General features: G+C 39.6%; 36 protein-coding genes and 5 pseudogenes. 26 read left to right on the forward strand and 15 right to left on the reverse strand.

Annotated features, from left to right (window positions below; all coding sequences use genetic code 11):
- The first annotated feature begins 258 nt into the window (after positions 1-258).
- Entirely contained in the window at positions 259-444 is a 186-nt protein-coding gene (locus FNZ60_RS02360) for a hypothetical protein (protein ID WP_142416124.1), read from the forward strand.
- Between the two features lie 1,684 nt (positions 445-2,128).
- Here FNZ60_RS02360 and FNZ60_RS02365 read toward each other — a convergent pair.
- From FNZ60_RS02365 to FNZ60_RS10030, 4 genes and pseudogenes are all read right to left on the reverse strand, one after another.
- Positions 2,129-2,518, reverse strand: coding sequence for a VOC family protein (locus tag FNZ60_RS02365; protein ID WP_142416125.1), 390 nt, complete (start codon positions 2,516-2,518; stop codon positions 2,129-2,131).
- 204 nt (positions 2,519-2,722) lie between these two features.
- Positions 2,723-3,112 carry a helix-turn-helix domain-containing protein gene (locus FNZ60_RS02370; protein WP_142416126.1) on the reverse strand — a complete coding sequence of 130 codons (390 nt, stop codon included), beginning with the start codon at positions 3,110-3,112 and terminating at the stop codon, positions 2,723-2,725.
- An 888-nt stretch (positions 3,113-4,000) separates the two neighbouring features.
- Positions 4,001-4,390, reverse strand: coding sequence for a helix-turn-helix domain-containing protein (locus FNZ60_RS02375; protein WP_246054703.1), 390 nt, complete (start codon positions 4,388-4,390; stop codon positions 4,001-4,003).
- Between the two features lie 479 nt (positions 4,391-4,869).
- A pseudogene (locus FNZ60_RS10030) lies at positions 4,870-5,043 on the reverse strand (transposase); the annotation flags it as partial.
- A 262-nt stretch (positions 5,044-5,305) separates the two neighbouring features.
- Between FNZ60_RS10030 and FNZ60_RS09885 the strand changes: the two are divergent.
- The 17 genes from FNZ60_RS09885 to FNZ60_RS02445 all read left to right on the forward strand — a co-directional run bounded on the left by FNZ60_RS09885 (position 5,306) and on the right by FNZ60_RS02445 (position 21,005).
- A complete protein-coding gene (locus FNZ60_RS09885) occupies positions 5,306-5,518 on the forward strand; it encodes a hypothetical protein (protein ID WP_210243979.1) in 213 nt (70 codons plus the stop codon).
- A 283-nt stretch (positions 5,519-5,801) separates the two neighbouring features.
- Positions 5,802-6,101 carry a hypothetical protein gene (locus FNZ60_RS02380; protein WP_142416128.1) on the forward strand — a complete coding sequence of 100 codons (300 nt, stop codon included), beginning with the start codon at positions 5,802-5,804 and terminating at the stop codon, positions 6,099-6,101.
- 88 nt (positions 6,102-6,189) lie between these two features.
- The gene (locus FNZ60_RS10410; RefSeq protein ID WP_281280237.1) at positions 6,190-6,318 is read left to right on the forward strand and encodes a hypothetical protein; all 129 of its coding nucleotides are present in this window, start codon (positions 6,190-6,192) and stop codon (positions 6,316-6,318) included.
- Between the two features lie 283 nt (positions 6,319-6,601).
- Complete coding sequence (locus FNZ60_RS10415; RefSeq protein WP_281280238.1) at positions 6,602-6,730, forward strand: hypothetical protein; 129 nt, start codon at positions 6,602-6,604, stop codon at positions 6,728-6,730.
- A gap of 218 nt (positions 6,731-6,948) precedes the next feature.
- Positions 6,949-7,236 (forward strand): hypothetical protein, encoded by a 288-nt coding sequence (locus FNZ60_RS02385; protein WP_142416129.1) that lies wholly within the window; start codon positions 6,949-6,951, stop codon positions 7,234-7,236.
- A gap of 72 nt (positions 7,237-7,308) precedes the next feature.
- Positions 7,309-8,670: a PBSX family phage terminase large subunit gene (locus FNZ60_RS02390; protein ID WP_142416130.1), complete on the forward strand. Its 1,362-nt coding sequence runs from the start codon at positions 7,309-7,311 to the stop codon at positions 8,668-8,670.
- Positions 8,655-10,544 (forward strand): portal protein, encoded by a 1,890-nt coding sequence (locus FNZ60_RS02395; protein WP_185913444.1) that lies wholly within the window; start codon positions 8,655-8,657, stop codon positions 10,542-10,544. The genes FNZ60_RS02390 and FNZ60_RS02395 overlap by 16 nt, the downstream gene beginning before the upstream one ends.
- Positions 10,545-10,629: 85 nt before the next feature.
- The gene (locus FNZ60_RS02400) at positions 10,630-10,821 is read left to right on the forward strand and encodes a hypothetical protein (protein WP_142416132.1); all 192 of its coding nucleotides are present in this window, start codon (positions 10,630-10,632) and stop codon (positions 10,819-10,821) included.
- A 75-nt stretch (positions 10,822-10,896) separates the two neighbouring features.
- Entirely contained in the window at positions 10,897-11,670 is a 774-nt protein-coding gene (locus FNZ60_RS02405) for a hypothetical protein (RefSeq protein ID WP_142416133.1), read from the forward strand.
- A 363-nt stretch (positions 11,671-12,033) separates the two neighbouring features.
- Positions 12,034-13,152: a N4-gp56 family major capsid protein gene (locus FNZ60_RS02410; protein ID WP_142416134.1), complete on the forward strand. Its 1,119-nt coding sequence runs from the start codon at positions 12,034-12,036 to the stop codon at positions 13,150-13,152.
- Positions 13,153-13,235: 83 nt separating this feature from the next.
- Positions 13,236-13,931: a phage adaptor protein gene (locus FNZ60_RS02415; RefSeq protein ID WP_142416135.1), complete on the forward strand. Its 696-nt coding sequence runs from the start codon at positions 13,236-13,238 to the stop codon at positions 13,929-13,931.
- A gap of 426 nt (positions 13,932-14,357) precedes the next feature.
- On the forward strand, positions 14,358-14,696 hold the full coding sequence (locus FNZ60_RS02420) for a hypothetical protein (protein ID WP_142416136.1): 339 nt from the start codon (positions 14,358-14,360) through the stop codon (positions 14,694-14,696).
- A gap of 28 nt (positions 14,697-14,724) precedes the next feature.
- Positions 14,725-16,188 carry a hypothetical protein gene (locus tag FNZ60_RS02425; protein WP_142416137.1) on the forward strand — a complete coding sequence of 488 codons (1,464 nt, stop codon included), beginning with the start codon at positions 14,725-14,727 and terminating at the stop codon, positions 16,186-16,188.
- Positions 16,189-16,442: 254 nt separating this feature from the next.
- Positions 16,443-16,904: a hypothetical protein gene (locus FNZ60_RS02430; RefSeq protein ID WP_142416138.1), complete on the forward strand. Its 462-nt coding sequence runs from the start codon at positions 16,443-16,445 to the stop codon at positions 16,902-16,904.
- On the forward strand, positions 16,901-18,040 hold the full coding sequence (locus FNZ60_RS02435) for a tail fiber domain-containing protein (RefSeq protein ID WP_142416139.1): 1,140 nt from the start codon (positions 16,901-16,903) through the stop codon (positions 18,038-18,040). The genes FNZ60_RS02430 and FNZ60_RS02435 overlap by 4 nt, the downstream gene beginning before the upstream one ends.
- Entirely contained in the window at positions 18,037-19,041 is a 1,005-nt protein-coding gene (locus FNZ60_RS02440; protein ID WP_142416140.1) for a phage tail protein, read from the forward strand. Before FNZ60_RS02435 ends, FNZ60_RS02440 begins: the two co-directional genes overlap by 4 nt.
- A gap of 1,463 nt (positions 19,042-20,504) precedes the next feature.
- Positions 20,505-21,005 (forward strand): hypothetical protein, encoded by a 501-nt coding sequence (locus FNZ60_RS02445; protein ID WP_142416141.1) that lies wholly within the window; start codon positions 20,505-20,507, stop codon positions 21,003-21,005.
- Between the two features lie 207 nt (positions 21,006-21,212).
- Here the strand turns inward: FNZ60_RS02445 and FNZ60_RS10035 are convergent.
- Positions 21,213-21,507: pseudogene (locus FNZ60_RS10035) on the reverse strand (hypothetical protein); the annotation flags it as partial.
- 4,292 nt (positions 21,508-25,799) lie between these two features.
- Here FNZ60_RS10035 and FNZ60_RS02450 point away from each other — a divergent pair.
- The 3 genes and pseudogenes from FNZ60_RS02450 (at position 25,800) to FNZ60_RS02465 (ending at position 29,643) form a co-directional block, all read left to right on the forward strand.
- A complete protein-coding gene (locus tag FNZ60_RS02450; protein ID WP_142416142.1) occupies positions 25,800-26,243 on the forward strand; it encodes a hypothetical protein in 444 nt (147 codons plus the stop codon).
- 1,341 nt (positions 26,244-27,584) lie between these two features.
- Positions 27,585-27,934: pseudogene (locus FNZ60_RS02460) on the forward strand (phage tail protein); the annotation flags it as partial.
- Between the two features lie 905 nt (positions 27,935-28,839).
- Entirely contained in the window at positions 28,840-29,643 is an 804-nt protein-coding gene (locus FNZ60_RS02465; protein WP_142416143.1) for a DUF4167 domain-containing protein, read from the forward strand.
- A gap of 351 nt (positions 29,644-29,994) precedes the next feature.
- On the opposite strand, the gene FNZ60_RS02470 is transcribed toward FNZ60_RS02465, so the two are convergent.
- The 7 genes from FNZ60_RS02470 to FNZ60_RS02495 all read right to left on the reverse strand — a co-directional run bounded on the left by FNZ60_RS02470 (position 29,995) and on the right by FNZ60_RS02495 (position 36,622).
- Positions 29,995-30,171, reverse strand: a complete 177-nt coding sequence (locus FNZ60_RS02470; protein ID WP_142416144.1) for an integrase — start codon at positions 30,169-30,171, stop codon at positions 29,995-29,997.
- Positions 30,172-30,830: 659 nt separating this feature from the next.
- On the reverse strand, positions 30,831-30,974 hold the full coding sequence (locus FNZ60_RS09645) for a hypothetical protein (protein WP_185913446.1): 144 nt from the start codon (positions 30,972-30,974) through the stop codon (positions 30,831-30,833).
- 1,105 nt (positions 30,975-32,079) lie between these two features.
- On the reverse strand, positions 32,080-32,508 hold the full coding sequence (locus tag FNZ60_RS02480) for a hypothetical protein (protein WP_246054704.1): 429 nt from the start codon (positions 32,506-32,508) through the stop codon (positions 32,080-32,082).
- 62 nt (positions 32,509-32,570) lie between these two features.
- Complete coding sequence (locus tag FNZ60_RS02485) at positions 32,571-32,936, reverse strand: hypothetical protein (protein ID WP_142416146.1); 366 nt, start codon at positions 32,934-32,936, stop codon at positions 32,571-32,573.
- A gap of 79 nt (positions 32,937-33,015) precedes the next feature.
- A complete protein-coding gene (locus tag FNZ60_RS10420; protein WP_281280239.1) occupies positions 33,016-33,138 on the reverse strand; it encodes a hypothetical protein in 123 nt (40 codons plus the stop codon).
- 1,653 nt (positions 33,139-34,791) lie between these two features.
- Positions 34,792-35,805 (reverse strand): sensor histidine kinase, encoded by a 1,014-nt coding sequence (locus FNZ60_RS02490; protein WP_142416147.1) that lies wholly within the window; start codon positions 35,803-35,805, stop codon positions 34,792-34,794.
- 22 nt (positions 35,806-35,827) lie between these two features.
- Entirely contained in the window at positions 35,828-36,622 is a 795-nt protein-coding gene (locus FNZ60_RS02495; RefSeq protein WP_142416148.1) for a response regulator, read from the reverse strand.
- Positions 36,623-36,791: 169 nt separating this feature from the next.
- Here FNZ60_RS02495 and FNZ60_RS02500 point away from each other — a divergent pair, with 169 nt between their 5' ends.
- The 4 genes and pseudogenes from FNZ60_RS02500 to FNZ60_RS02515 form a co-directional block, all read left to right on the forward strand.
- Positions 36,792-36,995, forward strand: coding sequence for a NepR family anti-sigma factor (locus FNZ60_RS02500; RefSeq protein ID WP_142416149.1), 204 nt, complete (start codon positions 36,792-36,794; stop codon positions 36,993-36,995).
- Positions 36,996-37,002: 7 nt separating this feature from the next.
- The gene (locus FNZ60_RS02505; protein ID WP_142416150.1) at positions 37,003-37,557 is read left to right on the forward strand and encodes an RNA polymerase sigma factor; all 555 of its coding nucleotides are present in this window, start codon (positions 37,003-37,005) and stop codon (positions 37,555-37,557) included.
- A gap of 226 nt (positions 37,558-37,783) precedes the next feature.
- Positions 37,784-39,208: a sensor histidine kinase gene (locus FNZ60_RS02510; RefSeq protein ID WP_142416151.1), complete on the forward strand. Its 1,425-nt coding sequence runs from the start codon at positions 37,784-37,786 to the stop codon at positions 39,206-39,208.
- A gap of 127 nt (positions 39,209-39,335) precedes the next feature.
- Positions 39,336-39,871: pseudogene (locus FNZ60_RS02515) on the forward strand (sensor histidine kinase); the annotation flags it as partial.
- 50 nt (positions 39,872-39,921) lie between these two features.
- On the opposite strand, the gene FNZ60_RS02520 reads toward FNZ60_RS02515, so the two are convergent.
- Entirely contained in the window at positions 39,922-41,436 is a 1,515-nt protein-coding gene (locus tag FNZ60_RS02520; protein WP_142416152.1) for a metallophosphoesterase, read from the reverse strand.
- Positions 41,437-41,893: 457 nt separating this feature from the next.
- Here FNZ60_RS02520 and FNZ60_RS02525 point away from each other — a divergent pair.
- Positions 41,894-42,093: pseudogene (locus FNZ60_RS02525) on the forward strand (sensor histidine kinase); the annotation flags it as partial.
- 72 nt (positions 42,094-42,165) lie between these two features.
- Here the strand turns inward: FNZ60_RS02525 and FNZ60_RS02530 are convergent.
- On the reverse strand, positions 42,166-43,491 hold the full coding sequence (locus FNZ60_RS02530) for a metallophosphoesterase (RefSeq protein WP_142416153.1): 1,326 nt from the start codon (positions 43,489-43,491) through the stop codon (positions 42,166-42,168).
- Positions 43,492-44,006: 515 nt separating this feature from the next.
- Positions 44,007-45,992, reverse strand: a complete 1,986-nt coding sequence (locus FNZ60_RS02535) for a M23 family metallopeptidase (RefSeq protein WP_142416154.1) — start codon at positions 45,990-45,992, stop codon at positions 44,007-44,009.
- Between the last annotated feature and the right edge of the window lie 458 nt (positions 45,993-46,450).

A 46,450-nucleotide genomic window follows, 5' to 3' on the forward strand; every position in this document is an offset into this window, starting at 1 on the left:
GGGGGGCTTAGGTGTGCTGATCTGCATGCGTGGTTGGTAGAAAAAATTGCTGGCTAGAAGATGTTGAATTCTTGACAGAGCAGTGCGCGGGCTGAGAGGCAAGTTTTATCTGGCTATGTTCTGTAAAGCCGTAAAAGCGTAAAAACGTGAAATCGTGAATAAAGAATGCGTGAAAAATGGTGTGAGAGGGTAAGGCTTGTTCGTTGTGTCTGATGAAGCCAGTGTCGTTTGATAGGAGGTGATCTGTAGGGGGATTGGTTGGGTAGTGATTTGGAAATTTTATTTGCTGTTTTCTGTAAAAACGTAAAAATGTGGAATCGTGAAAGGGTAAGGGGAAGTTTTAGGACGTGGTGGATTTATGCTTTGTTTATGTGTCGCGTTGTGCGTCGTGTAGGCGTTGTGGATGCTTTGGGGGCGTGTTTGGGGAGAATGGGAGAAGATTGAGGAGAACAGTTTTGTGAGTGGAGGGGCTGCTGGGATAAAGAGCGCTGTTAAGTGTGTTGGTGCGTTGATGAGAGGAAGAATGGACGAGGAGTGTGGAGTGGAGGATATGTATAAAAGACGGAGGTATGGATGCGAGTTGCTGTGAAGGGATGTGTGAAGAATGATGTGAGAGGGTAAGGCTTGTTTGTTGTGTCTGATGAAGCCAGTGTCGTTTGATAGGAGGTGATCTGTAGGGGGATTGGTTGGGTGGCATTTCGTTTGCTTTTTTATGTATTGTGTGTGTTTGGGGGCGTGGTTTGGGCTGTTGTTACGGTATGTGGTGAGAAAGTTGGAAGGTGAATAGTCACTTGTGAGTGGAGGGGCTGTTGGGATAAAGAGCGCTGTTAAGTTGTTGGGCTTTTGTTATTCTCTTATGTCGTAAACACTGCTCTTTACGGGGCTGTGATATCAGGCATGGGGGATTTTGAGTAGGGGAATGCTGGATATAGGCGCGAATAATTTGGTGTGCTTTTGTCTAATTGGAAATTAACCACCAAATTGCCTTGGGTGTGTGTTGGGTTTGTTGCATGGCGTGGTATGGAATGGGGGAGAAGATTGGGGGGAAGAGTCTTGTGAGTGGAGGAGCAAGTGGGGATGGAGAGGGGGAAGGCGTGTTGAAATGATTGGGAATGTGTTGGAGAGGGCGGGGGATATCAGAGGGAAAACAGAGTGAAGGGGGAGAGCTTGGTTTTTATCATCACAAGGCACATGGAGTATTATAGTTGCAGAGTGTTGTCGTGTAGCATGATACGGGGCTGTTGTGAAATGCGGAAGGCAGTAGAGATTTTTTTTCAAAAATGCGTGAATAACTAGCACAATGATGTTTTATTTTGTGCTTTATGTTTTGGGCGTTGTGGTTGCATGTGGGAGTTGGTTACGGAAAGAATGATAGGAAAAAATTAAAAGTAAAATATAAAAACTTGACAAGGTTAATGTAAAAAGGTATCATAATGACATAATCAGAATTGTATCTTTAAACCAGATGAGAGCCCCTGATAAAAGCCAGTGGAAAAAATGGTGGTTGGGAAGGCAATGGGGTGGAGAGCCGTGTAAGATGATGGGGTAAAGATCGTTCAGGGGACTAAGCTTTCCAAGATTCTACTATTTGTTGCTCTGTGCGTGCATCAAGCTGTTGTTGTTTGAAATGGCGTGATGTTCTATTGCGCTGTAAAACCCTATTGTTTAGGGTGTGGCAATTTAAACTCTGCAGGGGAATTGGCCTAGGCAAAAAGCAAGATTGTTGGTGGACCAGTGTTTATCTTATCATGCCGCAAAATACTGCTTTTTAAGGCGGTGATCGTGGAGAAATAAATTTCTAAGGTGCTTTTTGTGAGAGTGGCTGGTGAATATTTTAAGGGCAGAATTGGCAAGCTGGGAAACACTATTCTTGATGAAATGGCAGTGATCTGAAGTCAACAGAGGAAACTCGCTTTAAGAGAAGCTGGAGTGTTGAGGGACCAGTATTTATCCTATCATGCTGTAAAAGACATACTTTGAAGGTGTGGTGACCGGAAGTCAACAGAGGGAGGTAGCTTCTAAAGAAGAAGTCGGACTTTTTACAGACCGGCGCGGGGTAGAATCCTCGTCCCTTGAAGTGAGGGGTGGAGATCAAAATTCAGCTAATTAAAGATCGGGTTTAAATTTTTTAGTCCAGTGGACAAACACGAATAATATGGCCGTCGGGATCTTTGATGAGGAAGGTACGTCCAAATACGTCGGTATATGGTTCCTTCAAGACATTTATCTCAACGGTGGTTTGCTCTTGCCATTCCGCATAGAGTTTATCTACGTCCTCTCCGTGAGGCAACATAATGCCGATTTCTGAAAAACGAGCCACATTTTCCTTAGGCGCATCACCCCCAGACCAGAGTGCAAAGAGGGCATCACCCGAAGAAGAAAAAGCAACATAGCGTGGCGAGATGAACACAGGCTCTTTTTTGAAGATGAATTTGTAAAAAGCGGTAGAATGCTCTATGTTTGATACGTATACTAACTGTAGGTTTGGGGTAACAGAATATGTAGGGATATTACTCATAAATTCTCCATTAATAGCGATTTCTTGACATGGTATACCTCTATAGAGGATATTTCAATAAGAGTTTGTGATGCTTTCATTCACGGGGGCTCTATTTATCTTATCATGCCGTAAAACACCATGTTTTGAGGAGAATATGCGGTATGGGAAATTTTAAGCAGGGGGTTGGATATATTAGACAATAATATTTGAGGATGTTTTTGTTTAATCAGAAATTAACCATAAAATTGCTGTCTGTTTTTTCTCTTTGAGTTCTCTAAAATTTCTCACAAGTGTTTGTTCCTTTTCGCTGTAGGTTTCTTGATCAGCGTATGGGTGGTTGTCTTTTGTGGAAATATTCGTTGTTGAAAGGTTAGCATAAAAGAAGGTAATGGGAACTTTCAGTATGTTGGCAATTTCTTGTAGACGTCCTGCGCTTACACGATTAAAACCTTTTTCGTATTTTTGAATTTGTTGGAAACTGACACCTAAATGGCTTCCTAATGTTTTTTGAGAAAGCCCCATGGCAATGCGTCTCTGACGAATTCTTTTGCCAATTGAAATGTCATTAAAGTGTGAGTTTTTATTTTGAAAATGTGAGTTTTTGGTTTGCACTTTGCACCCCCTCCGGTTGCGAGCGCCCTCGCATGAGTATTCCGGGAGTCTAAAGGTACTGAGCTCAGTCAGCTTTTTGCTTTTAGTGCTGGTAAGCACCTGGACATAGCAAAATCTCCCGGAATTCCGGGATACCCGCAAAACGGGATAAATTTATGTACTGAGCGTTCGGGCCTTTAGCTCCCTATTTGACCGTTGCGTGGACGATCAAAAACACGCGTTTATCAATAAAGTACTTTCAAAAGATTGGCAAGAAAAATTAAAACATTTGTCTATGCGGTTATATTGTAAAAGAGTGTTGTTGGTGGCGGTGATAGGCAGGTGTGTAAATTTCTAAGGTGCTTGTTGTAAAAGTGTGTGGTGAATATTTTAGGGGCAAGATTGGCAAGCTGGGGAACACTATTCTTGTGAAGAGGCAGTGATCTGAAGTCAACAGAGGAAACGCGCTTTAAGAGAAGCTGGAGTGTTGCTAACCATTATTTATCCTATCATGCTGTAAAAGACATGCTTTGGAGGTGTTGTGGTTTAAACTTAGCAGGGAAATTTACGAGGCAAAAAGCAAGATTGTTGCTGACTAGTGTTTACTGAGCAGCGCGGGGTGGTAAGCCTTTTGTTAGCTGCTTTCTCGTCAAGATGGTAAAGCGTAAAGATGTGGATCTGTAAAAATTAAGTAGGGGCTTTCGGCTTTGTTGGGGCGCACATCTTTTAGGGAAACAATAGAGAATGAAAATGTGAAGAGTGAAGAAGTAAAGGAGAGAGGATAGGGCTTTTCCGTAGCATCTTATAAAATAAAATGTTATCTTTTAAGGTATCGTCATCTGAATCCTATACTTTAAGGGTGTTTTGTTGGTTCTATTGATGAATAGTGTTTGCATGCTATGCTTTTGTTTAATCAGAAATTAACCACAAAATTGCCTTTTGTTTTTTCGGCTGAAGCTCTCTAAAATTTTTTACAAGGGCATGTTCCTTTTCGCTGTAGGTTTCTTGATCAGCGTATGAGGAGTTGTCTTTTGTGGAAATATCCGCTGTGACAAGATGAGCATAAAAGAAGGTAATGGGAACTTTCAGTATGTTGGCAATTTCTTGTAGACGTCCTGCGCTTACACGATTGAAGCCTTTTTCATACTTTTGAATTTGTTGGAAACTGACACCTAAATGGCTTCCTAATGTTTTTTGAGAAAGCCCCATGGCAATGCGTCTCTGACGAATTCTTTTGCCAATCGAAATGTCATTAAAGTGTGAGTTTTTATTTTGAAAATGTGAGTTTTGGGTTTGCACTTTGCACCCCCTCCGGTTGCGAGCGCCCTCGCGTTGGTATTCCGGGAGGTTGAAAGTACTGAGCCTAATCAGCCTTTTGCTTTTAGTGCGTAAGACGCACTTGGACATAGCAAAAGCTCCCGGAATTCCGGGATACCCGCAAAGCGGGATAAATTTATGTATTAGGCTTTTCAGGCTTCAACTCCCTATTGATCGCTGCGTGGACGATCAAAGCACCTTTTGAGTGATAAAGTACTTTCAAAAGATTAGCAAGAAAAATTAAGACTTTTCTCTTATACTTTAAAAGTCTGTCGTTTGAGGAGCGGGGGTAGGCGGGTGTGTAAATTTGTAAGGTGCTTGTTGTGAGAGTGGCTCGTGAATATTTTAGGGGCAAGATTGGCAAGCTTGAAAAACACCATTGTTTAGGGGGGTGATTTAAACTCAGCAGGGAAATTGGCCTAAGCAAAAAACAAGATTATTGTAGACCAGTGTTTATAGAGCTAGGTGGAGGGGGGTTGTTGTTGGATATATTGGCGGATAATGTTAATCGGTGCGCCGCCATAACTACTCGCAAAATAAGAGGGTGATCAAAGACTATTGCTCCATAATTTTCTTTGTCTTATGAGTGACTTTTTTTGCTTTAACATTCTGCTAGAAACGCCTTTTAAGTTATCCTATCATGCCGTAAAACACCGTCGTTTAGGGCGGTGATATCAGGCATGGGAAAAGTTTGAGGGGGGGTATTTTTTACGACAGATTGGGAGTTTCTTTGCTGTTTAAGCAAAAATAGGGGATGTGTAAAACCTATTTCTTCATCATTTTTTTTAGATGATGAGCGTTTTTCTGCTTTAAAATTTTACTGTAAAATACGGCTCTTTGGGGCGGTGATCGTTGAGCAATGTATAATTTCTAAGGTGCTTGTTGTAAGAGTAGCTCGTGAACATTTTAGAGGTGGGGTTGCTTGGCGTGTTTTTTGAAGCACTGAACTTTGTGGGGGGATTGGTTGGGGCAAGAAGCTGGGTGGTCGTTTATAAAAGGCTGCAGGGTGGCAAGTTTTGTCCTTTGGGGGATTTGTTTAAGATCAGGGGCTTGTCCAGTGGTGGGGTGGCGTTTTGTTTGGCTTATTTCTGTAAAGCCGTAAAAGCGTAAAAACGTGAAATCGTGAAGAGTAAGGGAAAGTTTTAGAACGTAGAAGATTTTATGCTTTGTTTATGCGTTGTGTGGGCTTGGGGGCGGGATACCCTTTTGTGAGGGCATGGAATGGGATCAGAGATTTGGGGGTGAGGATTGCTGCTTTGTTGCGTGCTTTTGTCTTTAAGAGTGTGGTCTCATGTTTGTAATTGTTGATTGCTTTTTAAAGGTGCGGTGCTGAGTTTCATGGCATTTTCCATGTCATGGGATTGGTTTTTCTTGATTGAAAAGGAACATAATGATGGCTGAGAAAAATTGTCTTCCCTTACCTCGCAAAGGGCGGAAAAAAGAGAGCGTGAATAAAACAACAAAGCGGTTTAATGAAGCCTTACTTACAGCGGCGGAGCAGGCTGGATCTCAGTATGGTGAGGATGGGCTGGTGTCTTATCTGCAATATCATGCGCTGAATAATCCCGTGCCTTTTTTTTCACTGCTTGCAAAAGTTTTGCCTCTTCAAGTGACGGGAGAAAGCGATATCAAAACAATCTCGCGGATTGAGATTGTACCGGTGAAGTCAAAAAAACCAATCGATGACACATAATCCTTCGGAAGCTGAAGGTTGTGATATTGGAAAATGAGTTGGATGAGGGGAAGGATATGGTGTCTTGAAAAGGGCACTGTTTGGATGATTGCCTAAAAGCGTGGATTGGAGGAACTTTGGTGCATGGTTTGGTGGAGACTGTATAATTGAAGCTAAGGCTATTCGTGTTTTTGTGGGGGCTCGTGATGCTTTAAGGGCTTTGGTGAAGGGGGCGTGAGGAACCGTGTCCGGAGGGGTATCTGGGTATCTGAGCGTGAGAGCATGGCTTTTATGGGGCAGGTGCTGTGTTGAAATCTGATGCTGAGGAGAGGGCTGCTAGAGGGATTTTGGGGGGGCAGAAAGCGATATCAAAACAATCTCGCGGATTGAGATTGTACCGGTGAAGTCAAAAAAACCAATCGATGACACATAATCCTTCGGAAGCTGAAGGTTGTGATATTGGAAAATGAGTTGGATGAGGGGAAGGATATGGTGTCTTGAAAAGGGCACTGTTTGGATGATTGCCTAAAAGCGTGGATTGGAGGAACTTTGGTGCATGGTTTGGTGGAGACTGTATAATTGAAGCTAAGGCTATTCGTGTTTTTGTGGGGGGTCGTGATGCTTTAAGGGCTTTGGTGAAGGGTGCGTGAGGAACCGTGTCCGGAGGGATTTTGGGTGTTTGGGTGTCTGGGCATGGCTTTTATGGGGCAGGTGCTGTGTTGAGATGTGATGCTGAGGAGATGACTGCTAGAGGGATTTTGGGGGGGTAGATAGCGATGAGGCTTAGGAAGAGCTTTTTGGGGGAGCTCTGTTCTAAGGAGTGTGATGTTAAGATGATCTGCTTTTTTTGAAGGGTTTTCGTAAGGAAATGGTGAAATGGGGGCGGATACCATGCTTTTGTGGGGGACAGGGGCATGGTGTTTGTGGGGCGGGGCTTTGGTTTCCCTTGGGGGAGAGGGGCTTGGGGGCGTATGCGGGGGCTTTATGGGTATTGGTGGAGGCTTATGGGTATTGGTGGGGGCAAGGGGGGGCTTATGCAAAACAAGGAAAATGCCCAAAAAAGCGGGGTGTCCAAAAAGTGGGATGCGCCAAAAAAGTGCGATCTATTGCGTATCAGGATGAAGAGAGCGCTTTTGGGAAGAGTGTTTTTCTTTAGATGGTTCTGAAATGATGAAAATTGGTATCCTTTAAAAGAGTAAAAATCATTCTTAGTGATGAAAATTTATACATGATAATGGTTCAGAAAATTTCTCAAAAAGTGGCGCAGAAAACAGCTCAAGTGGCTCTTATTCCAAAGCTTATACCTGTTTTTTCCGGAAAAGCCGATGTACGAGCCGCTTGGGGTGGACGGGGCTCTGGAAAAACACGTTCTTTTGCTTTGATGTCGGCGGTGGTGGGATATCGCCATGGCATGGCAGGAGAACGCGGAATTATCCTTTGTGCGCGCCAGTTTCAAAATTCTCTCAATGAGAGCTCTTTGGAAGAAATTAAACGCGCGATTGAAGCTTATCCGTTTCTACAAGATTATTATGAAATCGGCGATAAATATATTAAATCAAAAGACGGCCGGATTGTTTATGTGTTTGCGGGTCTTGATCGAAATATCGCCAGTATTAAATCAATGGGGCGCGTTTTCTTGTGCTGGGTTGATGAAGCAGAGCCGGTCACCGAGACCGCTTGGCAAACGCTTATTCCAACGTTGCGCGAAGAAGGAGACGATTGGAATGCAGAATTATGGGTCACTTGGAATCCATGCCATGAAAATGCTTCCGTGGAAAAACGTTTCCGAAATGTCGATAATCCCAATATCAAAGGCGTGGAAATTAATTGGCGCGATAATCCGCAATTTCCCGAAAAACTTAATCGGGATCGAATGGACGATTTGCAGCAAAGACCAGAGCAGTATAACCATATTTGGGAAGGGGAATATCTGCAAGCTGTGCAAGGCGCTTATTATCAGAAATGTCTTTTGGAAGCCGAAATGGAAGGGCGGATTACCACTGTTCCACGTGATCCTTTGATGCAGGTGAAAATCTTTTGGGATATCGGGGGAACAGGCGCCAAAGCCGATGCAACGGCTTTGTGGGTGGCGCAATTTGTCGGACGCGAAATTCGTGTGCTTGATTATTATGAAGCACAAGGACAGCCTCTCTCAGAGCATGTGGGGTGGATCTTTCAAAGGGGATATGAAAAGGCGTTGATGGTCTTGCCGCATGATGGCGCGACAAAAGATCGTGTTTATAATGTTAGTTTTGAAAGTGCGCTGCAACAAGCCGGGTTTCAAACCAAAATCATTCCTAATCAGGGAACAGGTGCGGTGAAAATGCGTATCGAAGCCGTAAGGCGTTTGTTTCCTGCTCTATGGTTTAACGAAGAGACAACAGGTGCGGGGCGAAAAGCACTCGCTTGGTATCATGAAAAGCGTGATGAACAGCGCAATATTGGGCTGGGTGCTGAACATGATTGGGCAAGCCATGGCGCGGATGCCTTTGGATTGATGTGTGTGGCTTATGAACAGCCCCATGCGCGTGCACGAAAAAGTGCCTATCGCTCTTCTCACCGTTCTCAAACTTCATGGATGGCTTTTTAATGAATATGTCTACAGATTCTTCTTTTTCTTCTTTTGAGCAAATCGAAACGCTTGAACAGCAAGCGCTCTTTAAAAAACTTGTCGGGTGGTATCAGGATGATATTGCGCATGTCGAAAAATGGCGAAAAAATGCTCAAGAAGACTATGATTTTTATAATGGACGGCAATGGAATGAGCAAGACTTGGCTGTTTTGAACGAACAAAATAGACCCGTGATGACTTTTAATCGTATTGCACCTTTGATTAATGCTGTTATTGGGGCGGAACGCAATAATAAACGACAAGTGCAATTTATTCCACGACAAGAAGGTGCAGCCTTTGCCAACCAGATCTTGACAGGGGCAGCCGAATGGTTTCGTGATGAAGCTGACGGCGAATATGAAGATTCTGATGCTTTTCAAGATGCTATTATTTGTGGTATGGGATGGACGGATACACGCCTTGATTATGAAGAAAATCCGCAAGGAAAACCCATTATTGCGCGGCTTGATCCTATGAAAATGGTTTGGGATGCCAGTGCTGTTAAGCCTAATCTTATTGATGCACAACGTTTATGGTATATTGATGAAAAGCCTCTGGATATCGCAGCCGAAATGTTTCCTCATGTTCATTGGAGTGATCTTCATGCCGATTGGGTGAAACATCAGGGGTTCTTATACCCAACCAGCAATGGCATGACGAAAAGCTATCAGGCAGGGGGCTATCAAGGAGAGGGAGCCTATCTGGAAGAAGAGGTTGGTGGTTCTCAACGTCCTAAAATGGTGACATTGGTGGAATGTCGCTGGTTTGAACGTGAGGTGGTCTATAAAGTACTCGAGCCGCAAAGTGGAAAGTTTATCGATTATTCAGAGAATGATTTCCAAAGTTTAAGAAAAGAATTTCCCGATATTCAAGCAACAAGGTTGACCAGAAAAATTGTCAAGAGAGCATTTTTGGGCAGAAAGCTGCTTGAAGCACCGGATAAGCCTTTGGTTCCTGCAGGTCAATTGGGTTGGGAGTGTATTACGGGGACTTTTGATAAGTTAAGCCGACAGTTTTACGGACTGGTGCGCCCTACAAAAGATCCGCAACGCTGGGCAAACAAATATTTTAGTCAAGTTATGCATTTGCTCAATAGCCAATCAAAAGGCGGGATTATGGCAGAACGCGATGCTTTTGATGATGATCGACAAGCTGTTGAGAGTTGGGCTCGAGCCGATAGTATTACTTGGTTGAAAAGTGGGGCTGTGGCTGGGGGCAGAATTCAGCCTAAACCGGTGGCGCAATTTCCGCAAGGGTTTTTCCAATTGTTTAATGAAGCAAAAAGCGCTCTCGAACAAGTGACGGGCTTGTCTTCGGAATTCATTGGAACACGAGCGGTTAACCAGCCGGGTATTCTTGAACAACAACGTCGCCAGTCATCCCTTAATCTTTTGGCTTCCTTTTTTGATGCTTTGCGTCGATATCGGCAACGGCAGGGAAAAATTATTCTCTACCTTATTCAAAATTACCTCTCCGATGGGCGGTTGGTGCGTATTGCGGGGGACGAAAATGCGCAATATGTTCCCCTAACACGCGAAATGGTAACAAGTTTGGAATATGATATTGTTGTGGATGATGCCCCAACAAGTCTCAATGAAAAAGAGCGTACTTTTGCATTGATCATGCAATTGCTTCCTTTGATGCAAAATTTTGCAACACCTGAGATTATGCTCGATCTCTTGCGCTATTCACCTTTACCAGCCTCCCTTATTCATAAAATTGCGATCAAGGCGCAAAATGCTCTCCAAGAAGAACAAAATGCTTCAGTGCAAAAGGCTGCAACACAGATGGGGGCTCACGAGGGCGTAGAGCAGATTATGCAGATGTTACAAAGTGCAAATGCTCAACAATAACAACGCTTTATAATGATAACGCGCGATCTTGGATGTATTTTATGAGCGGTGGGTGCCTATACATTTCCATAGCATAGTGTTTTTTATGCCGTGGACTGTCTCTTCTTCTTTGATTTCCGCAACGTTGCGAAGTCCGTGGGTGTTGAAGGGGCGGGGGCGTTTTGTTGTGAGTTTGATCGGTGGTGAGAGGCATCTTGCTATCATGGTCATCATGGTGGGGAGGATGGTGGTGACATGCGGGGGCTCAACTGATCAGAGAGTGATCAGAGAGCATTGAGAGGATCAATGTTTATAGGCTGTTTTATCTGAAAAATTTCATCTTATTGTTAAAAAAAAAGAAAAGGCTAACGTCATGAATCAAGAACACTTAACGCCGGCAGAACAAAACCATTTGAAACAGGATTTTCGAGACTCAACACAAGAGGGTGAAACCGGTGAAAGTGGAAGAGAAGAAAAGGTGCTTGAAGAAAATTCTCAAGGGCAAAACCTTCAGCAACAGCCGTTTTCACAAGAAGGAGAAAAAGAGGATCAAGAGGGGAAGGATGGTCCACCAGATCCGCAAAAGGATTTTATGGGCTATATGCAATGGTTGGGAAAAGCACTCCAAAAACAAGAGCTGTTACATGAACAACAACAATCTTCTCCGACTCGCGAAGCAGAACAATTACAGGCGTTTTATCAGCAATCTGTTGCCAGTGTTAAACAAAAACATCAAGATTTTGATCAAGCGGCTGATTTTATTTATGAAACGCGCGCGAAACAGTTGGCAGCTTTTGCTTCGCTCTATCCTGAGCTGGCTGATCCGCAAAATATTGATGCAAGGATTGGTGATGAGTTGAAGCAGATCTTGCGCGATTGTGCGCAAAAAAATCAAAATCCGGCTGAAGTGATTTACGCGATTGCACAAAATTTTGGCTATACAAATGTTCTGGGTACCATGGGGGAAAATTTACAGGAAAGACACAATTCTGCACGCACACTTGCGGCTTATAACGGATTGGCGCCCAATGGAGCCATTTCTTTGGATATGCTGGATAAAATGTCAGAAACAGAATTTAGCGCTTGGGTTGCTGAGCCTAAAAATAAAGCCGCTTTTAATCGTTTAATGGGGGGAAGAGAATTTTAACATCAAGAATGCGGCAGGTGTTTACGGGACCGTGAGAGGCTTTTTACGGAACCGTGAGCGGGGCTTTGGGCCTTGGGAATGCGCGGGGGGAGGCTTTTTGCGAGAACTGTGAGAGGGGCTTTTGGGCGCGTGGAACTGCGGGGGATACGCGTGGGCTGAGGCTTGCGTGAATGGTGGGGGAGGAGAGGGGATTGCTCAAAGCTAAAGAGGCGGTGAGGAGCGCTCTTAATAGAGGGGGAGACAGATGCTAACAAAAACAAAACACACGAAAACAACCTATTCACCATCTGAAATGAAATGTGGTGTTTTGAACGCTCGGTGCTTTACCGGGTTTTTTATGTCAATAAACTTTTAGAGGATAAAATGACTGTAACTTATATCGGACTTAATGACCCAATGGCCGTGCGCACATGGTCTAAACTCTTAAACCAAGAAGTTTCAAAAGCAATCCCGATTGCTCCACTGATTGGAAATGATTCAAACAGTATCGTACAATTAAAGGATGAAACCACAAAAGCAAGTGGCGATGCCATTAGTTTTAATTTGCGTGTGCAGCTGCTCGGTGATGGGGTCAGTGAAGGGCAAACTTTGGAAGGAAATGAAGAGGCTTTACAGTTTCTCAATGATCGCTTGGCAATTAATGAACTCGTTCATGCCGTGCGGGTCAAAAATGAGGGCACTATTGATCAGCAACGCATTCTCCACGATTTGCGCACAGAAGCAAAAAATGGTTTGGTGGATTGGTATGCGGATCGTTTGAGTATGATGTTCTTCATTCAAGTTTGCGGATATACCGCAAAATCTATTAACTTTGAAGGAAGATCGATTACACTTAAACCGGTTCATTATGGCTTTAATGCTCCAACGGCACCAACCGATAAACGTGTGGTGCGCCCTAACAATAAAACAAAAGATGAAGATTTAAAAGAAAACGATGTTTTTGATCTTAAACTGATCGATAAAGCGGTTGAACGCGCTAAATTAGCTAATCCTAAAATTAGACCCGTACGGATTGATGGGGAAAATGTCTATGTGCTTTATCTTCATCCAACCCAAGTGACGCAATTGCGAACCAATACTGATGCGGGGCAATGGCTCGACATCACTAAAGCAATCTATAGTGGAAGCCGTATCAAAAATCCGCTCTATGATGGATCTCTAGGCATGTATAATGGTGTCGTTTTACGCGAAGCTGAACATATTACCGAAGGGGTCGAGTCTGGAACCGCCAATAAAGCTATCCCCAATGTGCGTCGTGCGGTGCTGCTTGGGGCGCAAAGTGCTGTGATCGCTTTTGGGAAAGATCGCGGCGCAACACGCTATAAATTGGTCGAAGAACTCTTCGATTATGAAAGAGAATTCGGAGTTGCAGCAAAAACCATTATGGGCATGAAAAAAACCTGCTTTACTTTGCCAGGAAGTACGCAAGGGGCTCAAGATTTTGGAACAATCGTTATTCCAACTTATGGAGCACCTGCTTAAAGCAAATGATGCCTTACTTTCCCCAACAGATTCTTCTTGTTGGGGGAAAAATTTAAAATGCTTCCCAAAACAAGGATAGGCTTATGACCACTTTTTCCGTTGATGCTAACACGCGCGATTTGACACATTCAGATCATTCTAAAGCTTTTGACTCTATGATCGCACTTATTCAAGATGAAATTGACGATACAACCGCTGAATATTCTCTGCAAATTCAAGATTCAATTTTTACCGCTTTGCGTCTGTGTGAACGCGAACCCTTTTTCTTTAATGAAAAACAAGAAAGAACCTTCAAAACACAAAGTGGAAAAACATGGTATGGACCAGAAGAAGGTGTTTTTATTGAATCAGAAAAAACGCTGGAGGGCGTTTTTTTTGCAGTAAAGAATGCAACCCAAACAAAGTTGTTCTTTAAACCCTTGGAAGCGTTGCATCAGCAATATGGTCGGCATCCTGAGTTGGGAACGCCGTTCTTTTATACGTACAGTGAGCAAAAAATAGGACTCTTTCCAACACCAGAAAGTATCGAAACTATACAGCTTTCTTATGCGCCTATCCATTTGGCAGATGAACAGCTCAAAGAGGACAATAATCCTTGGTTCATTTATGCTTTTGATCTCATTAAAGCACGAGCAAAATATGAACTGTATAAAAATATTCTTAAAGACCCTGAATATGCGGCCGTTTCTTTTAGAGATTTTCAAGAACAGCTGCAAGCTTTGCGTATTGAAACATCACGCCGAAAAGATTTTTCAAAGATTCAGCCCATGCATTTTTAAAAAATGCCTTTTCATATTTATGCTTAAGAGGGGTATGGATACTTAAGTGAGCTGGAGCTAGAGGAATTTTAGGATTTGGAGGAGTGCTGGGATTTGGATCGGGTTTGAGAGGCTGGTGTTAAGGGTGCTGAGGCTGAGATTGCCATTGAGGGGCTGGTGTTAAGGGTGCTTGAAGGCTTTTTCTCAAGATTGGGGGGCTGGTATTGAGAATGTTGGCCATGGGAGAAGTATTGACCATGGTGGGAAGTGTGGGCATTAAAGTGTGTGAGTAATTTTGGTGAGATGCTGATGCGTGGCTGTAGACGTGGATATTGGAAAGTTAATCAACTTTTGGTTGTGTACTTGTTGAGTTTTGTGTTCTCGTTTTAAGGGCTGTTGTGGTTTTAATTCCGTAAGCGCTGGTGTCTCTATAAGCGCTGGTGTTGCTTGCAGTCTACAAAGCTTGGGTATCTTGTCGTGCATTGGGCTCTTCAAAGATTTTATGAAGGGCTTTATGGTTTTTTCTCAAGATTTGGGGCTGGTATTGGAATGTGGACCATGGGGAAAGTGTTGGTCATGGGGGAAGTGTGGGCATTAAAGTGTGTGAGTAATTTTGGTGAGATGCTGCTGGAGGGTAGTGGGCTTACCATTAGCTATGGTCTCACTTTTTTGAGGCATTTTTATCAACTTATAGCTGTTTATTATTTATTGAATTTTATGTTCTTAAAATTTCATTTTAAGGGCTTTTGTGGTTTCAATGAGCAAACCTTGGTGTTTTGGCACTAGGTTTTTCAAACATTTTATGGGGGGCTTGATGGCTTTTTTCCCAATCGCTGATTATCGACCCGATGTGGCGGATATCAATGGAATTTTTACCGATGAACTTGTCAATGTGCTTCCGGCGGATGGCTCTTATATCCCTATGCCAAGTTTTGAACCTTTGTCAGAGCCATGTCCGGAGCCCATTTTAGGCGCTCTGGCAGTTAAAACAAAAAATGGGGTTTCAATTATTGTTGGAACAAGAGAAAAAATCTTCTTGCTTGATAATACAACAATGCACTGGAAAGATATTAGCCAAAAAGGAAAACCTTATATGGCAAATGTCGATGCACCGTGGTCTTTTGCTTTGTTTGGTGATTTTATTATTGCGGTGAATGCCAATGATAAACCACAAGTGATCGATATTATTCATGATGAAGCATTTAGAAATTTAGGTGGAAATCCACCACAAGCAGGCATCGTTCGTGTCTGGGGTGATTTCGTGTGTTTGATGAAATTAACCGAGCATCCAAGGCGGGTTCATTGGTCGGGATTGAATGATGCAGAGTTTTGGACCGTGGGGAAAAAAAGCTGTGATTATCAAGACTTTCCTGATGGTGGTTTCGTGCAAGGGGCAACGGAGACAACAAATCCCATTATCTTTATGCGTTCTGCAATCTATGCCGGGTCTTTTATTCCTGGTTCTAAGATTATTTTTAGTTTCCAAAAAATCCACGATAAAAGAGGCGCAAAAAATGCTGAATCGATAGTTTGTCGCGGTGACATGGCATTCTTTGCTGATGAGGGTGGTTTTTATCAAATAACCAATGATGGACAGATTATCCCCATTGGCTTTGAAAAAGTTGATCGAACCATGACCGCTAAATCAAGACAGAGTAATCTTTATACCATGTCTGCGGCGATTGATGGCGTGTATAATCGTGTTTATTGGATGGTGGATACGGATGAGAGCCTTCATAAACGCATCTTGCTCATTTATGATTGGGGGTTGCAAAAATGGACAAAAGCTCTCGTGGATATCAAAATGATCCTCCCCATTTTCTTAACGGGAACAACGCTAGAAGCTCTTGATTTTGTTACGCAGAGTATTGATGATTTAGCCTTTTCTCTCGATAGTAAAGCTTGGAGAAATGAATCGCCTATTCTGGGCGCATTTGATCAACAGGGCAGGCTGGGGTCGTTTTCGGGTTCTCCTATGGCTTGTGTGGTTACTTCACAGGAAATGGGGCAGACAAATGGCATGATAACACGGGTGAAAAATATTATGCCCCAAGTCAATAGTGGAAAGTTTTATTTGTCTGTGGGAATGCGCTTTCGACAGTCTCTTGAAGAGGAAACCATTTGGTTGCCAGAAAAACAGCCTTCTCATAATACTGGACAAATTCATTGTCGCGCAAGGGCACGGTTTTATCGCTTTAAATTGCGCATTCCAGAGGGGATGAATTGGACTCATGTTACGGGATTTGATGTGGAATTGAAACCCGCCGGCATGCGATAGCCAAGCCAGTAATATAAAAGGACATATGCGGTAAGCTCAAGCCATGATCATCAAAATAATAAGGGGCTTTCTTATGATCAAGGAAATCGTTTGTACCATGGTTTTTAAAGAAGAAGTTTTCTTATCTTGGGGCATAAGGGATGGGGGGCATTTTCTTCTTTTTTGAAAATTATGCGCTATGCCATGGAATGCGTGAAGGGCGCAGGGGGGCGGTTTAAGGGGGTGGGTGAGAAAAGTTTGAGAGAGCTAAAATCATGATGAAAGATCGTCAAGGTTGTCAAGATGTGTATTCTGCTCATCTGACAGAGCACTGGTCCTGGAAAAAAATAGCGCCTTATCAAGAGGCTCTTAATGCGGCGTTTCAAAAATATGTTCAGCGCTTTCCAGATGATGTTTGTCTGGAAAAAATTGCTGAAGAAATCATCACAGGACAAGCACAATTGTGGCTGGTCTTAAAAAATAAAATCCAATTTAGTGCTTTTGCAATAACCAAAGTTGAAAGGGTTCATACGGGGAAAAAATGCGTTGTTCTCTCTGATCTGGCTGGAGAGGGAGGGCTGAAATTGGTCAAATTGATCGAAGAGGTCGAAAAATGGGCGCGAAAAATAAAGGCTGAAGAATTGCACATGTTTGGAAGAACGGGATGGGCAAAAAGGCTCGCTCATCACGGATATTCTCGGCATCTTATTCAATATAGAAAGGTTCTGGTTTTATGAGTAGAAAAAAAACACCACAAGTGCAGACAACAACACAAACCAATGCCCCCCCTGCTTGGGCGGCGGGTATTCTAAAACAAGCTACTGCGGATGCACAGGAGCTTTATAATAAGGGTATTGGTGGAAATGTTTATCAGGGAGACAGAGTTGCCGGTCTGAGCAATATGACAAAAAATGCGCTGTCGGGTTTACAACAAGCCGCAGGGCTTTATAACAATCCTATGGTCACGCAGTGGTTAAATGCACCAACCAATAGTGCGGCCAATCTTTCCGGTATGGCAAAGGGAAATTGGATTGGCAGCAATAGTAAGTTTAATGCTGCACTGCAAAATGCTCTGAATAAAACTTCCGATGCCATTAATCAATCGATGTCTGGGGCAGGCCGTTATGGTTCTGGAGCCCATACCGGTGTGCTTGCTGATGAGCTCGGCGCCTTGGCAACAAATGCGGCTGCACAGCAATATAATCAAGATATTAGCAATATGATGAACGCAAACCAAATGATTGATCGCGCGCAGCATGATCAAGCAAATGCGGCAAATGCTTATTATCAAGGTCAGAGTAACGCGCAAAGCAATGCCTTAAAAGGGGGAATGATTCAAGATATGAATCGTCAAAATATCTTAGATGCTGAGCGCCAAAAATGGTCAGAACAAGATAATCAAGACTGGAACCGTTTGGAACGCTTGTTACAGGTGGGAACACAAGCGGCTGGAAATTACGGAACAACTTCCGGAAAATCCACAACAATACCTTCTGTGACCAAAGATCCGTTGAGTGATGCCCAAAAAGTGCTGGGATTGGTCGGAGGAATTCTAGGGCTTTGTGATGTGAGAGCAAAAGAAAATATTATCCTTCTTGGACAGAAAAAAGGCTATCCTCTTTATAGCTTTAATTATAAGGGAAATCCACAACGTTATCAAGGCGTTATGGCGCAAGACGTGTTGCGTGTGAAGCCGGAAGCTGTTTTTGTCAATGCGAAAACAAAATTACTGCATGTTGATTATGGTAAAATAGGCTTGAAAATGAAGAAAATGAAAATGGAGGAAACGCTGGCATTTAAAAATAAAATTGCGGCTTTCTTTGCTTCATTTTTTTCTCGTTTTCCTTTTTTAAAAAAAGGGTATCTTTTATGAGTTCGATTTATGATTGGTCAATCATCGCATCAGAAAATGCTTATGTCGATGAAAATATAAACTGGGCCGAAGGGCAACCGCCAAGTTCAGTCAATGATAGTGCGCGCGCTATGATGCAACGCATTAAAGAATATTTGTTGGATAATGGGGGGGTGATTGAAACACAATTTACAGTTGATGAGGAAAACAAAAGAACAGCCCTTCGTTTGGCAACAAAGTCTTTTTTTGAGACGTATATGGAGGGCATTGTTGTGCGTTTTAAAGCACAAGAGGTCAATAGAGGCATAACAAATGTTTCTTTAAATCAATTGCCGCCAAGACCAACTTATATGGCAACACCTGAAGGTATTGTGCCTTTAAAGGGGGGAGAAATACAAAAGGGAGGGCTTTATGAACTCGTCTATACGCGTGATATTGCTGGAAAAAATGCTGATGGCTGGTTTTTAACCAATCCAACCATAAAACTTCCTGAAATTCCGCCCTTTCCTCCTTTGCCGGAATCTTTTTCAGCCGGATTTATTGGCACTTTTGCGAGTGAAAAAATACCCTCTGGGTGGTTGCTGTGTGATGGTAAAGAATATTCGCGAAAGAACTATGCCAATCTCTTTGCTGTTCTGGGGGAAACATGGGGAAAAGGAGATGGGCAAACAACATTCAATGTTCCTGATTTGCGGGGAATGTTTTTACGGGGGCTCGATAGCGGGAGAGAAATTGATAAAGGACGCCTCTTGGGAAGTCAACAAGAAGAATCTTTTAAAGCCCATATCCATGAAGGAAAAACAGATTCGACCGGTGAGCACCAACATAATTTTTCAGAAGTTAAAAACTATAATATAAGGCACGGTTGGGGAGACACTGAGGAATATAAAGCTGTTGTTACCAGTAAAAGTGGCTTGACAAAGACAGCAGGAGAGCATGAACACAAAATCTTGTTACAAAAAACAGGAGGAGATGAGACACGTCCCGTCAATATGGCAGTGGTTTATGCTGTCAAAGCTTGAGAATGAAAGTGTTAAGAGAGATAAAAATGGTTGCAAAATGTCTGGGATGCGATAAAAAGTTTATCAAATATAAATCTTGTTGAATAGAGCATGCAGAAAATTTTGAGGTGTTTTAGAAAAAAGTGCTCCGCTCTTCAATCTGCCTCTTTGTTATTGTGTTTTATTATATCACCTACTGTAAATAGGTATATTTTGAATAGGTATAAGAGAAGTTTCTTACTTTTCTTGGCAAGGAGCAGGAGAGTGATCATTGAAGGGGGGTAAAAGAGAGATGAAAATCTTCCTTTATTTAGAGCGTTTTTAGTTGAGAAATCGAAGCTTTTATTCGCTCTCTTTTTCTTGGTGTGTCGTGATCTATTGTTGAAAATTCTGTGTTTAGAAACGCTTGAGTTTAGAGCTTTGATGAATGATGAGAAAAAGCCCGTGGATAATTTTATCCTATGATGCTTTTAAAGTTTCCTTATTAAAACACCATCAAGGCGGTGATATTCGTAAAATAGCTTGATCTATGAAATATTCAAAGGTTTCGGACAGGGCTTGTTTATAACGCTTAGAGCCCATAAAGTTTTATGCAAGTCAAACATCAATGATCAATAGGTGAAATCTTTTGAAGGGGAAGTCCCAAGTGGGATTCTACGAGATCCGAGACGTTGGATTGTTGATAAACGGATAGGGGAAAAATGTTTATTCTTTGAGATGTGGAGAGGTGATCAACGAATATATTTAATATTTTTAGAGCGTTGAAATAGTGGAGGATGGGGCATTGAAAGGATGGAGGATAGGGCCGTCTTTCTCTTTTTTTCAAAATGGGTGATTGGTTTTCTAGAGTAGATTGGTCATGGGACGCGTGATGAGAAATTGAACTTATTTTTTGGCAAATGACGTTTGTATTTGTTAGACAATTTCTGGAAATAGGCTGAGAGTGTGACGAGAACGTCTATGAGATAATCTTTTATCTCGTTGTGTCGTAAAGTGTCCTTGTTTAGAGTTGTCAGATCCCCATTTTATGCCTGCGTTTTTTTATGTGTGCGTATTCTTAACAGCTGCGTTTTTCCTTAGAAGCTTCATGAAATATTCTCCTTTAAGGCAAGGCTGTGGCGATAGAGAGCATTTGAAGGGGAAATCCAAGTGGAATCCCACGAGATCCGAGACGTTAGATTGTTGATAGACTCTTGTTTGTCGATTGGCACTGTTTAAAGATCCGTGCGGTTGGCTTTGTCTTTTGGGGAACGTCAATAAAGGATACCATGTTGTTATGCATTTTTTGAATTTTAAGGGGAGAAAATACCATTTTAGGTGGAAAACAGATTATAATTTAAAAAATATCTTGTAAAAATTTTCGATAAGGAAATTTTTTTTCAAAAGTCTACATCTTGGCAGGTACGCTCTTCAATGAAAAAGAGCTGTGCAAAAAAAAAGATATTCAAATGCTCTATGGGGTTGTTTAAAAAAAAGGGGGGATAATGGCACTTTTTCCATTTTCTATTGCGGATATTGATGATCCAGAATGTATTCGTGTGGTTCTTTATGCCAGCGGAAGAATGGGACATGCTCCTTTGAATGCATTGTTGAAAAAAGCATATGAAGAGATGACAAAAATTTCAAAGCGTATGGGTGCTTTAGAAAAAAAGTTAAATATGAACGATCTTACTAATGTCAAACAGAAACAAAATGCGAAAAAAGATGATCAAAGTAGTATAAGTAGTCTTGTGAGCAGTGGAATAACCATATCAGATATTGAGATGAATGCACCAGAAATTAAATTAGAATCATCTGTCGATAAGAGCAGTTTTGTTTCTCAATGGACAGCACAGGTAACGCCCAAAATAAACGACGGATCTTTTATTTCAGAACCTTTATCATTAAAGGTACCAGAAATATCCATGAATACTGGTCACAACGTGGCTATTGAGGCTTCTGGAGCTATTTCTTTTGGGCTGAAAAAGGGAAATAAAAGAGAGTGATCAGAATAATCTGCCTGCGTTGAGGTGATAGATCATTAATATTTTCGGTGAGACTCGAAATTTCTATGTATTTGAGATGTTTTAAAAAATGTCAAAAACTGATCAAAAGAGCACTTTTAAAAAAACGTTGTTGTATGGAAAATTTATGATGATATCGTTTAAGAAAATAAGGGCATATGATAAGGATGCATAGGTAAAGTTTATAGTCAATTGGAAAGTCAAGGGTAAAAACCATTTCCCATCTTTACGATCATGTTTCGGTTTTACGGCTTTCAAAAGCATCTAGAGTAATATCTTTTAAATAATGGAGATGGTGCTGCACGCTTTTGTTTATTGCGTGTCATAATGGGGGCACACCTCTCACGTAAAATAGAGTACTGCCCAGTTGCACATTCACGCGCTTTTTTTAAAAAAACATCAGACACGTCACACCCATTTCGTGTCGGTACCCATGAAGGGTATAACGATAAAGCCCCTTAGAATAACATAAAATCCCCACCATAGAGTGATATAAAATCCATTAAGCACCGCCATCTTTATGCGTGATCAGAAGCAAGTCGGCACCATTAAATTACTAGCCTTTGACCATGTTGCGGACCATGAGTATTGTGGATCATCTCTTGGGCTTTTAAGACGGTTCATGAAAAGCCATTTTTATTGTATATTTTTTACCTAGACGCCAGCTTTGCTTGTGATGTGAAAACAAATGGTTTTGATTGAGTCAAGATAAACAAATTTGAAATGATTAGAATCTTACGATATTCGGAACGCTTAATTCAATATGCAAAACAGTGAATTATCATTATAAGTCAATGTTCTATTAAGAGTGGATAAGAAGCTTTACTCAAGCAGAAACGCATGGCGTTCGCAAAAGAGAAAAGATGTTGCAATAATTTGGATTGGCAACAATTTGAAAAAGCTTTTGTAGAGGTCTTCGATGGTTTTTAATTGATAAAAAAATTTGCTGCTTTTATGCTCTTTTCAAAGAGACAAATCGCCGTTTGTGGTCATTTTAATGGAATAAAAGTCCTATAAAAAGAAAGTTTTAATGGCCAAAAAGATCAAAGCAGAAAACAATATCGATGAGAAAAAAGGCATGTATTGTGCCTTTTCTTATAAAAAAGAGAAAAGGTGTGTGGTTGAGCAGGTTTGTGTACCCTTTGTTTTCTTATCAGATAAGGCTGTATAGTGGTAAGGTTACAATTGGTCAGGGTATATAAGCCAGTTGTTTATTGGCCTTATTCTGCTTATGTCATCAAATACCGTCCTTTGAGGGGGGGGATGATATAAGCTTTCCTTGTTTTGTAAGCACTTTTTTTATACAAATTTATATAATAAGTGTTTTTTTTAGGGCGTCTTGAGTATTTAAGGCAGGGCTGGTTAGCCTTAAGATTTCAGTGAAACACATATGGGAAAGCCAAAGGCTATTGGCTAGAATGATTGATCAATCAGATTGGCTTTTTAAAATCTGATTTTTAAAACCGTTGTCTTTTGCGGTGGTGGATGAAAGTCAAGAAAGATCTGCTTTCAGCGTTAAAAGAACCGGTTTTATGAAAGCTAAGCACTCAAGGTCCCTCTCTTTGCGTGATTTCTAAAATGGAGAGAAAATCTTATTTAGGAAGAATGTAAAGGGAAGAAAATTAGCTTCCATCTTTACGATCATGTTTTGGCTTTATGGCTTTCAAAAGTATCAATTCTTTTAAATAATGAAGATGATGCCGCACGCTTTTGTTTTTTGCGTTTTAATGGGAACTTATGTAAAATGAGAACACTCCAACTCTCATAGACTTGGGGGGTGAATTTACCCAAGGGGGTGAATTTATCAGCTTGTTTTAAAGCGATGTCTTGCGCTCAAGCGCGTTGGTGCTTCGTGAATAGGATAAAGCCGCTATGAAAATGTATAAAATTTATGGTTTCCTCTTCTTGAGGTTGCATAAAAGGGGGGGCTGGTACTCTCATACACTTTATTCAAAGAGAGCGCGTGTTTTAAGAAGAGTGTTTTTTCTCCTGCTTGTCGATCAATATCCAAATCTATGTTTTTTATCCCCCTTAATGTTGTGACGACTTTTGGCTTTTTTCATAAGAGCTATGGCTTTTCTTGTACAGTTTTTCTCTACCTTTTCAGTTTGTGATATGTAAGAGACATGATTTGGCTTGATGGAACTGTTTTAAAAATGAAAGAATCCTGCAATATTTGTTTTTTTATTCAATATAAAAAATAATGAATAATGGTTATTAATCCATGTATTGTGCTTAAATGGTGTGTTTAGGCATGAGGCATCTTGAGAATAATCGACGAAGTGTTTTAATCGATAAGATATATTTTGATGTTAAAGTATGCGTTATTGCAAATTACCTATCTTCAATAGAAGCGTTATTCTTTACCATGGTTAAAGCTATAAGAAAAACGATAGACTTTTTTTATTTAAATGAATGATATAAGAAATACTTTCATTGCGCATGTTTTATATTCGTTTTGGTTTTATACTCGTTTGGGGTAATTTTTATAGATATAATTAAAGCTATTGCAATTGCTATACATTTTGTGTATAAGTATTTATTATTAATTTCTTTTGTGTTTTATTATATCTCTATTCATAAGCCGCGTTATTTTAATGGCGCGGCTTTTTTTTATTGCTTCAGAGTCTAAGGGGATTGCAGCCAAGGGGATTGTAACTCAAGGGGATGCCATATTTGTCCATTGAGAGGCGGGATATTATTCTTATTATTGTCGTTTGTGGTATTCCTTTGCGGTGAAATCTCTAAATTCTTGTGTGTTTTTATTCCAATAGGGGAATGTAAAGTAAAAATGCGGGTGTGTTTTTTGTTTCTTGGCATTGGTGGTTATGAAGGGCATTGAAGTGTTAAGGAATCTTTGTTGCTTTTTAAGGGAGAATGAGGGTGTGACATGGGGGGAAAAGCATAAAGATAGGGACTGCGCTGGTGGGGGCATTCTCATAAATGCCAGCCTAACCAAAAAGGCTCATGCGTTTTTAATAGTGTTTATTGATCTTGATCAGAAAATCTATTCTTTTGTCTTATGTGGGAATTCTTTGCGTGGGAAATTTTGTAAGAAATGATTGTATCAATATGATTCTATTCTAGCCATGGTCCTTTGCCAGTAAGGCGTGTAAGATTTTATCTGTGTGTTTTCCTATGTGGTGAATATGAGTGGAAGTTTTTTCTGTTGAGTCTGATGTAAAAGTATCGAGGTATTTTTCATCCTGTAATGAATGTTTTGGAACGCTTTTTTTTTATTGATGGTGATAAAAAGCGCATGAAGGGAAGAGTTAAGGGGGAAAAGTCAAGTAGATTTTGCGCGCCAAACCCGTAAAGTGACAGGATTTCATGGAGAACGACTAAGACCAGTTTGGCTTTATAATGCCCTATTTGTTGCATGGCTTGTTGTTGCATGATTTGCGATAGGCAATTTTCATGCTAGGGGGCTTAATATTGGTTGCTAAAAGAAAGAAATTATTGCGAAATACTGGGGGACTTATTTTAGAATGTCTCATGCGTTAGATGATAAAGGCACGTGAAGTTCTGTTACGTCTTCCTTTCATATTTTTAAGCCAAGAATTGTTATTTCCTTGATCTTTATGCATAGAATATACACGATAAAACACAAGAGGATGAGGGGAAAGATGGGAGAGGAGATGGAAGGGGATGTTAAAGACAAGAGATTGGTATGAACATTGGGATAAGTAAAGCCAATGGTGTTGTTCATTATATTATCATTATTGTTTTAAAGAGAGATGAGTAAAAAGCTGGAATATCTTTCCAATTCATAGCAGATAAGTTTTTTTACTTTATGACGTTTTTTAAGAGAGCGCGTGTTTTGCGGATTTCTTTCCTATTTTGTATAATTTTTGAAATGGGCAGACAGCATCATGGGGAATATAAAGGCGTCATGGTCAAAACCCGTGGTCATCTTTATCCTCTCTTTTTAATTCTGCTTTACGACTTTTAAAATTATCCATGTCTTTTAAATCATGAAGATCATGTCTTGTCTTTTTGTTTTTTGCGCGTCTTTTTTTAAGATCATGCCCTTCTGCTAAAAGCGAACGCTCTTAAATAATTTGTTCATTCCACAATGTTGCGATAAGCCTTGAAATGGCCTTCCTCATTTCAGGCTTATTTTGCAAGGGGGGACGTGTTGTAAGGGGTTACATGAAGGTTCAAGCCTTCCATAAAGTATATAAAACTTATGGAGTATCTCTTCTTTTTCATGTTTTATAAATGCGTATGCTGGCGCTTTCATTCATTTTTCTAGCTTTCAATGTTGCGATAAGCTTTTAGAACTTGAGATGCTTAGAGGGATGTCTTTCTTGTACAGTTTTAATATACACAGCCCACCTGTTTGTAACATGCAGGCGAGTGGTTTTGATTGCTGCGACGGAGAACAGATTTTTAAAATGAGAGACTTACGATGTTCGGATTTTTCATTCAATAGGCAAAATAATGGACATTCTTTATCAATTAATCTTTATTAATTAAGGGGGTGTATCTTAACAAAGATGAATTGTTTACAGATTGAGATACATGAAGAATCTTTGTCTTTTAAGGTGGGAGGGGGAGAAAGTTATATGCGCTGTTTTTTTCATAAAGGGGGGAAGGTTTTTACAAGAATTTTATAGGATAAAAAAACAGTATCAATATTATAATCGTACAGCGAAAAAAGAGTTTTTAAGAGTCTTGATTGTTTGCTGTTATCCTCTGTATTGTATACACAGATATTTCTATCATTTTTGCTTTAAAAGGCTTTTCTGGGGATGTTTAAAGGGTATCGTTTTTATGGAAAAAAGAATCCGCGCAAGACAAAAGGCTTATTTAAAAAGATTATATCGCAAGATTGCTTTTGTTTGCATAATACTCTTTTGTATCGTGATTTTGTGTTTTGTTGTTGCAAAGGTGGTGAGTTATTTTTCTTCCCATAAAAAAATAATACCACAAGAATCGGTTGAATTGGCTATTCCTGTCTTTGATATGCGTGTGTATTGTAAGGAAATTTCTGCTTCTGTGATGCCTGATATGAAAAGAGAAGTCTATCAGCACTGCCTTAATTTGGAAAGTGAAGCCTATTTTGCTATTCGTGAAATGTGGGATAAGCTTTCGGAGACTGCAAAAAAACAATGTTTGACGATGGTCCGCCCTGGAGATGGAAATTATTTTCTCTTACGGGACTGTTTTCTCAATGAAAAAGACAATGAAAAAGGCAAAAGACGCAATTACTTTTAAGGATATTCGTGAAAAGTTAAAAGAATACGAGGTTTGGTGAAAAGATCAAAAGCGTCTCAATTGTTTTCTGTCTCGATACCAATAGACTATATTTAATTGGTACAAGATATTGACTTATGAATGATAATTCACTGTTTTGCCTATTGAATTGAAATGAGAAAACCTTACGTTATTCGGGGTTCTCATTCAACATGGAATAACGCTAAATTATCTATATAAATCAATGCGTTGTTGGTTTTCCTTTTCACAAGCGTAAAGATGGGGGCTCAATAGATTTTATATCACTCTATGGTGGGGATTTTATACTATTTCATGGGGTTTTATCGTTATAGCATTCACGAAACGCCGTTGTAACACGGGTGTGACATGTGCGTTGAGAGATATATCTTTAAAACAAGCTCGTGCGTATACAACATACCTCTGTTTTCATTTGGGGTATTCTGTTTTACATGAAGGTCGTGATCCTATTCAAAGACACGCAATAAATAAAAGGCAATCCGTAATTTTCATGATTTAAAAGATATTGCTCTAGACACTTTTGAAAGTCGTAAAGTGGAACCAAAGAAGAAGGGTAAAGATGGACATTGGTTTTTACCATGACGTCTTTATCTTCTCTCCCAATGCGGCTGTCTGCCTGTTTTAGAGATTGCACAAACTAATAGAGACGCAATATTCTTAATGCCATTTAGCATACAAAAGCTGGAATAGCTCGTAGAGTTCTTATCTGTTTTAATCTTTGTCTCAAACATGGGGCTGCTTTGTATAAGTCCGGTCATTTCAGGTGCGGTAATATAAATCATGGATGTTTTTTGAAATGTTTAAGGGGGCGTGATGAAGTTTCTGGAGAATTTGTTGCGCTTTTCATTTTAGGGAAAATACAGGCTTGGAAAAACTAGTGGTGCTTGATAAATGCGCAAAGCTTAAGGGTATAAAATTTATTAAAGAATCTTCCTCTTTCATGATTCATAAAAGGGTATGCTGGTGCTGTTATATATTTTGCTCTCTCATATGACGAAAGCTCTTGATCTTTAAAACGGCCCACAAGAGGCAATTTTTAGTTTTTTATGTGTTTTTTACTTCAGGTATAGGTTCTCCTTGCGTGTAACGTGCAAGTCAATATTTTTGATTGAACAGAGAATCAATTTAGGATGAAAAGTCCTACGGTATGAAAGTTTTTGGCTTAACATAAAAAAATAAATACTCTTTTATAAATCAATCTGGTGCACGATAATTTGCTGCATGATATAAGTATTTGTATTGTTGATAAAACAGCGTGGATTTAAAAATTATTGTTCTTTGAGAGCGGTAAGTCAATCGACATGAAAAAGATATGAAAAATAAGTCAATAGGCATGGTATAAATGTTTCTTTAAGTCAATTGCCGCTAAGACCAACTTATATGGCAACGCCAGAGGGTATCGCGCCTTTAAAGGGGGGAGAAATACAAAAGGGAGGGCTTTATGAACTCGTCTATACGCGTGATATTGCTGGAAAAAATGCTGATGGCTGGTTTTAACCAATCCAACCATAAAACTTCCTGAAATTCCGCCCTTTCCTCCTTTGCCGGAATCTTTTTCAGCTGGATTTATTGGCACTTTTGCGCGTGAAAAAATACCCTCTGGGTGGTTGCTGTGTGATAGTAAAGAATATTCACGAAAGAACTATGCTCATCTCTTTGCTGTTCTGGGCGAATAAATGGGCTTGTTTTATTTCTCCTCGTTTTCGTTATCTGAAAGAATAGAAAAACAAATGTATCATGTCATTCTTATTGATAGACTTTGAGAGAGGAGCATTTTTTCTTGAGAAGAAGCTGATTTTTTAAGCAAACCTGATATGTTGGTTGTTTTTTACATAGTTTTATATTTTTTTGTATTTAAATATTTTTACTTTAAGTTCAATTTGTTATAAATTAAAGGGTATGATTAACTCAAAAAGCCATAGAGGTAAAATAGAAATTGATTGTATTGTTGATCTCTTTGTGGTGATAGGGCTTGAATAATCGTTCATATTAATCTATTTATAAAAAGTAAGGGGCTTTGTGAAGTGATTACAGGTAATTGCTTGCAGTGGGGTTGCTTTAGCGATGAAGAGAAGCTATATTCATACAATAAGAGGTTCGCGCAGTGACTCGTTGGGATGGAAGTGCTTATGTTTTAAAGGCACTAGGGGTAGAGGATATCAGCGTTTTTAGGAGCGGTGGTTTTAGAGCAATAAAGAGAAGCTTTTAATATTCTCTGGCAGGAGTTTTTTTCTTGTGTCAGGTATGTTGGATGTGTGTTCTCCTTTTTGTTTTCCACAAGATAATTATTTTTTTAGTAAAATATGGTTTATTTTTAAAAAAACACTTGGCATTTTATATGAACATCACTAGGTTTCCGCTGGTTGACAGAGAGATAGGGAATTTTTGATTTATGATTTCCCTGCTGTTTTGTGATTTTCAAGAAAATATATGCTTTTATCAATATCAGTAGGGGGCGTTTAAGTGAAGTGAAACGCGGATAGTTTGATAACCGTATGTTAAACATGATCAGCATTATCAATAAAGTAATGCAACGAAGAAGAGTCAATTAAGACACACACTCCAAAAAGGGATAAAGATGAGGCCACAACAAAATAGACGGGTACGCGGTCGCAATAATAACAATAATGGTAATAACAATAATAATCGTCGCGGTCCTAGCCCGTTGTCTCGTAATTATGAAAGTAGCGGTCCGGATGTTAAAATTCGCGGGAATGCTCAACAAATTGCCGATAAATACATCAGTCTTGCGCGTGATGCACAAGGGGCTGGTGATCGCGTGATGTCAGAGAATTATTTACAACATGCCGAGCACTATTTGCGTATTATTTTAGCGGCAGCTGGGCAAATGTCCCAATCGTCTCGACGTGATGACAATCGCGGTGATGAAAACCGTGATGATGAAAGCCGTGATGATGAAAGCCGTGATGAAAACAATGAGCAGGAATGCGGTGAAATAAATCTTGAAGGTGACAAAAAGGATGCTGTTGAGGATGATACAGAGGCATTACAGATACCGTCACAAAAAAATGGTCATGACCAATCTGCCAAGACACAACAATCTGTCAAGACGCAAAATGGCGATACGCGTGAAAATTCTTTAGAAGCTCTATCGAATGAGAAAACCGATCAAGAGAACTGTAGCAGTGAGGAAACTGTTGAACCTGTCAAGAAAACGCGTCGTTCTCCCCGTCGACGGACTGTGCTGGCTCAAGATCAAGTCCCTCTTGAGTTTTCGCTTGCAGCAGCAGAAAGCTCTAAAAATGGGGATGCATCTGCATCAAAAGAAGAAGAGTCTTCTTTACCTAAATTAAGTGAGGGGATACAGAGGAAAACGCGTCGTCGTCGTGTGGTCAATCTTGAAGCAGAGGAAAATGCTTAAGCCGCAAGAATGCTGTTTAAACGCTTGTTGTGCTAAGGGGGAATGATGATTTATATGGATGCAAGAAAGTCTCTTGCGCTTTCTTTGAATTTTCATTCTTTGCGTTTTTATGGGGCCTTGTAAATAGGGGATAGCAAAGAAGATTGTTTCTTGGCTAGGAATAGATTTTAGGGAATATCGAAAAAAGCCCGTTCGTATATTTATACCTGTCTTTTAAGAGGCTATTCTTTTATAAAAAATTATTTTGCTTATTTGCGCTTGGATTTAATAGTTTTCGATATACTTCAGCTCATTTTGCTGAAGGGAATTTTATTCCTAGAGATACGGGTGTTGTAGAGATGCGGACTGTTCTCAATCATCAGGATGACGATAAGTACGTTCTATTTGTCTCTTGGCCATATGTCTTAGGATGGTTTCAGCGATTTCATAAGGGGTATTGTTTTTTTTGAGCGAGCCAATCCCATGTAAACGAGAGAAAAAATCGCGCGGACAGGCTTTAAGTCCAGCTTGTTGTATATATTTTTCCATACAATTTGCAGCCAGGGGGCGTGATCGGTTACAGAAAAAAGAAAGCATTACGAGAAAGCAAGTGCATGTTTTAAAATTTCTAATGTCTCTGATGATAAGGGCATGCGAAATTTTATTGTAGCATCACGCCTAGCTTTTATATTCTCGAGCCAAGAATAGCGATCATCTTCAATTTGATCTTTATGGATATGACGCAGAGGGCGTGTACGAATACCAGTAAAGATAAGGGTGCACGCAAAGCCAAATGTGTTATGGTTGTTGTTTGGCAAAGTGTTTTTTGAAGATAATGCATTGATTTATAATAATAATCTAGCATTATTCAACTTGAATTAGAACACCGAATATCGTAAGATTCTAATCGTTTCAAAACTTTCCCATCTTGAATCAATCAAAACCACTTGCTTGCACGTCATAAGCGGGGGGCTATGTGGGTAAAAACTGTATAATAAAAATGGCTTTTCATGAATCGTCTTATGGGCCAAGGTTTGGTTCACAACATTCTAAGGCTGGTAAAGCCCACACATCTTTCTAATTTCTTGCCGATTTATTAATGGCTTTATGGCGTTGTTTTCCTAAGAGAACGTTTATTTTTTCTATTTCTTATCAATCAACATTCAATTCCAGAGCAGCGGCATGTTGAGGACACATATTAAGACAGTTCAGTGTGGGCAAGCTGCTTCAGTTTGTGTATGCAAAATAGGAAAAGCATATTGCATCTTTTTAGTTTGTGTAATCGCTGAAACGGGGCAGACAGCCACATTGGGAGAGAAAATAAAGGCGTCATGGTAAAAAACAATGCTCATCTTTACCGTCACCTTTCAGCTTTACGGCTTTCAAAAGTATCTAGAGCAATATCTTTTAAATCATGAAGATTACGTATTGCCTTTTATTTATTGCGTGTCTTTTAATGGGTACACGACCTTCATGTAAAACAGAACATCCCAAATGGAGAAATATAGCTATGTTGCATACTCACGAGCTTATTTTAAAGACATATCTCTCAAAGCGCATGTCACACCCGTTTTACAACAGTGTTTCGTGAAGGGTATAACGATAAAACCCCATGAAATAATATAAAATCTCCCATAGAATGATATAAAATCCATTGAGCTCTGCCCCCTCTTTACGCGTTATAAAAGAACAAACAGGCATCTTCACATGACTTTGTGTTTGCCTTTGACCATGTTGCAGATTAATTCTTAGTACTTCTCGACGATTTATGAAAAGGCATTTTTATTTCTTTCTTGTACAGTTTCAATATACACGGCTCTCCCCCGTTTTTGACACGCAAGAGACATGATTTTGATTGATTCAACATGAGAGAGATTTTAAAATGAGAGAAGTTTACAATCTTCGGATTCTCTTATTTGGGTTCAATAACGCTAAATTATATTTATAAATCAGTTTGTTTTTGGAACGCAAGAATAAATGATCATGATCAATCAAGATGTTGAATTTTCGTACACAAGAAGGTGTATTTTTTGCGCTTTCATTTGAGTTTTTATTCTATCTACGCGTTTTCAGGAGTAAACTCCGTTTGTTAAGAATGAGAATGTATTGGCTGAAAGATTGCTCCTTTATCTCGGTGGGGTGAAGGGAGACGGAGAAAAAAGCCGTCGCTCAAGTCGTACGGTCTTTAAGCAGAGGTTTAAATCTCAAAAATGCTGTGTAAGGGCTTGTGGGGCTGTTGGTGTAATGATGCGTATACGCGCGGCTTCTTGGGTTTTCTTTGAGTTTTTATTGAGAAACATTGCAAATAGGGGGTGACAGAGAAGATTATCTCTTGGCTTGAAAGAAGACTCGAGGTGAGACAGAGAAAAGCGCGCCGTTGTTCAAGTGGTACGATCTTTAAGCAGAGGTTTAAATCTCAACAATGCTGTTTAAACGCTTGTAGTATTGTTGGCTTGCTTAGTGAGGTGGTGTCGCTGAAACTTTTTCTATTGTTTCAATAGAAAGAACAGCAATCAGTGCACCGGTACGATAATTATAAATCATCAATTTTGTTTGTCCGTTAGGGGTTAAAACTTGCAGGACAATGTTGTCTTCTGAGAGGCTTTGTGACAAAACCTGTGTTTGTTTTGGCAGGGAGAGTGTGTGGTGGATAACGTGTGGATCTTTGTTATGAGAGGAAGAAAGCTCTGTTTGTTTTGCTGTTGATCCCGTTGTAACTTTATAAACAATTAAAAACAGTACGACCAGAATAAGGAAGAGCGTTATTAAAACGGAGACCATCATTAAACCCATCAGTTTTTTTCTCACCCGTTCTACAGCAGGATCTAGGGGAAGATCTTGGGGCAGAAGGTTTTGCTCAGTGTGAGGGTCTTTTGAGGGGGGCATTGGCTTCCTATCCATCATATTTTCTATTGATTATTTTTTTCAGATTTGATGGGTTTATGCTTTTAAAGTTTTTTGTGCAAGAGGTTTGTGGAAGAAGAATGCAGAAGAGGAAGCGATGTTGGTACAATATCTTCTTTGTAGGCTGTAGACGTTTTTTTATGAACATTTTCGCTTTTAAGCAGAAAATTTCCGTGATTTGTTACAGACCAGATCAAATTTACTTTTTTTTGATATAAATTGGGATGTACGCTTATGCATTGGGCAAAAATTTGTTGTCCATAAAATTTAGCCTTTTTGGTGGATGGTACTATGGCTTGTTCACATGTTTGAGCTGTTGGATAGATTTTAGCCATTGTATTGTTGGAATAGCAACTGTTAAAATCATCCGTACATGAAACCAATAAGAGAATAACAATGAGGGGATTCATAAAATATTTTCCAAATGAATGGTTGACAGTAATGACTCCAATTTATCAGCCTTAAAGGCTTCTTCACTGTTAAACGTTTTTAAAGTTCTTTAGTTCCAAGGGTTCCAAGGGTTCCAAGGGTTCCAAGGGTTCCAAGGGTTCCAAGGGTTCCAAGGGTTCCAAGGGTTCCAAGGGTTCCAAGGGTTCCAAGGGTTCCAAACACAAGAAGGTTCTAGATTGAATCAATTAAAATCATTGGCTCGCATGTCATAAAAGCTAAGCTGGTGGGGAAAATAGGGGGGAATATTTGAAAAAAACACCAAATGTCTCTTGTGAATGCTCTCTAACGTCAAAGATTGATTGTAGGGGGGATGGGGTTTGTTGTACGGGGCGGATGGGGCAATATAAAGGGGTTTTGTTGTGTAGGGGGATATAATGATGCTTAATGTTTTTGTGAAGGTAAAGGGGGCTTTTGTGGAGTAAAAAGAGGGTACTTTTGTGGAGGTAAAGGGAGCTCACCCGTGAAGATAAGAGGGGGGGGTAATGGTTTACTTTATGGGGGAGGGTACCAGGCGCTGTTTTGAAGGGCGCTTGGAGAAATTTTGGAGCGGCTTGGAATGGCGAGAAATTATTAAAAAAAATGTGAGCAGAGGAAACTATCTGATATTCTTTTTTTGCGTGAAGAAGATGACTTAGACACGCGATCAATAAAATAAAATCATAAAATCGTGTAATTTCTATGTGTTCGTAATTTCTGGGCGTTCATTGTCGTGGATGTTTTAAGCACGTAAAGCTGAAGCGTAATGATTGATGTTGGCTTTGATGCTTTAAATTTCATCTTCTTGCAAAATGAAACGCTATGCGCATTGTGAAAATAACATAAAAAGAGAGGAGAAATGAGTTCGCTTTGATTGGGTAATAAAAGCTAAAACGGCTTGTTTTTTATCTTTGTAATTTCTCTCTTAAAGGAGACAGAAGGTATGTTACACTCATTTCACGAATGGTGGCCGTAAAATGGTATAACGATAAAGCCCCCATATAATAAAAGGTAAAATATTGATTTATAATGATAGTTTAGCATTATTCAACTTGAATGAGAATCCCGAATAACGTAAGATTTTCTCATTTCAAATCTGTTTATCGTCAATCAATTAAAACCATTTTTTTGCACATCACAAATTTGCACATAACAAGCGGGGTAAATGTGGAGATCAAATTTGTATAAGACAAGGTAAAAATGATTTTTTATGAATCGTCGAAAAATGCCAAGAACTGTAGCAACACTCAAAGCTGGCACAAGTGTGTGATAGTGTTGGCTTATTACTCTATAAAAGCCATTGAGTACGCTCATTTTTACGCGCTCACTTTTACGCTTGTGAAAGAGCGCTGGCATCATACTCTTGTTCCAGCTTTTGAGTGTTTATCGACCAAGCTTTGGCATTTCTCGACGATTCATGAAAAGATATTTTTTCTTTTCTTCATCGTTTTTTATTCACACAGGCTCGGCTCTCTCTGCTTGTGATGTGCAAATGAGTGGCTTTGATTGATTCAACATGAGAAAGATTTGAAATGAGAGAATCCTACGATATTGGGGATTCTTGTTTAAGTTGTAAATGATCATGATAAATGAATATGTTGCCTAAAATAGGTGGTTATAAGAGGGGGGGACGTTGATGAACAGCGGGAAGGGGTTTTGACTGTGGTAGAGTTTTCATTGTTAAGGTTTGTTGAGAAGTGTGGATTCTTGAGAGAGGTAAGTTTTTTTTGCGCAGTTGGAAAATATCTTTGTGCTTAATAGGAGCGTGCTGAATAAGTTAGAGATTTTGCTAAAGAGAGGAATTTATGGTTTGAAAGGCTTTTTTTGGGGAAGGTTCTTTTAAGAAAAAATATCAAAATAGGTATCTGGAACAGAAAGGCGATAAACAATCCCTTCTTTTGTCAATTTGAAAGAAGCTGAGCCATTGACAGAAATGGGAACAATTTTTTCAAGAACAGCACTGCCAAAACAGGCTTTTTTATGGTTTGTAGGAGGGGCGCCCGATTCAAAATGTTCATTCCAAGTGATGAGGAGGTGTGTTTTGCCATTTGGTTTTGTTTCGATTTCACAGCAGACACAGACGTTGCCCTTTTCTTGGGAAAGGGCGCCAAAAGAAAGAGAATTGATAATCAATTCATGAAAAGCCAAACCAATGTGCAGCGCGGCATTGGGAAAAAGATAAGGATCGACGCCTTCAAGCGAAAAACGTTCCGTTTCTTTCATTAAATAGCCTAAAGCTTGCGTTTGGACCAATTCACGAAATTGGGCACCACGCCAATCGGAATCGGTGATCAGATCTTGAGAATGAGAAAGAGAATGAAGGCGACCTTGAAATTTGCGCAAGAAAATCTGAAGGGATTCAGTATAGCGGGCTGTTTGGCTGGCAATACTTTGAATGATCGCTAGAAGATTTTTAGAACGGTGGCTGACTTCTCTAAGGAGGATTTTAAGCACTTGTTCACGCCGGCGTAAGCCGGAAATATTAACACCAGTGGTGATAATACCGATAATGTCTCCGTTGTCATTGCGGTGGCAATCAATAGAAAATTTGTACCAAATCTCTTGTCTGCACGTATCTTCAAAACGTGCTTCAACGGTTTGCATTTTACCACTGGCTAAAACTTGCAGTTTAATGGTTTCCATATTGTCGGCAAGGTCAAGCGAAAAAAAGTCGCTGTCACGACACCCAACCCGCCATTTATTGTGCAAATGGTGTGGCAAGTTTTCAGCCCATAAATAAACCAGATTTGTTGCCTGATAAAGAACACAAATATCAGCACCGCGAATTGCTTGCATGAGCGCGCTCATATGAGATCTGTCCATGGGAGGCTTTGAAAGAGGCGTGACGATCATAATGGAAGATGTTTACTTTGTTCTAAGCCGCTTTAGAAGCATTCTCTTGAAAAAATAAAGCCTGCGAAATAAGCGCTTTCACCATATCTGGATTAAAAGGTTTGGTGACTAAAAAAGTCGGTTCTGGACGCTCGCCGGTCAGCAGCCTTTCGGGAAAAGCCGTGATGAAAATCACCGGTATACGGTCATTTTGCAAAATGTCATTGACCGCATCAATGCCGGAACTGTTATCGGCTAATTGAATATCTGCTAAAATCAACCGTGGCTTTTGCTTATGATACATGATGATCGCTTCATCGCGTGTGCGCGCTATGCCGACAACATGATGACCTAAGCTTTCGACCATTTGCTCAATATCAAGCGCAATAAGAGGCTCATCTTCAATAATCATCACTTGTGTAGCAATTTGTTGAGAAATATCGATAGAAGCTTGGTTGAGAAGCTTGCGAAACGCCTTCGTATCCAGATTCATAATCTCACTGGCTTCTTGTTCATTAAAACCTTCAACGGCAATGAGCAAAAATGCTTGGCGTGCACGGGGGGTGAGATAGGATAATTTAGCACTGGTTTTTTGTTCAAGTCCAAATTGTGGCAAGGGTTCAGGAATATTCGGAGTGGTTTGGTCAAAAAGATGGCAAAAAAGCCAATAGGTCCCAATCCGGTCACTGGATGCTTTGGGAAAAATGGTAATATCGGCAATGAGGGCTTCCAACATCGCTGATACATAAGCATCGCCAGAGGATTGGCTTCCAGTAACAGAGCGGGCAAAACGCCGAAGATAGGGAAGATGCGGGGCAATGCGCGTTGATAATGACATAATTTATAACTCCTTTGACCTTTCAAGCATTTTGTTGGTTGAAATTCGCAACAGATAAAAAAGTTCCTTGATTTGTATGGAACTTTTTACCGATAGACTTATTTACAACCATAAGGCGAAAAAATTCTTCGCGGTGCTACTGATATTATATGGATTAGGGGGACGAAAAATGAACGACCGTGATGAAAAAAATCTCACCACACCCTTTAAAGTTGGAGATGATCTTCTCGGGGTCAACAGCGAGATAGCACGAAAATTACGCCAATTTTACATGGAAATTCAAGAAGAAGCGCTGCCACGGCGGTTGCTCGAGCTTTTAGAGAAGTTGGAGCGTGCAGAGCAATTGGGCTTAAACAATGTGAAAAAGGTTTGAACCCTTTATGTCAAAGTGTGCGAAAAATTTTAAACAAGAACTTCTTTTGGTATTGCCGGCTTTACGTGCTTTTGCTGTTTCTTTAAGCGGCAAACACGATAAAGCTGAAGATTTGGTCCAAGATACGGTGATGAAAGCATGGGCTAAACAAGACTCCTTTGAGATGGGAACCAATCTTAAAGCGTGGCTTTTTACGATTTTGCGCAATGAATTTTATAGTCAAATGCGCAAAAAGGGAAGAGAAGTTCAAGATACCGACGGCGTATTTACCCAAAATGTCGCTGTTCATCCTTCTCAATATGGATCGCTTGATTTGCAAGATTTTAAAAAAGCCTTAAATCTGCTTTCAGCTGATCAAAGAGAAGCCATTATTCTCATTGGGGCATCGGGATTTTCTTATGAAGATGCTGCGGCTATTTGTGGCTGTGCTGTTGGAACCATTAAAAGCCGTGTGAGTAGGGCGCGTCATCGATTACAGGAACTTCTTCATGTCGATGGTGAATCTGATTATGGTCCCGATTCTTATTCGGCTGGAAGTACATTGTGTTCATTTAACGGCTAAAAAAGCATAATAATTATGATGGATAGCCTTGTTTTTTTTATTCCCGTTATAGCTATTACAATAAAGTCAGTATCTGAGGAAATTCAGAAAATGTGGCGTTTGCTCTTTAGGAACACAAAAAAAGCTTTTATGAAACGTTCTCATAGGCTTTTGGCGTTATGTTCCATAAGGTTGCCTTCCTTTGTACTGAAAAATGACGACTTTCAAGTTCGCCAATGGAAATTCTATGACAACAAAGACAAATGTGCTGCCTCAAATGCCCTCTTCTGATGCAACGATATCACGCTGGCGGTGGGTTGCGATTATTGTGTCTCTTGTTATGGCTCTTTTAGCATCGATTTTTATTATGTTGCTTTCCAATGCCGTTGATCGAGAAGTTGCTCAGTTAAATACAAGTTCAGAATTACGCGAACAGGCTGATTTGGTGCTTATTAGCTTGATTGATATGGCGGTTGCTGATCGCAGCTATGCAAAAACACGCAAGGTGGAAGATAAAATCCGCTTTGAAAATGCTGAGCGGGAGTTGGGGGATATTCTCGATTATATCGCGCTGATTGTTTATGCGCATCCGCAATGGGATGAATGGTTTACAGCTTTTAAAGGCGAGGTTGAAGCACGAAAAGCATTTATGAATGCCCATATGCAGGCTCTTGATAAACTTCCTGATCAGTCTTTACAACCTTCCGCTTCTCCTGATGTCTCGAGAATTCCCGTGGCTCGTTTAGCGCAATTGATGACAAGCTTTATTAATGGCGATGATGTGGTGCGACAAAAACAGCGTGAGGGTATTGCATTGATGCGGGCTGCTTTAACATTGGCAGCGATTGTTTCTGTTGTGAGTACTTTTATTTCGGCCTATTTTGTGATTAATCGTTTTCATCGTGATGTGCGTTCTTTAAAATTGTATCAATTGTTGCTTCATAGCGAAAATATCGCTCTGGAAGCCCGTGTAAAAGAACGAACACAAGAATTAGAAAGAGCACGCAATCACGCCGAAAAAGAACGTCAACGGGTTGAAATGTTGTTGCAGGATGCAAGCCATCGTATTGGCAATTCTCTTGGGACGGTGTCCTCTTTGCTGGGACTCCAGTTAAATCGGAGTAAAAATGAAGAAGTCCGTTCTGTACTTGGGGCTGCACGAGATCGTATCCAGACAATTTCCACAGCCCATCGTCGTTTGCGTTTGAGTGATGATATGGAAACAACGCTCTTGGCTGAGTTTCTTAGTTCTGTGGTGCATGATGTCGAATTGGCAGTGCCTTTTGAATTGCGTGAAAACATTACCATTCACACGAACTTTAAAGAGTGTCGGCTGTCTTCAAGAGATGCAACAACCCTTGGAATTATTCTTGGTGAATTGCTGACTAATTCCTTAAAACATGCTTTTCCTGATCAACGACCGGGTCATATTTATATCTCTTTTGGTCCTGAGGTAAATGGACAATTGATACTCATTGTAGAAGATGATGGTGTAGGGATGAAGAACCAAACTTTAGAACAAAAGACAGGACTTGGTCGTGTGGTGGTGGAACAGCTTTGTATGCAATTTGGTGAAAAACCCCTTTTTGAAACGTCTGCTTTAGGAGGAACAAAAATTGTCATTCCTTTGCCAAAACTCAGTCACGAAGCGTTCAAAAAAATCTCTGACTGATTTTTAAAAGGCATCAATTTTTTCTGCTTGTTCGTTTTCAGTAAGAAGAAAATACGGCTTTTCAAACACATCATTATTCCTATGAGATTTGCTTGTCTTCGAGAGATGCCACAACCCTTGGCATGATCGAATTGTTTTAGGGGCTGCACGGGATCGTATTCAGACAATTTCTACAGCATATCGTCGTTTGTGCTTGAGTGATGATATGGAAACAACGCTCTTGGCAGAGTTTACTTAGTTGTGTGGTGCATGATGTTGAATTGGTCAATCCTTTTGAATGGCAAAAAAACATAACCATTCACACGGAATTTAAAGAGTCTCGACAGTTTTTACGAGATGTGACAACCCTTGGAATTATTCTTGGTGAATTGCTGACTAATTCCTTAAAATAGGCTTTTCCTGATCAACGGGCGGGTATATTTAGATCTTCTTTGGTCTTTAAGTCTTATGCATAATTGATGTTTATGATAGAAGATGATCGTGTGGGGATGAAGAGCCAAACCTCAAAACAAAAGACAGAATTTTGTTTGTGTTGTGGTGGAACAGTTCTATACACAATTTGGTGAAAAAACACTGTTTGGGACTTCTGCTTTAGGGGGAACAAAAATTATCATTCCTTTACCAAAACTTAAATATAGGGGGAAAAGGGAGCACCTTAGATAATTTGAAGGTTTTCCCTTTCGTGTGTGAAAGTTGAAAGTGAAAAAATGTCCCTATAAATTACTACAACTCGCCCGGAGAGCGGGGATGGCTCCATTGAGTTTTAAATTTTCGAGCAAAACTGGTTTTCCTGTTTTCCCATTATAGGCTTTAACGTAAATATCTTTTCCTCGTACATCGACAAGATAATAGTCTCCTCTAAAGAGTGCTCCAGATGTGTATATAGGGATATTGCCAAAGACTTTATCGTCCTTTGCACGACAATAGAATCGCCAATGTGTATGTCCTACAAAAATTGCTTTGACATTGTGCTTTGTAATAATTGATTTAAATACAGCGAGCTTTTGCGCATTTTGGGGTTGAAGAAAATGCGAATCTTTATCTCCGAAATGAGGACGGGCATCGTGAAAATTGAGAATTGTAACTTTCCCTCTTTTATCAGCGGCTTCTAAATCTTTTTTTAGCCACCTAAGAGCGCTGGTTATTCTTACTGTCGTCATACCGTCAGATAAATATGCAGTATAAGTTGGATAATTGTGTAGTTGTACGTAGTGAATATCTCCATAATCCCATGAATAGCTTAAGCTTCCCGTTATTATGTCATCGAATCTTTCAAAGCGAGCAAGTTTACGAGAAGTTACATGTTGATTAAATTCAGGTAAAGAACGGCTATATTTTTTTAGTTCTTGCAACATTCTTTTCACAGCACTTATCGCACATGCATCCTTTGAAAGATTTTCTATCGGTATCGTACAATCACGAATATTATTGTAATAATCATGATTTCCAAGTCCTTCATAGACTGGATAAGGCATGCTTTTATAGACATCTGCATAATCTTGGTAGGTTTGGGGGCGACCAAACTCCGTTAAATCGCCATTGACGATATAAAATGCAGCTGCGTGAGATTCTAGTGCCATTGCAACTTTCTTATTTGTTTCTAACCATGGCTGTCTATTGCTGTTCCCATTAGGATCGCCAATATTCAAACGCCATGGTTGCGGATCAGCTGCTATGACAATGCTATAATTTTTGATAGGAGCCTTTCTTTTTATATACCAAATTGTTCTCGCGTTATCACCTACTCCCTCCACGCGTTCAAAATAATAACCTTTTTTGCTTGCGGTAGCAGAATATTGATTGGCACCATGATAAGGATTATACCATCGAAATGTTAAAATAGTGCCATCATCTTGTACTTTATATTTAGCCCATCCTCCAGATCCAAAAAGCCACGCATTGGAGGTTGTCGCTGCTTTTCCCACACAACCAGATGCAATTGTATTCGAAGGTCCTTGATTCTTCCAATATTCACCTGTTTTCCATTCTCCACGCTCTATACCTTTATCGATTAATACCATAGAAGTAGGCGGATTGGTTAGCTCATTAACGATATAGACATCTGTGGAACGATCATCAAATGCAATTCGTTGCGGTTTAGGTAATTTATTGATAAAATCTCGCCTTGTTTCGTTTTTTATACAAACATTTTGCGCGTGAAGGCTATAAGGCTTCATACAAACAAAGGTGGTAAAAAAAATCACAGCAACTATTATGTTATATTTCATGAGGGTATCATCAAAAACTACCTTCCCCCCCCCAGAAAATACCTGATAGGTGTCATATTAATTAGGAACTTTAAATTTGATTTTTTTATGGTATTCTGGTTATTTTTTATCAGATGATACAGATCTATCTGAAAGACAGCTTATACTGAAAACAATAAGATCAACCTACAAATTTTGCTTGATTTATGTGTTTTCTTTTTGCAATTGCTTTCTCTTCTCTATTGAATTATGTGTGAGAAATTCCAAAAACAAAGCTTTATGTTTTTTTTAGGGTATAAATTAAGCAATAATCAATGGTAGCGTCATCGTTAATCATAAGGTTTGTATAAGGCTTTAAGAGAACACTATCAGCTTTAATATGGTGAGTTTTCTTCTGCGCTTTGATAAGTCTCTTTTGCAAAATACTTTTGCTTTCTATGTAAAAGTGTTTTCGAAGAATTTTTCATGCGGCTTTGAGCTTAATGGACAATTGATGCTTATGATAGAAGATGACCGTGTGGGGATGAAGAGCCAAACCTCAAAACAAAAGATAGAACTTTGTCCGTGTCGTGGTGGAACAGCTCTATACACAATTGGGTGAAAAAACACTGTTTGGGACTTTTGCTTTAGGGGGGAACAAAGATTGTCATTCCTTTGCCAAAACTTAAATGTAGGTGACACAAAGGAGGCAACTTAAATAATTATTAAGTGCCCCCTTTCGTTTGTTAAAGTTGAAAGCAAAAAGTGTCTTTATAAATTACTGCAATTATCCCAAGGGGAGCGGTAGGTTCCATTTCGTCCTAAATCTTGGTCCAAAATGGGGACCCCTGTTTCCCCATTATAACCTTTGACGGAAAAGTCTTTTCCATGTACATCGACAAGATAATAGTGTCCTTTAAAGAGTGCTCCAGATGTATATATAGGGATATTTCCGAAGACTGGATCATCTGATCCACGGCAATAAAATTCTCGATGTGCATGTCCTACAAAAATTGCTATGACATTGTGCTTTGTAATGATTGATTTAAATACAGCGAGCTTTTGCGCATTTTTGGGTAGAAGAAAATGTGAATTTCTATCTCTGTAATAGGGACGAGCATCGTGAAAGTTGAGAATTGTTACTTTCCCTCTTTTATCAGCCGCTTCTAAATCTTTTTTCAGCCAATCCAAAGAGTTCTTAATACGTACGGATGTTGTGAGGTCTTTTAAAGTCACTTCATAGAGTGGATAATTGTGCAGTTGTACGTAGTGAATATCTCCATAATCCCATGAATAACTCAAACTTCCTTGGATAAAATAAAAACCATAATAAAAAAAACCATTAGAAACCCTTTGTTCAGAGAGGTGCTTATTGAAATTAGAGAGAGTTTTTTCATATTTCTTTATTTCTGACACCATTCTTTCAACAGCACTTATCGCACAAGCATCTTGGAAAAAATTGAATGCTCGAGGTATCATGCAATCATGAGCATTATTAGCATAATCATGATTACCTAGTCCCTCATAAACAGGAATACCGAGTTTTTTATAGATATTAGCATAATCGCTGTATGTTGCTTTTCGACCATATTCTGTTAAATCTCCATTCACGATGATAAAATCTGCTTTATGTGATTTTATGGCCGCTGCAACGTTTTTATTTTTCCTGAGCCATGGAGCTCTATTTTGTATTGAATTCGGATCACCGGTTGTCAAACGCCATGCTTGGGGGTCGGCTGCGATAATAATGGTGTAATTGTTGGAAGATTGAGACTGTTTTTGAGGTTTCTGTATTGCTTTTGAATGCTTATTTTTTTGAGATTGCTGCTGTTGAAAAACGTCACCGCTGTCGGTGGGAAGAGGTTTTAATTGATGGGGCTGTTGAGCATTCTTAACTGGAATATCAGAATTTCTTAGATTTTTAATGTCATTGATGTTTTTCTTATTTGGTGTGTGATTCTGCAATTTTTCTGATTGTATTTTTGATTCTGCGATATCATTTAGCACATGACAAGACATCGCTCCAGTTTTTTCAGAGACAAGAAAAAAAGGATTCAACAGTGTAACAATAATCATACTTATTGTTGGAGATTTCATAAATTCAGCCCCTTTTAAATATTTTATTATCTTTATGTTACAAAACTTAAGATGATTTTATCAATTTGTATTTTAAGTATTTTGCATTTATAAAAATTTAAACTTAAAGTTAACAGTTTAAAAAATAAGTAAATTTAAACAGATACGTTTTATATATACTCTATTTAGTCAATTTAACCCTCATAAATATTTATTTATTTTATCAATTATTTTTCAATTTGTATATTTAGTTTATACAAATATTGTTTATTTTTTTGTAAAAAGTAACTTTTTCAAAATTTGAGGGGCTTCTTTTGTGCTTCATATTTTGCGCTTTTTTATTGTGCGTAAAATCTGAAAGGGGAGGGCGTTTAATTTTTGATTGTTGTTATGCTGCTTTGCATGGGTTTTCTCTTTTTAGCTTATTCTTTTACGGATATTTTAAAGTGCAGAATTTTTTGAGAAAAGTAAGTGCTACAGTCTGTTTTTTAGATATTTTGAGTCATAAAAAAAGCGGTTTTAGATCTTTCCATGCTTTATGTTTCTTCAGATGGTGTTATTGGGCTGTTGATTAAGGAATCAATATTATTTTTTTCTTGCAAGAATACTTGCAGGTCTTGATTGGTTAAGGCTTTGCTATCGGGTATACGAATGCGCATGGGATCAACTTTGACGCCATTGACAATGATTTCAAAGTGACAATGGGGGCCGGTTGCCATCCCTGTTGTTCCAACATAGCCAATGATTTGTCCTTGTTGTACCTTCACGCCTGGTTTGATATCTGGTGCATAACGACTTTGGTGGGAATAACTGCTCACATACCCATTAGCATGTTGAATTTCTGTATGATTCCCATAACCACCTGTTATACCGACTCTTGTGACAACACCATCTCCTACAGCAATAATCGGTGATCCTTTTGGTGCAACCCAATCAACGCCTGTGTGCATGCGGACATAGCCTAAAATAGGATGTTTGCGTGGTCCAAATGGGGAACCAAAAATGCCGTTTGGTGTGGGTTTGCGCAGCAAGAAAGGCTTTGAACTTTTTCCTTCAGAATCATAATAATCGACGCTGCCATCTTTTGATTGATAACGGTAATATTTATAGGTTGTATGGCCAAAAGTTGCACTAATATAACGAATTTCTGGATCAACATTCTTGGATGGCTCTTTTGCTTTTAAATTCTTTTTGCCATTTTGGGTTTCTTTATCGCTTTGTGGTATAGCATAAAATATTTCGATCTGATCATTGGGGGTTATTTGGCTTTTCATATCAATATTGGTCGCCAGCAGACGAATAAGGCGATAAGAGAGAGATTGTGATATATTATGGCTTAGCAAAGCACTATAAAGGGCATCATAGGCTGTTGGTAATTGCGCGCTATTGATATAAGAATGCGGGATACCATTTTGAAAAGCCGTTTTAAGGGCTTTAGACATTTTAGGCTCTGTGCTTTTAATAAATTGACCTTTATCATTGAGAGCAATGGTGAGCACATGATACATCCCTTGATAAATACTTGCACGCACGAGATGATCTTCTTCTCCAGCCTGCGTGACGATACCAATACGTAAAAGACTTCCCTCTTTCAAAGTATCGGAAAGGTTGAATTTTTCCAGAGTACTAACAATTTGCTCAATTTGATTCTTTGTGTAACTGGTTTTTTTAAAAGCATCAGCGATCGTTTGTTTTTTACGAATAGGAATAATGTCTTCAACATAGTTTTTTGTCAGATCAATACGGTGACTTTGCGGAGAGACGGTTACATTTTCTTGAACAATGCGGACTTCAGGGGACTCTGTTTTTTGAGAATCGGAAAAGGCATCTTCTAATTTTAAAGGATCGAAGAGTGTGAGAACTGAAAGAAGCTCGCTACTTTTTTCTAAAGTAAATCCAGCTTTTTGTACTTCTTGTTGTGCTTCTTCATCTGTTAGCGTATCGGTGTTTTCAAAATCAAACTGATTTACCTTAAAATCGTAACTGCGCAAGGTGATTTTTGTTTCAACCTTTGTACCATAAATTTGTCCAGAATCCTGTGGTCTGGCGCTTTGACTTTTCGAATCACTGGCAAGAATGCTTAAAGAGTCAAATTTTGGATAATTATATTTGTGGGGACGCTTTTCGGCTAAAGCCATGCGAATCCATTCAAAATGTTGTGTTTGAATGACTTTTTCATCCCCCTTTTTTTGTAGAATTGAGAGTTCGAACTGACGTTTACTGTCAAAGCTTTGCCGTGCATGAGTGGGTGCAATACGATCCCCTTTATAGCCATTGGCTTCAGGGTCTTGTGCTTGTGAGAGATTTTCTTTTGTAAACCATTGTGGTGGTGTGACCAATCGCTGTTGTTCATCAAGAGCCGTAAAAAGTGCAATCCCCATCAGAATACAGGAAGTGATTCCTGTCAGCACTGTTCCGGTCAGCCAACGAGCTGAGACTTGTCGGCGTTCCGGTCGCAAGCGTTTGATGACAAGAGCAGGGTCCTGTCCGGGATCGTTTTTTTGTTGTTCGTTATCCCACATAGATTTTAAGCATACTTTTCAATTCAATATTAAATGAAGAAAGCTAACATAGCTTAGTATGTTTCTACAAGAATTTGATTCTTTTTGCAGATGATAGATCATGCAAACTCTTTATTATATCGCAATGTTTTTATAAATCATACCGGTACAGAAAGATTTCAAAGAATGCTTCTTAAAATCAAGATGAATCAATATCCTTTAAAGGAATGTTGGAGTCTAAAACAGTAGGCTATAATGATTAATCTATTCAAAGGGATTTCCTATTTCTCAGCATTACCATAAGGTGCTATACTTTATTTTAAATACCATATTTTTCTTAACGTTTTTTGATTTTTTAATTTACGTTCTTATTTTTAGTGTAATACATTGGAATACAACTTTTAATTTTATATTTTTATTTTTAAAAAATTGAAAAAATGATATTGACTCTTTAGTTGAAAGGGTACTATATACGCTGA

The organism is Bartonella massiliensis (assembly GCF_902150025.1).
Lineage (GTDB): Bacteria > Pseudomonadota > Alphaproteobacteria > Rhizobiales > Rhizobiaceae > Bartonella > Bartonella massiliensis.

Coding starts and splice junctions, on each gene's coding strand:
- FNZ60_RS02365 (WP_142416125.1), bottom strand. CDS start 2,518: ATGAGTAATATCCCTACATATTCTGTTACCCCAAACCTACAGTTAGTA.
- FNZ60_RS02380 (WP_142416128.1), top strand. CDS start 5,802: ATGGCTGAGAAAAATTGTCTTCCCTTACCTCGCAAAGGGCGGAAAAAA.
- FNZ60_RS02385 (WP_142416129.1), top strand. CDS start 6,949: ATGGTGAAATGGGGGCGGATACCATGCTTTTGTGGGGGACAGGGGCAT.
- FNZ60_RS02390 (WP_142416130.1), top strand. CDS start 7,309: ATGATAATGGTTCAGAAAATTTCTCAAAAAGTGGCGCAGAAAACAGCT.
- FNZ60_RS02395 (WP_185913444.1), top strand. CDS start 8,655: ATGGATGGCTTTTTAATGAATATGTCTACAGATTCTTCTTTTTCTTCT.
- FNZ60_RS02400 (WP_142416132.1), top strand. CDS start 10,630: ATGCCGTGGACTGTCTCTTCTTCTTTGATTTCCGCAACGTTGCGAAGT.
- FNZ60_RS02405 (WP_142416133.1), top strand. CDS start 10,897: ATGAATCAAGAACACTTAACGCCGGCAGAACAAAACCATTTGAAACAG.
- FNZ60_RS02410 (WP_142416134.1), top strand. CDS start 12,034: ATGACTGTAACTTATATCGGACTTAATGACCCAATGGCCGTGCGCACA.
- FNZ60_RS02415 (WP_142416135.1), top strand. CDS start 13,236: ATGACCACTTTTTCCGTTGATGCTAACACGCGCGATTTGACACATTCA.
- FNZ60_RS02425 (WP_142416137.1), top strand. CDS start 14,725: ATGGCTTTTTTCCCAATCGCTGATTATCGACCCGATGTGGCGGATATC.
- FNZ60_RS02430 (WP_142416138.1), top strand. CDS start 16,443: ATGATGAAAGATCGTCAAGGTTGTCAAGATGTGTATTCTGCTCATCTG.
- FNZ60_RS02435 (WP_142416139.1), top strand. CDS start 16,901: ATGAGTAGAAAAAAAACACCACAAGTGCAGACAACAACACAAACCAAT.
- FNZ60_RS02440 (WP_142416140.1), top strand. CDS start 18,037: ATGAGTTCGATTTATGATTGGTCAATCATCGCATCAGAAAATGCTTAT.
- FNZ60_RS02445 (WP_142416141.1), top strand. CDS start 20,505: ATGGCACTTTTTCCATTTTCTATTGCGGATATTGATGATCCAGAATGT.
- FNZ60_RS02450 (WP_142416142.1), top strand. CDS start 25,800: ATGGAAAAAAGAATCCGCGCAAGACAAAAGGCTTATTTAAAAAGATTA.
- FNZ60_RS02465 (WP_142416143.1), top strand. CDS start 28,840: ATGAGGCCACAACAAAATAGACGGGTACGCGGTCGCAATAATAACAAT.
- FNZ60_RS02470 (WP_142416144.1), bottom strand. CDS start 30,171: ATGGAAAAATATATACAACAAGCTGGACTTAAAGCCTGTCCGCGCGAT.
- FNZ60_RS09645 (WP_185913446.1), bottom strand. CDS start 30,974: ATGAGCATTGTTTTTTACCATGACGCCTTTATTTTCTCTCCCAATGTG.
- FNZ60_RS02480 (WP_246054704.1), bottom strand. CDS start 32,508: ATGCCCCCCTCAAAAGACCCTCACACTGAGCAAAACCTTCTGCCCCAA.
- FNZ60_RS02485 (WP_142416146.1), bottom strand. CDS start 32,936: ATGAATCCCCTCATTGTTATTCTCTTATTGGTTTCATGTACGGATGAT.
- FNZ60_RS02490 (WP_142416147.1), bottom strand. CDS start 35,805: ATGATCGTCACGCCTCTTTCAAAGCCTCCCATGGACAGATCTCATATG.
- FNZ60_RS02495 (WP_142416148.1), bottom strand. CDS start 36,622: ATGTCATTATCAACGCGCATTGCCCCGCATCTTCCCTATCTTCGGCGT.
- FNZ60_RS02500 (WP_142416149.1), top strand. CDS start 36,792: ATGAACGACCGTGATGAAAAAAATCTCACCACACCCTTTAAAGTTGGA.
- FNZ60_RS02505 (WP_142416150.1), top strand. CDS start 37,003: ATGTCAAAGTGTGCGAAAAATTTTAAACAAGAACTTCTTTTGGTATTG.
- FNZ60_RS02510 (WP_142416151.1), top strand. CDS start 37,784: ATGACAACAAAGACAAATGTGCTGCCTCAAATGCCCTCTTCTGATGCA.
- FNZ60_RS02520 (WP_142416152.1), bottom strand. CDS start 41,436: ATGAAATATAACATAATAGTTGCTGTGATTTTTTTTACCACCTTTGTT.
- FNZ60_RS02530 (WP_142416153.1), bottom strand. CDS start 43,491: ATGAAATCTCCAACAATAAGTATGATTATTGTTACACTGTTGAATCCT.
- FNZ60_RS02535 (WP_142416154.1), bottom strand. CDS start 45,992: ATGTGGGATAACGAACAACAAAAAAACGATCCCGGACAGGACCCTGCT.